General features: G+C 69.1%; 56 protein-coding genes and 2 rRNA genes (1 of these 58 running past the window's edge). 32 read left to right on the forward strand and 26 right to left on the reverse strand.

What is annotated here, in order from left to right; genetic code table 11:
* From BLP95_RS15830 to BLP95_RS16930, 3 genes are all read left to right on the forward strand, one after another.
* A 23S ribosomal RNA gene (locus tag BLP95_RS15830) occupies positions 1-107 on the forward strand; the annotation flags it as partial.
* Between the two features lie 78 nt (positions 108-185).
* A 5S ribosomal RNA gene (gene rrf / locus BLP95_RS15835) occupies positions 186-301 on the forward strand.
* A 239-nt stretch (positions 302-540) separates the two neighbouring features.
* Positions 541-702, forward strand: coding sequence for a hypothetical protein (locus BLP95_RS16930; protein WP_176760316.1), 162 nt, complete (start codon positions 541-543; stop codon positions 700-702).
* A gap of 105 nt (positions 703-807) precedes the next feature.
* On the opposite strand, the gene gdhA is transcribed toward BLP95_RS16930, so the two are convergent.
* On the reverse strand, positions 808-2,160 hold the full coding sequence (gene gdhA, locus BLP95_RS15840; RefSeq protein WP_089681013.1) for an NADP-specific glutamate dehydrogenase: 1,353 nt from the start codon (positions 2,158-2,160) through the stop codon (positions 808-810).
* Between the two features lie 367 nt (positions 2,161-2,527).
* Here gdhA and rlmM point away from each other — a divergent pair, with 367 nt between their 5' ends.
* Positions 2,528-3,595 carry a 23S rRNA (cytidine(2498)-2'-O)-methyltransferase RlmM gene (gene rlmM, locus BLP95_RS15845; protein ID WP_089681015.1) on the forward strand — a complete coding sequence of 356 codons (1,068 nt, stop codon included), beginning with the start codon at positions 2,528-2,530 and terminating at the stop codon, positions 3,593-3,595.
* A 9-nt stretch (positions 3,596-3,604) separates the two neighbouring features.
* Here rlmM and BLP95_RS15850 read toward each other — a convergent pair whose 3' ends face one another.
* Positions 3,605-3,895 (reverse strand): antibiotic biosynthesis monooxygenase family protein, encoded by a 291-nt coding sequence (locus tag BLP95_RS15850; RefSeq protein ID WP_023005761.1) that lies wholly within the window; start codon positions 3,893-3,895, stop codon positions 3,605-3,607.
* Positions 3,896-3,950: 55 nt separating this feature from the next.
* Here BLP95_RS15850 and tusA point away from each other — a divergent pair, with 55 nt between their 5' ends.
* The gene (tusA, locus tag BLP95_RS15855) at positions 3,951-4,190 is read left to right on the forward strand and encodes a sulfurtransferase TusA (protein ID WP_023005762.1); all 240 of its coding nucleotides are present in this window, start codon (positions 3,951-3,953) and stop codon (positions 4,188-4,190) included.
* Between the two features lie 21 nt (positions 4,191-4,211).
* On the opposite strand, the gene BLP95_RS15860 is transcribed toward tusA, so the two are convergent.
* The 3 genes from BLP95_RS15860 to BLP95_RS15870 form a co-directional block, all read right to left on the reverse strand.
* Complete coding sequence (locus tag BLP95_RS15860) at positions 4,212-4,916, reverse strand: hypothetical protein (protein ID WP_023005763.1); 705 nt, start codon at positions 4,914-4,916, stop codon at positions 4,212-4,214.
* A gap of 118 nt (positions 4,917-5,034) precedes the next feature.
* A complete protein-coding gene (locus BLP95_RS15865) occupies positions 5,035-6,126 on the reverse strand; it encodes a DUF3080 family protein (RefSeq protein ID WP_245678781.1) in 1,092 nt (363 codons plus the stop codon).
* Positions 6,098-7,546 (reverse strand): MATE family efflux transporter, encoded by a 1,449-nt coding sequence (locus tag BLP95_RS15870; RefSeq protein WP_245678782.1) that lies wholly within the window; start codon positions 7,544-7,546, stop codon positions 6,098-6,100. Before BLP95_RS15870 ends, BLP95_RS15865 begins: the two co-directional genes overlap by 29 nt.
* Before the next feature lie 130 nt (positions 7,547-7,676).
* Here BLP95_RS15870 and BLP95_RS15875 point away from each other — a divergent pair, with 130 nt between their 5' ends.
* Together BLP95_RS15875 and BLP95_RS15880 are read left to right on the forward strand one after the other, a co-directional pair.
* A complete protein-coding gene (locus BLP95_RS15875) occupies positions 7,677-8,234 on the forward strand; it encodes an elongation factor P hydroxylase (RefSeq protein ID WP_245678783.1) in 558 nt (185 codons plus the stop codon).
* Between the two features lie 89 nt (positions 8,235-8,323).
* Positions 8,324-10,498, forward strand: a complete 2,175-nt coding sequence (locus BLP95_RS15880) for a thiamine pyrophosphate-dependent enzyme (protein WP_218118555.1) — start codon at positions 8,324-8,326, stop codon at positions 10,496-10,498.
* An 8-nt stretch (positions 10,499-10,506) separates the two neighbouring features.
* Here the strand turns inward: BLP95_RS15880 and BLP95_RS15885 are convergent, their stop codons facing one another.
* Together BLP95_RS15885 and BLP95_RS15890 are read right to left on the reverse strand one after the other, a co-directional pair.
* On the reverse strand, positions 10,507-11,061 hold the full coding sequence (locus tag BLP95_RS15885; protein ID WP_023005767.1) for a hypothetical protein: 555 nt from the start codon (positions 11,059-11,061) through the stop codon (positions 10,507-10,509).
* 34 nt (positions 11,062-11,095) lie between these two features.
* A complete protein-coding gene (locus tag BLP95_RS15890; RefSeq protein ID WP_023005768.1) occupies positions 11,096-11,953 on the reverse strand; it encodes a TatD family hydrolase in 858 nt (285 codons plus the stop codon).
* Positions 11,954-12,078: 125 nt separating this feature from the next.
* On the opposite strand from BLP95_RS15890, the gene BLP95_RS15895 reads away from it, so the two are divergent.
* Positions 12,079-14,019 carry an ATP-binding cassette domain-containing protein gene (locus BLP95_RS15895; protein WP_089681021.1) on the forward strand — a complete coding sequence of 647 codons (1,941 nt, stop codon included), beginning with the start codon at positions 12,079-12,081 and terminating at the stop codon, positions 14,017-14,019.
* Between the two features lie 64 nt (positions 14,020-14,083).
* Here BLP95_RS15895 and BLP95_RS15900 read toward each other — a convergent pair whose 3' ends face one another.
* Complete coding sequence (locus BLP95_RS15900; RefSeq protein ID WP_023005770.1) at positions 14,084-14,536, reverse strand: universal stress protein; 453 nt, start codon at positions 14,534-14,536, stop codon at positions 14,084-14,086.
* Positions 14,537-14,653: 117 nt separating this feature from the next.
* Between BLP95_RS15900 and BLP95_RS15905 the strand changes: the two genes are divergently transcribed.
* Positions 14,654-15,184: a preprotein translocase subunit YajC gene (locus BLP95_RS15905; RefSeq protein WP_089681023.1), complete on the forward strand. Its 531-nt coding sequence runs from the start codon at positions 14,654-14,656 to the stop codon at positions 15,182-15,184.
* On the opposite strand, the gene slyA is transcribed toward BLP95_RS15905, so the two are convergent.
* A complete protein-coding gene (gene slyA, locus BLP95_RS15910; protein ID WP_023005772.1) occupies positions 15,181-15,627 on the reverse strand; it encodes a transcriptional regulator SlyA in 447 nt (148 codons plus the stop codon). The two genes, BLP95_RS15905 and slyA, sit on opposite strands and share 4 nt — an antisense overlap.
* Before the next feature lie 73 nt (positions 15,628-15,700).
* A complete protein-coding gene (locus BLP95_RS15915) occupies positions 15,701-17,053 on the reverse strand; it encodes a DUF5924 family protein (protein WP_089681025.1) in 1,353 nt (450 codons plus the stop codon).
* 173 nt (positions 17,054-17,226) lie between these two features.
* Between BLP95_RS15915 and fadB the strand changes: the two genes are divergently transcribed.
* Entirely contained in the window at positions 17,227-19,404 is a 2,178-nt protein-coding gene (gene fadB, locus BLP95_RS15920; RefSeq protein ID WP_089681027.1) for a fatty acid oxidation complex subunit alpha FadB, read from the forward strand.
* 26 nt (positions 19,405-19,430) lie between these two features.
* Complete coding sequence (gene fadA / locus BLP95_RS15925) at positions 19,431-20,609, forward strand: acetyl-CoA C-acyltransferase FadA (RefSeq protein ID WP_089681029.1); 1,179 nt, start codon at positions 19,431-19,433, stop codon at positions 20,607-20,609.
* Positions 20,610-20,694: 85 nt separating this feature from the next.
* Here fadA and BLP95_RS15930 read toward each other — a convergent pair whose 3' ends face one another.
* Together BLP95_RS15930 and BLP95_RS15935 are read right to left on the reverse strand one after the other, a co-directional pair.
* A complete protein-coding gene (locus BLP95_RS15930; protein ID WP_089681031.1) occupies positions 20,695-21,690 on the reverse strand; it encodes a TAXI family TRAP transporter solute-binding subunit in 996 nt (331 codons plus the stop codon).
* A gap of 240 nt (positions 21,691-21,930) precedes the next feature.
* Entirely contained in the window at positions 21,931-22,395 is a 465-nt protein-coding gene (locus BLP95_RS15935; RefSeq protein ID WP_089681033.1) for a flavodoxin family protein, read from the reverse strand.
* Positions 22,396-22,465: 70 nt separating this feature from the next.
* Here BLP95_RS15935 and BLP95_RS15940 point away from each other — a divergent pair, with 70 nt between their 5' ends.
* Entirely contained in the window at positions 22,466-22,945 is a 480-nt protein-coding gene (locus BLP95_RS15940; protein WP_089681035.1) for a YbhB/YbcL family Raf kinase inhibitor-like protein, read from the forward strand.
* Between the two features lie 127 nt (positions 22,946-23,072).
* Here BLP95_RS15940 and BLP95_RS15945 read toward each other — a convergent pair whose 3' ends face one another.
* Positions 23,073-23,759: a type 1 glutamine amidotransferase domain-containing protein gene (locus BLP95_RS15945; protein ID WP_089681037.1), complete on the reverse strand. Its 687-nt coding sequence runs from the start codon at positions 23,757-23,759 to the stop codon at positions 23,073-23,075.
* An 89-nt stretch (positions 23,760-23,848) separates the two neighbouring features.
* Positions 23,849-24,742, reverse strand: coding sequence for a LysR family transcriptional regulator (locus BLP95_RS15950; RefSeq protein WP_089681039.1), 894 nt, complete (start codon positions 24,740-24,742; stop codon positions 23,849-23,851).
* Positions 24,743-24,863: 121 nt separating this feature from the next.
* Between BLP95_RS15950 and BLP95_RS15955 the strand changes: the two genes are divergently transcribed.
* The 5 genes from BLP95_RS15955 (at position 24,864) to BLP95_RS15975 (ending at position 29,738) form a co-directional block, all read left to right on the forward strand.
* Positions 24,864-25,745, forward strand: a complete 882-nt coding sequence (locus tag BLP95_RS15955; RefSeq protein ID WP_089681041.1) for a HalD/BesD family halogenase — start codon at positions 24,864-24,866, stop codon at positions 25,743-25,745.
* 84 nt (positions 25,746-25,829) lie between these two features.
* Complete coding sequence (locus tag BLP95_RS15960) at positions 25,830-27,113, forward strand: M24 family metallopeptidase (protein ID WP_089681042.1); 1,284 nt, start codon at positions 25,830-25,832, stop codon at positions 27,111-27,113.
* Between the two features lie 16 nt (positions 27,114-27,129).
* Entirely contained in the window at positions 27,130-28,620 is a 1,491-nt protein-coding gene (locus BLP95_RS15965; RefSeq protein ID WP_089681044.1) for a CoA-acylating methylmalonate-semialdehyde dehydrogenase, read from the forward strand.
* A gap of 138 nt (positions 28,621-28,758) precedes the next feature.
* Entirely contained in the window at positions 28,759-29,289 is a 531-nt protein-coding gene (locus BLP95_RS15970; protein WP_089681046.1) for a GNAT family N-acetyltransferase, read from the forward strand.
* 77 nt (positions 29,290-29,366) lie between these two features.
* On the forward strand, positions 29,367-29,738 hold the full coding sequence (locus BLP95_RS15975; protein ID WP_089681048.1) for a thiol-disulfide oxidoreductase DCC family protein: 372 nt from the start codon (positions 29,367-29,369) through the stop codon (positions 29,736-29,738).
* A gap of 10 nt (positions 29,739-29,748) precedes the next feature.
* Here the strand turns inward: BLP95_RS15975 and BLP95_RS15980 are convergent, their stop codons facing one another.
* From BLP95_RS15980 to BLP95_RS16015, 8 genes are all read right to left on the reverse strand, one after another.
* Entirely contained in the window at positions 29,749-30,171 is a 423-nt protein-coding gene (locus BLP95_RS15980; RefSeq protein ID WP_089681051.1) for a secondary thiamine-phosphate synthase enzyme YjbQ, read from the reverse strand.
* Positions 30,172-30,186: 15 nt separating this feature from the next.
* On the reverse strand, positions 30,187-31,029 hold the full coding sequence (locus BLP95_RS15985) for a nitrilase-related carbon-nitrogen hydrolase (protein ID WP_089681053.1): 843 nt from the start codon (positions 31,027-31,029) through the stop codon (positions 30,187-30,189).
* 92 nt (positions 31,030-31,121) lie between these two features.
* Positions 31,122-32,003: a glycine betaine ABC transporter substrate-binding protein gene (locus BLP95_RS15990; RefSeq protein ID WP_089681055.1), complete on the reverse strand. Its 882-nt coding sequence runs from the start codon at positions 32,001-32,003 to the stop codon at positions 31,122-31,124.
* Between the two features lie 63 nt (positions 32,004-32,066).
* Positions 32,067-32,798, reverse strand: coding sequence for an ABC transporter permease (locus BLP95_RS15995; RefSeq protein ID WP_089681056.1), 732 nt, complete (start codon positions 32,796-32,798; stop codon positions 32,067-32,069).
* A gap of 4 nt (positions 32,799-32,802) precedes the next feature.
* Positions 32,803-33,966, reverse strand: a complete 1,164-nt coding sequence (locus BLP95_RS16000) for an ABC transporter ATP-binding protein (protein WP_089681059.1) — start codon at positions 33,964-33,966, stop codon at positions 32,803-32,805.
* A gap of 42 nt (positions 33,967-34,008) precedes the next feature.
* The gene (locus tag BLP95_RS16005) at positions 34,009-34,674 is read right to left on the reverse strand and encodes an ABC transporter permease (RefSeq protein ID WP_089681061.1); all 666 of its coding nucleotides are present in this window, start codon (positions 34,672-34,674) and stop codon (positions 34,009-34,011) included.
* Between the two features lie 256 nt (positions 34,675-34,930).
* The gene (locus tag BLP95_RS16010; RefSeq protein WP_089681064.1) at positions 34,931-35,863 is read right to left on the reverse strand and encodes a 2-dehydropantoate 2-reductase; all 933 of its coding nucleotides are present in this window, start codon (positions 35,861-35,863) and stop codon (positions 34,931-34,933) included.
* Positions 35,864-35,933: 70 nt separating this feature from the next.
* A complete protein-coding gene (locus BLP95_RS16015) occupies positions 35,934-36,395 on the reverse strand; it encodes a potassium channel family protein (RefSeq protein ID WP_245678784.1) in 462 nt (153 codons plus the stop codon).
* 170 nt (positions 36,396-36,565) lie between these two features.
* Between BLP95_RS16015 and BLP95_RS16020 the strand changes: the two genes are divergently transcribed.
* Together BLP95_RS16020 and BLP95_RS16025 are read left to right on the forward strand one after the other, a co-directional pair.
* The gene (locus tag BLP95_RS16020; protein ID WP_089681066.1) at positions 36,566-38,146 is read left to right on the forward strand and encodes a thymidine phosphorylase family protein; all 1,581 of its coding nucleotides are present in this window, start codon (positions 36,566-36,568) and stop codon (positions 38,144-38,146) included.
* 4 nt (positions 38,147-38,150) lie between these two features.
* Positions 38,151-39,062, forward strand: a complete 912-nt coding sequence (locus BLP95_RS16025; protein ID WP_281187393.1) for a ribose-phosphate diphosphokinase — start codon at positions 38,151-38,153, stop codon at positions 39,060-39,062.
* A 91-nt stretch (positions 39,063-39,153) separates the two neighbouring features.
* On the opposite strand, the gene BLP95_RS16030 is transcribed toward BLP95_RS16025, so the two are convergent.
* A complete protein-coding gene (locus BLP95_RS16030) occupies positions 39,154-39,402 on the reverse strand; it encodes a hypothetical protein (protein WP_089681070.1) in 249 nt (82 codons plus the stop codon).
* Positions 39,403-39,611: 209 nt separating this feature from the next.
* Positions 39,612-40,865 carry a M20/M25/M40 family metallo-hydrolase gene (locus tag BLP95_RS16035; protein WP_089681072.1) on the reverse strand — a complete coding sequence of 418 codons (1,254 nt, stop codon included), beginning with the start codon at positions 40,863-40,865 and terminating at the stop codon, positions 39,612-39,614.
* Between the two features lie 194 nt (positions 40,866-41,059).
* Here BLP95_RS16035 and BLP95_RS16040 point away from each other — a divergent pair, with 194 nt between their 5' ends.
* Positions 41,060-41,818 carry a VIT1/CCC1 transporter family protein gene (locus BLP95_RS16040; RefSeq protein ID WP_089681074.1) on the forward strand — a complete coding sequence of 253 codons (759 nt, stop codon included), beginning with the start codon at positions 41,060-41,062 and terminating at the stop codon, positions 41,816-41,818.
* Between the two features lie 134 nt (positions 41,819-41,952).
* Complete coding sequence (locus BLP95_RS16045) at positions 41,953-42,444, forward strand: Hsp20/alpha crystallin family protein (RefSeq protein ID WP_089681077.1); 492 nt, start codon at positions 41,953-41,955, stop codon at positions 42,442-42,444.
* A gap of 36 nt (positions 42,445-42,480) precedes the next feature.
* Here the strand turns inward: BLP95_RS16045 and BLP95_RS16050 are convergent, their stop codons facing one another.
* Positions 42,481-42,765 carry a ribbon-helix-helix domain-containing protein gene (locus BLP95_RS16050; RefSeq protein WP_023005791.1) on the reverse strand — a complete coding sequence of 95 codons (285 nt, stop codon included), beginning with the start codon at positions 42,763-42,765 and terminating at the stop codon, positions 42,481-42,483.
* 259 nt (positions 42,766-43,024) lie between these two features.
* On the opposite strand from BLP95_RS16050, the gene BLP95_RS16055 reads away from it, so the two are divergent.
* From BLP95_RS16055 to gloA, 3 genes are all read left to right on the forward strand, one after another.
* Positions 43,025-43,594, forward strand: coding sequence for a twin-arginine translocation signal domain-containing protein (locus BLP95_RS16055; protein ID WP_023005792.1), 570 nt, complete (start codon positions 43,025-43,027; stop codon positions 43,592-43,594).
* A 37-nt stretch (positions 43,595-43,631) separates the two neighbouring features.
* Complete coding sequence (locus tag BLP95_RS16060; protein WP_089681078.1) at positions 43,632-45,215, forward strand: GMC family oxidoreductase; 1,584 nt, start codon at positions 43,632-43,634, stop codon at positions 45,213-45,215.
* A gap of 91 nt (positions 45,216-45,306) precedes the next feature.
* Positions 45,307-45,840 (forward strand): lactoylglutathione lyase, encoded by a 534-nt coding sequence (gene gloA / locus BLP95_RS16065; RefSeq protein ID WP_089681080.1) that lies wholly within the window; start codon positions 45,307-45,309, stop codon positions 45,838-45,840.
* A gap of 150 nt (positions 45,841-45,990) precedes the next feature.
* Here gloA and BLP95_RS16070 read toward each other — a convergent pair whose 3' ends face one another.
* A complete protein-coding gene (locus BLP95_RS16070; RefSeq protein WP_089681081.1) occupies positions 45,991-46,899 on the reverse strand; it encodes an NAD-dependent epimerase/dehydratase family protein in 909 nt (302 codons plus the stop codon).
* Between the two features lie 129 nt (positions 46,900-47,028).
* Here BLP95_RS16070 and BLP95_RS16075 point away from each other — a divergent pair, with 129 nt between their 5' ends.
* From BLP95_RS16075 to BLP95_RS16110, 8 genes are all read left to right on the forward strand, one after another.
* On the forward strand, positions 47,029-47,370 hold the full coding sequence (locus tag BLP95_RS16075; RefSeq protein WP_089681082.1) for a zinc ribbon domain-containing protein YjdM: 342 nt from the start codon (positions 47,029-47,031) through the stop codon (positions 47,368-47,370).
* Positions 47,371-47,572: 202 nt separating this feature from the next.
* The gene (locus tag BLP95_RS16080; protein ID WP_089681083.1) at positions 47,573-48,037 is read left to right on the forward strand and encodes an SUF system Fe-S cluster assembly regulator; all 465 of its coding nucleotides are present in this window, start codon (positions 47,573-47,575) and stop codon (positions 48,035-48,037) included.
* A gap of 73 nt (positions 48,038-48,110) precedes the next feature.
* Entirely contained in the window at positions 48,111-49,553 is a 1,443-nt protein-coding gene (gene sufB / locus BLP95_RS16085; RefSeq protein WP_031218078.1) for a Fe-S cluster assembly protein SufB, read from the forward strand.
* A 73-nt stretch (positions 49,554-49,626) separates the two neighbouring features.
* The gene (gene sufC / locus BLP95_RS16090) at positions 49,627-50,379 is read left to right on the forward strand and encodes a Fe-S cluster assembly ATPase SufC (RefSeq protein ID WP_089681085.1); all 753 of its coding nucleotides are present in this window, start codon (positions 49,627-49,629) and stop codon (positions 50,377-50,379) included.
* The gene (sufD, locus tag BLP95_RS16095; protein ID WP_089681087.1) at positions 50,376-51,737 is read left to right on the forward strand and encodes a Fe-S cluster assembly protein SufD; all 1,362 of its coding nucleotides are present in this window, start codon (positions 50,376-50,378) and stop codon (positions 51,735-51,737) included. Before sufC ends, sufD begins: the two co-directional genes overlap by 4 nt.
* Before the next feature lie 27 nt (positions 51,738-51,764).
* A complete protein-coding gene (locus tag BLP95_RS16100) occupies positions 51,765-53,021 on the forward strand; it encodes a cysteine desulfurase (RefSeq protein WP_089681089.1) in 1,257 nt (418 codons plus the stop codon).
* Between the two features lie 61 nt (positions 53,022-53,082).
* Positions 53,083-53,655 carry a putative Fe-S cluster assembly protein SufT gene (sufT, locus tag BLP95_RS16105; protein WP_023005802.1) on the forward strand — a complete coding sequence of 191 codons (573 nt, stop codon included), beginning with the start codon at positions 53,083-53,085 and terminating at the stop codon, positions 53,653-53,655.
* A gap of 65 nt (positions 53,656-53,720) precedes the next feature.
* A protein-coding gene (locus BLP95_RS16110) for a SanA/YdcF family protein (RefSeq protein WP_089681091.1) crosses the window boundary here: on the forward strand, positions 53,721-54,083 show its 5' portion. 360 nt of this gene lie beyond the right edge of the window; 363 of the gene's 723 nt are visible here — the first part of the coding sequence; it begins with the start codon at positions 53,721-53,723; the stop codon falls past the right edge of the window.

Raw genomic sequence — 54,083 nt, forward strand, 5'->3', positions numbered from 1 at the left:
CGAGCCTCCTGAAGGGCCCAGCGAGACCAGCTGGTTGATAGGCCGGATGTGGAAGCGCTGCAAGGCGTTGAGCTAACCGGTACTAATGGCCCGTGAGGCTTGACCATATAACACCCAAGCGGTCTGTGATGACACACGGCCGGATACGCGAGACGATCTCGCCAGCATGATTCAAACCCGTTTCGCCTGACGACCATAGCGAGCGTGAACCACCTGATCCCATGCCGAACTCAGCAGTGAAACCGCTCAGCGCCGATGGTAGTGTGGGGTTTCCCCATGTGAGAGTAGGTCATCGTCAGGCACTTATACCGAGAAAACCCCGAGCATTCCGATGTTAGGGGTTTTTTCATGGCTAGCGGGAAGCCTCTTGCTTCCTGGGGCCCGTCGGTCCGGCAGCTAGGCAGCTATTCAGAAAAGCCCCGATCATCGTGTGATGGTCGGGGCTTTTTGCGTCTGGGGCTCGGTGAAGGTGGATTAGACCTTAGTCGTTATACCAAGGTATAATGCGTGAATCTTCCATAGTCCACAGAGGGCCCTGCCATGACCCCGTCGGTCGAGACCTATCCCACCATCTGGGACCGCTCCGGTACCTCGCGCGTCATCGTCCGTCCGTTGCTGCGTCGCCTGTGGCGGGGGATGATCCGCCTCGCGGAGGCCCAGTGCGCGGCCCATGAGCGCCGCGGCTTCCTGCCTTACAGCTGATCACCTGACGGCCGCCCAGCGGCCGTCGATGGGCCACACAGAAGAAGCCCGGGCCGATGGCCCGGGCTTCTTCGTGATGCGCCAGAGGCTGGCGATAACCAGGTATCAGACCACGCCCTGGTCGATCATGGCGTCGGCGACCTTGCGGAAGCCGGCGATGTTGGCGCCCAGCACCAGGTTGGTGGGCTCGCCGAACTCCTCGGCGGTGTCGGCGCACTGCTGGTGGATGTTGGCCATGATCTCCTTGAGCTTGGCGTCGACCTTCTCCAGCGGCCACTGCTCCATGCTGCTGTTCTGGGCCATCTCCAGCTGGCTGGTGGCCACGCCGCCGGCATTGGCCGCCTTGCCGGGACCGTAGGCGATCCGGGCTTCCAGGAAGCGGTCCACGGCGTCGGCGGTGGAGGGCATGTTGGCGCCTTCGCTGATGCAGGTGATGCCGTTCTTCAGCAGCACCTCAGCATCGCCGGCGGTCAGCTCGTTCTGGGTGGCGCAGGGGAAGGCGGCATCGGCCTTGATGCGCCAGACCGCGTGACCGTCCTCGGGGTACTCGCCGACCGGAATGTAGCTCGCCTCGGAGTGATGCTCGAGGTAGGCCTCCAGGGAGGCGCGCTTGACCTCCTTGAGCTCCTTGAGCAGGTCGAGGTCGATGCCGCGCGGGTCATGCAGGGTGCCGCGGGAGTCGGAGCAGGTGATCGGCCTGGCGCCCATCTCGTAGAGCTTCTCGATGGTGTAGATCGCCACGTTGCCGGCACCTGAGACCAGGCAGGTCTTGCCTTCCAGGGTCTTCCCGCGCGCCTCCAGCATGTTCTGGGCGAAGTAGACCGCGCCGTACCCGGTCGCCTCCTTGCGCCCGATGGAACCGCCCCAGTCGAGGCCCTTGCCGGTCAGCACGCCCTCGTAGCGGCCGGTCAGGCGCTTGTACTGGCCGTAGAGGTAACCGATCTCGCGACCGCCCACGCCGATATCACCGGCGGGTACGTCGGTGGTCGGGCCGATATGACGATAGAGCTCGGCCATGAAGGCCTGGCAGAAACGCATGATCTCGCCGTCGGACCTGCCCTTGGGGTCGAAGTCTGAGCCGCCCTTGCCGCCGCCGATGGGCAGGCCGGTGAGGGCATTCTTGAAGATCTGCTCGAAGCCCAGGAACTTGATGGTCCCGGAGGTGACGCTGGGGTGGAAGCGGAGGCCGCCCTTGTAGGGGCCCAGCGCCGAGTTGAACTGCACGCGGTAGCCCTTGTTCACCTGAACCTTGCCGGCATCGTCGGTCCAGCAGATGCGGAACATGATCTGACGCTCGGGCTCCACGATACGCTCGATGATGCTGTGGTCGAGGTAGTGGGGGCTGTGCTGAAACAGCGGGCGCAGGCATTCCAGGACCTCTTCGGCGGCCTGGTAGAACTCGGTCTGGGCGGGGCTGCTCTTGCGCAGGCGTTCGAGGGTGTCGTGTACGTAGGGCATCGTCGTGTCCTGTGTGAGGTGAGGGTGCGGCCGCGTTCGGCCAACCTGAAAGTGGTTTCCACGGACAACGACTATATATCAATGCACCATTATGCAGCAAATGTATGGGTCATGCGCGGACTAGACATCGTTATTAGCCAAAATCGCTTGAAAATGGCGAAAAATAGCGCACCAGATTGGCGCATTAATCAGGCTTCATAAACGGTAAAAAAACGTTACGACGTTAACGACGCTGGCGGCGGTGATGGTCGGGGCGTGGCGCCTGGCTTTCCCCGGGTCGTCGGGGGTGCTAAGGTCCGCGCCGATGAATGACCGCCGGCGTCGCCATGCGACAGCAGGAGGGCGGCCAGGCCCCATGGAGACGACGATGATCTATCCCGCAGAGCTGCTCTGTTACTGCCGACCCGGCTTCGAGGCCGACCTGGCGGCCGAGCTTGCCGACAAGGCCGCCGCGGCGGGCTGGCAGGGCGAGGCCTGCTTCGACGGGGGGGCGGGTTTCGTGCGCTTTCGCCTGCCCGAGGGCGAGACGGCCAATGCCCTGCATCGGGCGCTGCCCCTGGCCGGGCTGGTCTTCGCCCGCCAGAGCCTGGTGGCCCTGCCGCCGCTGACGCTCTCCCGCGATGACCGCCTGACGGCGATCGTCGACCAGGTGGTGGCGAGTGGCTGGAGCTTCGAGAGCCTGTGGCAGGAGACGCCGGATACCAACGACGGCAAGGCGCTAGCGGGGTTGGCCAGGGCGCTGGAGCGTCCGCTGACCTCTCTGCTGAAGAAGCGCAAGGCGCTGCGTCGCAAGGCCGGCGGCCGTCGTCTGCACCTGCTGTGGAGCGCGGGGGATCGCGTCCAGCTGGGCATGAGCTTTCCCGGTAACCGCAGCGAGCTGCCGGGCGGCATTCGCCGGTTGCGCTTCCCGCATGCGGCCCCCAGTCGCTCCACGCTCAAGCTGGAGGAGGCGTGGCACGAGTTCGTGCCCCGTGAGGCGTGGGGCGAGCGGCTGGGCGAGGGCATGCAGGCCGCGGATCTGGGGGCGGCCCCGGGCGGCTGGACCTGGCAGCTGGTGCAGCGTGGCATGCACGTCTATGCCATCGACAACGGCCCCATGGACAAGGCCCTGATGGCCAGCGGCCAGGTGGAGCACCTGCGCGAGGATGGCTTCACCTGGGAGCCCCCCTACCGCCTCGACTGGCTGGTCTGTGACATCGTCGACAAGCCCTCGCGGGTCGAGGCGATGGTGGAGCGCTGGCTGGTGCGGCGTTGGTGCCGGGAGGCGGTATTCAACCTCAAACTGCCGATGAAGCGCCGCTGGCCCGAGGTGGCATCCTGCCTCGAGCGCCTCGCGTCGGCCCTGGAGGCGGCCGGAGTCCCCGCCGAGATCGCCTGCCGTCACCTCTACCATGACCGCGAGGAGGTCACGGTCCACGTACGCCTCACCGAGTGAGGGGCCGGTTCAGTGGGAGGCGGGCTCGTAGATGCGGATCCGCTCCTCCTCGGTGAGCAGCGGCATCAGCTGCTGCATCACCCGGGCGCGAGTCTCGCTGGTGTACCATTCCTTCCAGGCGCGCAGGTCGCGCCACTTGGTGATCATCAGCCGGCGGTCGCTGTGCCCCAGCTCCACGAGGCTCTCGCCGCCGACGAAGCCGCGGGCCCCCAGCGACTCGCGCATGGCCTCGCGGGCGGCTTGCTCGTACTCCTCCTCGAGGCCGGGCATGATGCGGCGTTCGATAATGATCTTGATCATCTGACTGGCTCCGACTGATTTCCTTGCAACCTTCTCTGCAACCACGAGGCCCACGATGGCGGAGACACCCGACTTCACTGCCGAGCTCGACACCACCGGGCTCTACTGCCCCGAGCCGATCATGCTGATGCACAACAAGGTCCGCGACATGCAACCGGGCGAGGTGCTCAAGGTGATCGCCAGCGACCCGGCGACCACCCGCGATGTGCCCAAGTTCTGTCATTTCCTGGGACACGAGCTGATCGATCAGCAGGAGCGCGGGGACAGCTACCTCTACTTTATCCGTTTGGGCTAATCCTGTCCCCAACGCCCCGGCTCACGGTCGGGCGTCGTCGGGCATCACCATCAGCGCCAGCGCCTCCAGGGTGGCGGGGTCCTCGCGGCGGATGCGGTTGGCGATCTGGCGCTGGAAGAAGTAGACCACGCGGTGACGGCTGTGGCCGGGGTAGAGGCAGGGGTCGCCGAGCAGGATCGGCGTCTCCTCCACGCGCCGCTCGTCGGCCAGCAGGGCCTCGACGCTGCCGTCGCTGTAGAGGCGCCAGCCGAACACCTGCTTGAGCTGCCAGGGCGCGTCGCCGTCGTCCATGCACAGGGCGTGGGTGCCCTGGGTCTCGGGGAGCTGCTGGATCAGGGTGACCTGGTCGGTCTCCTCGTAGTCGAAGTAGGCGGCGGCATGCTCGAGCTCCATCAGCTTGTGCTCCGGCGCCGTCTCGAAGAGCTCCTCGGTCTCGGGGTCGCGGTAGCCGACGAAGCGGCCATGCTCGTCATCGTCGAGCCGCTGGCAGGGCGTCAGGGTCTCCATCCAGGGCACCAGGCCCACCACCTCGCCATCCTCGCGCAGGCCCCAGGCCAGCAGCGGCATGCCGTAGAGGGTGTCGGGGCTGCCACCGAGGCGGTACACCATCTCGAGGCCGTCGAGTTCCGGGGCCAGCCGGATCAGGCGACGCCTGGCCTGCTGACGCTGGCGCCTGGCTTCCAGGTCGATGACCCGGGCGGGGCGGGGTGACATCGGGATTCCCATGGTGTCCCTCCACGTGCTGCTTGATCACGGGACCGAACCGGGCGGCAGGCTCCCCGGGTCGGCGCGGAAGCGCTCTGCGTCACTCAGGCACCACCAATAGCATAGACCCACCCCGAGGTTAAGCCCCGCTCCGGCGGGCAGAGGGGGCCGCGGTGGTTCGGCAGCGCTCGGCGAGGGCTCGGCGGCGTTCGCGGTGCGTAGCCAGCGCGCGGCGGAAGGCGGGCAGGGGGGCCTCGGCATGCTCCCGCGATAGCCACTCTCGCTGGTAGGCCGCCACCGCCGGTGGCGGCGTCTCCAGAGTCGTGAAGAGCGGGCCCAGGTCCGTAAGCCAGGTCTCGGCGGCGCTCTCCAGTCGCACCAGCCAGTCGGCGAGCGCCGGGCCGGCCGCGGCCTGTTCGAGCGGGGCGCGAAAGCCCCCGGTCGGGCAGGAGGCCTCTTCGGCCAGGCGCGTCTCCAGCAGGGCGGTGGCCTCCGCCAGGCGTCGCTCGGCCAGCACCAGGGTCCGCAGCAGCTCCGCCGTGTAGGGGCGCTCCCGCAGCGCCTGGAGATGGCCCTCCAGCGCCTCGGGGTCGGGGTGCGACAGTTGCGGATCGAAGGGCGCCAGGCTGAGGCGTCGCAGGTAGGCCAGGGCCTCCCGCTGCGCCGGAGGCGGCGCCAGCGCATCCGCTGGCAGCGGCGAGCTCACCCGCGAGAAGCTGTCGGCCCACTCCTCGGAGGCGAACAGGCCATTCCAGGTGGCGGCGGGTAGCTGCTCGCGCTTGGTCGCCGCGAGTCGCTTGAGGCGCGCCAGGTCCGCTTCTGCGAGGCGCTCTGCCACCTCGCCGTCGAGGCAGCTCTCCAGGCGCTCGAGCAGGGTGAGCTCGTAGCGCCAGCGCTCGCTGGCCGGCGCCACCCGGCCTAGGGTGCTGTTGCGTTCGGCCACCAGGGTGGTGATATGGCACTCGCGCAGGGCGTAGACGTCGAGCAGCCCCTCGCGAACCTCGGGGATCGCCACCCGGCGCTCGCGAAGCTCGGGGAAGGCGCCGATGTTGTCGGGCGCGGCGGGCTCGGGAGGCGGCCGCTCGAGGCGCTCGGCGAGCTCCTGCTGGTAGTCGCGCAGCAACGCCTCGCCGGCGTCCTCCGCGCAGCCACCAAGCCCCAGGGTCGCCAGGGCGAGCAGCGGCGCGGCCAGACGCCGCGGGTCAGGGAGAGTACGCATCGTGGGTGCCATGGGTCACCGCCTTGGCGATTCGTCGTAGTCGTTCGCCGAGCATCAGCGCCGCGGCGGTCAGCCCGGCGATCAGCCCGATCCAGTAGCCCTGGACCCCCAGCGGCCCGCTCAGCCCGGGGACACCGCGGGTGCCCAGCCAGTGGCCGCCGGCCATGCCGATCAGCCAGTAGGAGGCCAGGGTGATCAGCATGATGATACGCGTGTCCTTGTAGCCGCGCAGGGCGCCGGCCAGGTTGACCTGCAGCGAGTCCGAGACCTGGTAGCACATCGCCAGCACCACCAGCGACAGCGCCAGGCGCGCCACCTCGGCATCGTTGGTGTAGAGCGCGATCACCGGCTGCGCCGTGACGTGCAGCAGCAGGCCGTTGAGCAGGGCGATGGCCAGGCTCACGGCGATGCCGTGCCAGGCTACCCGCCGGGCGTGGCCCGGCCGGCCCTGGCCGAGCACGTTGCCCACGCGCACCGTCAGCGCCATGCTCAGCGAGAGCGGCAGCATGAAGAGGATCGAGGTGTAGTTGAGCGCCACCTGGTGGGCGGCCACGGTGACCTCGCCGAGGCTGGCGATGAACAGCGCGATCAGTGTGAAGAGGGTGACCTCGACGAAGATCGCCACGCCGATGGGCACCCCCACGTGGAGCAGCTCGCCGATCGCGCGCCGGCGGGGAGGGGTGGGGGAGTGCCACAGCCGCACCTCGCCGTAGGCACGGGAGCGGCGCGTGTAGAGCGCCATGGCCAGGCACATGCTCCACAGCGACAGCGCCGTGGCGATGCCGCAGCCCAGCGCCCCCAGCGCCGGCAGGTCGAGTAGCCAGCCCGGCAGCCGGTCGCCCGCCAGGTCGCCGAGCCCCTCGCCGCCGTAGATCAGCACGAAGTTGCTGGGCACGTTGACGGCCAGCCCCACCAGGCTGATCCACAGCGAGGGGCGGGTGTGGTTCATGCCGTCGGAGAAGGCGCGCAGCGCCTGGAACAGCGCCGCGCCGGGCATGCCGAAGGCCACCGCCGCCAGGTAGGCGCGGGAGCGCTCGGCCACCGCCGCGGGCACCTCCATCAGGGTGAGGATGGGGCCCACCGCGAACCACAGCAGGGCGGCGGCCAGCACGCCCAGCGCCAGGGCGATCCACAGCCCCTGGTGCACGGCGGGGCGGATCTTGGCGGTGCGGCGCCCGCCCAGCAGCTGGGCGACCACGGGGGTGAGGCCCATCAGGGTGCCGGTCATGAACAGCATCAGCGGCAGCCACAGGCTCGAGCCCACCGAGACCGCCGCGAGGTCGGTGGCGCCCAGGCGGCCGGTCATCATGATGTCGGCCACGCTCATGCCCGCCTGGGCCAGCTGGGCACCGCAGATGGGCAGCGCCAGCAGCAGCAGCGGTCGGGTCTCGCGGCGGGTGGTGTCGAGCAGGGTGGCGAGCAGGCGGCTCAAGTCGTGCGCTCCATGCAGACGGGTCGGCGGGAGGCCCATGCTAGCAAGTCGGCCCGCTTTCCGCCCGCGTCGCGCCCGGGTATACTGCCGCCCCGTTCCCCTTCAGCCCTTTTCCGATCAAGGAGGTCGCGTGTCGCACCGCCTCGAGGAGATCATCGCCCTGTTCGACGGCCTCTTCGCCGAGACCTACCACACGCGCCTGGTGCGTGGCGGCGACGAGCCGCTCTACCTGCCCGCCGATGACGCCACGCCCTTCCATCGGGTGATCTTCGCCCGCGGCTTCTTCACCAGCGCGCTGCACGAGATCAGCCACTGGTGCATCGCCGGCGCGCGGCGACGCCGGCTGGAGGACTACGGCTACTGGTACCTGCCCGACGGTCGCGATGCCGCCCAGCAGCGCGACTTCGAGGCGGTGGAGGTGGCGCCCCAGGCGTTGGAGCTGCTGTTCTCGCGGGCCTGCGGGCTGACCTTCCATGTCAGCGTCGACAACCTCGAGGGTGACGCCGAGGTCGACCGCCACGCCTTCCACGCCAGCGTCGAGGCGCGGGCTGCCCGCTACGAGCGCGAGGGGCTGCCGCCCCGGGCGGAGGCGATGCGCACCGCCCTGGTGGCCTACTATTCCCGCGGGGCGTCGCCTGCCGAGGCGGTGGCGGCGGGGCGAGCCTGCCTGGAGGCGGCGACGGCATGAAGCGTTGGCCAGCGTGAGGGGCGGGGCCTGTCGCCGGCGGCCGAGTTCGGGCTAGGGTGTAGGTCCATTCACCGGCACAGGGAGACGCCGTGAGCCACGATGCCTTGCCCCAGGAGCAGCGCTTCCTCGAGGCGCTGGAGCGGGATGCCTGGCCCGACCCCGAGCAGGCGCTGACGCCGGAGGCGGTGGGCATGGCCCCCGAGGCGCTGGTCGAGCTCTACGAGTCGCAGCTGATGAGCCGCCACCTGGACCTGGCCGCGCGTCGCCTGCAGGCCCGCGGCGAGGGCTTCTACACCATCGGCAGCGCCGGTCACGAGGGCAATGCCGCCGTGGCCCTGGCGCTGCGCCCAGACGACCCCGCCTTCCTCCACTATCGCGACGCGGCCTTCTTCATCCAGCGCGCCCGCCGGGTGCCGGGCCAGAACCCCCTGCGCGACCTGCTGCTGAGCTTCGCCGCCTGTGCCGAGGACCCGATCTCCGGCGGTCGCCACAAGGTGCTCGGCTCGAAGGCGCTGGCCATCCCGCCCCAGACCAGCACCATCGCCTCGCACCTGCCCAAGGCGATGGGCACCGGCCACGCCCTTGCTCTGCTGCGGCGCCTGGGGCTCGAGGGGGAGTGGTCCCACGATGGCGTGGTGCTGTGCAGCTTCGGCGACGCCTCCTTCAACCACTCCACCGCCCAGGGGGCGCTCAATGCCTCCGGCTGGGCCGCCTACCAGGGCCTGCCCATGCCGGTGGTGTGGCTGTGCGAGGACAACGCCATCGGCATCTCCACCCCCACCCCCCAGGGCTGGGTGGCCGCCAGCATGGCCGCGCGTCCCGGCATCCACTACCTCGCCTGCGACGGCCTCGACCTGCTCGACACCTGGCGCGCGGCCAGCGAGGCGGTGCGCATCGCCCGGGTCCGCCGCCAGCCGGTGTTCCTGCACATGCGCTGCGTGCGCCTCTATGGCCACGCCGGCTCCGACGCCCAGCAGGCCTACCTCTCGCCGGCGCGGATCCAGGCCGACGAGGGCCGCGACCCGCTGCTGGTGGGCGCCGGGCTGCTGCGGCGCCATGCCGACCTCGACCGGGAGGGGATCGCCGCCCTCTACCATGGGGTGCGCGAGCGGGTGGCGAGCCTGGCCGAGGAGGTGATCGGTCGCCCGCGCCTGCACAGCGCCGCCCAGGTGATGGCCAGCATCGTGCCGCCGGCGCGCTCCGGTCGGGCGCAGCCCTGGCAGGGACGGGTCGATGCCGCCCCCGACACCCTGGCCCGCCGCCTCAACCAGGCGCTGGAGCGGCTGATGACCCGCTACCCGCACCTGGTGATGGCCGGCGAGGACATCGGCCGCAAGGGCGGCGTCTACGGGGTGACCCAGAAGCTGCAGGCCCGCTTCGGGGCCCACCGGGTGATCGACACCCTGCTCGACGAGCAGAGCATCCTGGGGCTCGGCATCGGCCTGGGCCAGAGCGGCCTGGTGCCGATCCTCGAGATCCAGTTCCTGGCCTACCTGCACAACGCCGAGGACCAGCTGCGCGGCGAGGCGGCCACCCTGAGCTTCTTCTCCAGCGGCCAGTACACCAACCCCATGGTGGTGCGCATCGCCGGGCTCGGCTACCAGAAGGGCTTCGGCGGCCACTTCCACAACGACAACGCCATCGCCGTGCTGCGCGACATCCCCGGCCTGCTGGTGGCCTGCCCCTCCAACGGGGCCGACGCCGTGGGGCTCCTGCAGGAGGCGGTGCGTCTGGCCGACGAGGAGCAGCGGGTGGTGGTGATCATCGAACCCATCGCCCTCTACCACACCCGCGACCTGCATGCCGAGGGCGATGGCGGCTGGTGCTTCGCCGACCCAGGGCCCGAGCATCGCCTGCCGGTGGGTGAGCTCGGCCGCTGGGGGGAGGGGCGCGAGCTTGCCATCCTCACCTACGGCAACGGCGTGCATCTCGCGCGGCAGGCCGCGGCGACGCTCGAGGCCGATGGGGTGGCGCTGCGGGTCCTCGACCTGCGCTGGCTCACCGCTATCGACCACGACGCCGTGCAGGCCGCCGTGGCCGACTGCGGGCGGGTGCTGATCGTCGACGAGTGCCGCCGCACGGGCTCGGTGAGCGAGGAGCTGGTGACCGGCCTGGTGGAGCGGGGCGTGCCCGGCGAGCGCCTGGCTCGGCTCACCGCCGAGGAGAGCTTCATCCCGCTGGGCCCGGCGGCCACCGCCACGCTGCCCTCGGTGGCGAGCATCGTCGAGGCGGCGCGGGCGCTGCTGGGGCGGTCGGGGGCATGAAGGCCCCCTCAGTCGTCGCCGTCGTCCCCGTCCAGCAGGCGACCATCGAAGGGGGTCGCCTCCGGGGGGGCGACGTCCGGGGCGAGGCGCTGGTGCAGGTTGAGCATCACCGCCACCTCGTGCTCGGGGCGCAGCGGCTCCAGCCCCAGCTCGCCGAAAAGCTCGCCGCGGGCCCGAGACCAGTCGCCGGGAGCGAGGTCGTCATAGAGGCTCTCCGCCGGCGCCAGCTCGACGAAGGGGTCCAGGCCGTAGGTGTCGAACAGGCGTGACAGCGCCGCCTCGTCGTCGCCGACCCCGGCGGTGTAGAGGGTGGCGCTGAAGTGGTCGTTCTCCAGCTCGCGGATCACGTCCAGCGGGCTGACCCCCATGCCGTTGAGCTCCTCGAGGCTGTACTCGCCCAGCGAGATGAGCTCGTCGTCCAGCCAGTCGTCCTCGGGCTGGATCAGGGTGTGCTTGACGCGGCCGTCGGGCAGCGTCCAGGCGATCGCCAGCGGCAGGCCGCCGTCGTCGCCGGTCTCCACGGCGATGAAGCCGGGGATCGAGGTGTCGCCTGTGGGGGGCATCTCCGGGTTCCTCATGGTCTCGGTCGAAGGTTTCTCAGGCTGCCGGCAGCCGGAAGAAGCGCCGTGCCGTGGCGCTGGTGCTCTTCGCCAGCGCGGCCTCGCTCTCGCCACGCCAGTGGGCGATCTCGCGCACGATCCACGGCAGCAGCGCCGGCTCGTGGCGCCTGCCCTTGAGTTTGGCAGGTAAATTGCGCGGCAGCAGGTAGGGGCAGTCGGTCTCCACCATCAGGCGCTCGGCGGGGATCTCGCCGACCAGCTCGCGCAGGTGGTGGCCGCGGCGCTCGTCGCACAGCCAGCCGGTCAGGCCGATATGCAGGTCGAGGTCCAGGTAGCCGAACAGCGTCTCGCGGTCGGCGGTGAAGCAGTGCACCACGGCGTCGCCGATGTCATCGCGCCAGGCGTGGAGCATCTCGCGCAGGCGCCGGCCGGCGTCGCGCTCGTGGAGGAACAGCGGCTTGCCGCTCTCGGCGGCGATGGCGAGCTGGCCCTCGAAGGCCCGTTGCTGGTCGGTGGGGGAGGAGAAGTTGCGGTTGAAGTCGAGCCCGCACTCGCCCACCGCCACCACCTCGGGCTGACGCTGCAGCGCGGCCATGGCGGCGGCCAGCTCGGCGTCCCAGCGGCTGGCGTCGTGGGGGTGCACCCCGGCGGTGGCGTGAAGCGAAAGCCCCGCATCGCCGTGCTCGCGGCACATCGCCACCGCCTGCTCGGCGTGCTCCCGGTCGGTGCCGGTGAGGATCAGGGTGGTCACCCTGGCGGCCCGGGCCCGGGCCAGCACCGCCGGCAGGTCGCGGGCGAAGCTCTCGTGGGTCAGGTTGGCGCCGATGTCCACCAGCGGGGCGGGCGAGGTGAAGCGCAGCGCCTCGGGCAGGAAGTCGTCGAAGGTCTCGGCCACACCGGGGCTCCTGTCGGTTCGCGGGATTCGGGAGGGCGCATTGTACCCGTGGGGCCGATGCCGCGGCCACGCCGCGCGCCGCTTGCGTTACACTGGCTGCCTTCACGATCAAGAGAGGTTCGCGCGTGACCCTGCTACGTCTGGAACAGCTGCAACTGGCCTACGGCCCCCATGTGCTGCTCGACGGTGCCGACCTGGTGCTGGAGAAGGGCGAGCGGCTGGCCCTGGTGGGGCGCAACGGCAGCGGCAAGTCGACCCTGCTGCGCCTGGTGGCCGGCGAGACCCAGCCCGACGGCGGCAGCATCTGGCGCGCCCCCGGCCTCAAGGTCGGGGTGCTGGCCCAGGAGCTGCCCGAGGCGGACGGCCAGACCATCTTCGACGTGGTGGCCGGCGGCCTGCCCGAGGCGGGGGAGCTGCTCTCCGAGTACCACCACCTGGTGAGCGAGGCGGAGCCGGACATGCGCCGCATGGCGAGCCTGCAGACGCGCCTCGAGGCGATCGACGGCTGGTCCTTCCACCAGCGCATCGACGTGGTGCTCACCCGCCTGGGGCTGCCCGCCGACGCCGAGATGGCGGCGCTCTCCGGTGGCTGGCGCCGGCGCGTGGCGCTGGCCCGGGCGCTGGTCGCCGAGCCCGACCTGCTGCTGCTCGACGAGCCCACCAACCACCTCGACCTCGACACCATCGCCTGGCTGGAGGAGCAGCTCGCCGCCTTCGACGGCGCCGTGCTCTTCATCACCCACGACCGTGCCTTCCTGTCGAAGCTGGCCACGGCGATCCTCGAGCTCGACCGCGGCCGCCTGGGGCGTTACCCCGGCGACTATGCCGCCTACCAGGCCCAGAAGGCCCATGAGCTCGAGGTGGAGGCCCGGGAGAACGCCGAGTTCGACAGGAAGCTGGCCCAGGAGGAGGCGTGGATCCGCCAGGGCATCAAGGCGCGGCGCACCCGCAACGAGGGACGGGTGCGGGCGCTCGAGCAGATGCGCCGCGAGCGCAGCCAGCGCCGCGAGCGCCAGGGCAATGCCAGCCTCGCGGTGGACAGCGGCGAGCGCAGCGGCAAGCGGGTGGTGGAGCTCAAGCACGTCACCCAGCGCTACGGCGACGAGGCGGTGATCCGCGACCTCTCGCTGGAGATCCAGCGCGGCGACCGCATCGGCTTCATCGGCCGCAACGGCGCCGGCAAGACCACCCTGCTCAAGATCCTGCTCGGCGAGCTCGAGCCCACGGAAGGGCAGGTGCGCCTGGGCACCAAGCTCCAGGTGGCCTACTTCGACCAGCTGCGCGGCGGCCTCGAGCCCGAGAAGACGGTCTACGACAACGTCGCCCAGGGCAGCGACCGGGTCACGGTGGGCGGCCGCGACCGCCACGTGATGAGCTACCTGCAGGACTTCCTGTTCACCCCCGACCGGGTGCGCCAGCCGGTCAAGGCGCTCTCCGGGGGCGAGTCCAACCGCCTGCTGCTGGCCAAGCTGTTCACCCAGCCGGCCAACGTGCTGGTACTCGACGAGCCCACCAACGACCTGGACGTGGAGACCCTGGAGCTGCTCGAGGAGCTGCTGCTCGACTTCGACGGCACCCTGCTGCTGGTCTCCCACGACCGCGCCTTCATGGACAACGTGGTGACCAGCGTGCTGGCCTTCGAGGGCGAGGGCCGGGTGCGCGAGTACGTGGGGGGCTACAGCGACTGGGTGCGCCAGGGCGGCAGGCTGCCGCCGGCGCCCTGGGAGGGGGCGGCGCGCCAGCAGGCCGAACCGACCCGGGGTGCCGAGGAGGTCCGCGCGACCAGCGAGCGCGAGGCGCCGCCGGCCCGCCAGGAGGCCGCCAGGAAGCCCGCCAAGCTCTCCTACAAGCTGCAACGCGAGCTCGATGCCCTGCCCGGGGAGATCGAGCGGCTAGAGGCAGAGGTCGCCGAGTTCGAGGCCCGGGTCGGCGACCCGGGCTTCTACCAGCAGGAGGCCACCCGGGTTACCGCCACCCTGGAGGCGATGGCCGCCAGGCAGGCGGCGCTGGATGCCGCCATGGAGCGCTGGATGGAGCTGGAGGCCCAGGCCTCCGGCGAGGCGTGAACCGGCGGGACAGCAAGAAGGCGCCCCGAGGGGCGCCTTCGAAGGCAGAGGAGAGGGCGCGCGGTTACTCCTCGCTCTCGCCCTTCTTGCCCACGCGCACGGCAAGCACGTCGCACTGGGCGCCGTGGAGCACCCCGGTGGAGGTGGAGCCCAGCAGCAGGGCGAAGCCGTGGCGGCCGTGGGAGCCGACCACGATCAGGTCGACGTCGCGCTCCTCGGCGAAGCGGTGGATCTCGGTGTCGGGCATGCCTACCACCACGTGCTGGTCCTCCTTGGCCACGTGGGGGTCGGCGATCTCGGCCAGGCGGTGCTTGGCGTGCTCGTCGAGCTGGTCCTGGATGCTGGTCAGGTCCATGGGGATGTCGCCACCGTAGGCGAAGCCCAGCGGCTCCAGGGTGTGCATGATGGAGAGCTTGGCATGGTTGCGGTCGGCGATCTGGTGGGCGCGCTCCAGCACCTTGTGGGAATCCTTGGTCAGGTCGACGGCGACCAGGACGTGGCGATACTCGTTGCTCATGGCGGGCTCCTCGGCGGATGTCTCGCGGTTTTCGGGATGCCTTCACTCTAGGACGCCTGGGCGGCCAAGACAACGATCTATATCAATCATTTCGCATCAACTGGAGACGACGACGCGATGATCTGGCTCTATATCCTGCTGGCCATGCTGCTGGTGATCTCGCCGGTGATGTGGCTCAAGCCGAGCCCACGGCAGAAGCGCGTGGCGGCCCTGCGCCAGGCGGCCATGCAGCACGGCGTGAAGGTGACGCTCAAGCGCCCCCCGCTGCACGATGACAAGGTGCCGATGCCGGCCTATCGCTGGCACTACCCGGTGCAGCGCCCGGGGCCAGACTTCACGCTGGTGCGCGAGACCCATGCCGCCGCGGCGCTCAAGCCCTTCACCCATGACTGGCGCTGGCGCACGGAGCCGCTGCGGCCGCTGCCCGAGCCGCTGGCGGCGCGGCTCAAGGCGCTGCTGGAGCGGCTGCCCCAGGATGCCCTGGTGGTGGAGTCCGACCCGCGCGCCCTGACCCTGTGGTGGGGGGAGTCCCAGGGCTTCGCGCGTTTCTCCACCTACCTGCCCGACTTCGAGGCGCTGCGCGACGGCCTGGCGGGGCGTCCCGACGACCCGGGGGTGTCCGGCCCGCCGGCCCCGCCGCCGGGCTAGCCTTCCTCGCCCTCCCGGGCCTGGAGGGCGAGGCCGTTGTCCTCGATGCGTGACAGCAGCTCGGCCAGGGTGGCGACCTCCTCCTCGCTCAGGCCGTCCAGCATCTCGTTACGCGCCTGGCGCACCACGTCGTCGATGCGCGCCAGCAGCGGACTGGCCTCGGCGGTAAGGAAGACCCGCTTGGTGCGGCGGTCCTGGTCGCAGGGGCGGCGCTCCACCAGCCCCTGCTCGGAGAGCTGGTCCAGGGTGCGCACCAGCGAGGGGGCCTCGACGCCGATGGCCCGGGCCAGGTCGCACTGGGGCTGGCCGTCGCCCAGGCGCCACAGGTGATAGAGCGTGACCCAGCGAGTCTGGGTCAGCCCCAGCGGGGCGAGGCGGCGGTCGATCACCGCCCGCCACAGGCGGGGCAGGCGGCTGAGCTGGAAACCGATGTTCTCGTGCATGGGGCAATCGCCGTCGTTGCGTGGAATCAGGGTGGATTGTCGGAAGCCCGTGCGTGGATTGCAAGCGGGCTTATCATTCGCCTTTCTCACTACCGGCCAACGCTTGCGCCGTCATCGACGCCGCTGCCGACCCCGAGGTGGCATCGGCATCCCCCTGGCGCGGCGGGAGCGCCGGCTCCTCGGGCGTGGGGGGCGCCGCCTTGTCCGCTTCCTCCTTGCCTTCGTCTGCCGCTTCTCTCTCTTCCTCGCTGGTCGGCGCCTCCTCCCGAGCCGCCTCGTCGTCGGGCACTCCGGGCCACCACGCCAGCCCCGGCAGCCCGACGGGGCGCCGGATGCGCCCGTCGGCCCGGGTCGCCTCCTCGCCCTCGGCCACCCGGAAGCGGATCACCCCGATGCGTTGGCCGCCGTCGGTCATCACGTCGATGCGCCAGCGCCCGGCGTTCGCCTCGGGGAAGTTGCGCTTGTGGCTCCAGGCACGGTAGCCCGCCTCGCGGCCACCCTCGATGGTCAGGGCAATGCGGTCGACCTCCTCGCCGTCCAGGCGCCAGACATGGTGCACCTCCTCGCGCAGCCCGCGCGGGGCATGGATGGCGGTGTAGGCGTAGAGCCCCTGCTCGGCCAGGGCCCCGGGCGTCAGGGTGAGCTCGCCCCTGGGACGGCGAGAGGCCTCGTCGAAGCCCGGGGAGAGGGCGGTGGCGGTGATCCACAGGCTGGCCGGCGGCACCCAGATCCGCCCCGCCCAGGCCGCCCCCGCCAGCAGCGGCAGCAGCACCAGTACCATCAGCCAGCGCCGCCCGCGCTGGGCGGCGGTGAGGTGCAACAGGCTCGGCAGGCTGAACAGCAGCATGGCGGCGATCGCCAGCAGCAGGCTCTGGTAGGTGGTGAGGTGGAGCAGGGTGGGCAGGGTGACCAGCACCACCAGGAAGACGCACTGGGCGTGGAAGGCGAAGTAGAACCAGCGCAGCCGCTCGGCGATCCGGTGGTAGAGCGGGTCGAGGACGGAGAACAGCGCCATGCCGATGACCAGCAGGGTGAACAGCGCCTGGCCGCTGCGCCACACCGTGGTGACCAGCAGGAAGGGGAGGCAGAAGAACAGCGTCTCCTGGTGGATCATCTGGGCGATGAACTGGGTCACCGTGCGCGGCAGCGCAGGGTAGCCACGGCGCACCAGCAGGCGCCCGATCATGCTCTCCGAGAGTAGCAGCAGCCAGGCGCCGAGCATCCCCAGCGCCAGCAGGGCGCCGAGCCACTGCTGGCGCTCCACCAGGAAGAAGCTGCCGAGACCGGCGCCGAAGGCGACCGGCGGCCATAGCCAGCTCCAGGGGCGCAGCCGTTCCACCAGGGCCTCGACGCCGCGCTGCAGGCGGGTCAGGCGGCTTACGGGGCCGGGTGTGCCGGGTGAGGACGGGGAGGGGGCGGGTGGCATCACGCTCTCGTGGGGGACGACGGGGGAGTGAGCTGCCATCCTAGCAGGGTCGGGCGCGAGGGATAGCGTCGCCGGGCACCGACGGCCGGTCGCCACCAGGGCTTGACGCCGGCGGCGGGCTGCACCAAGCTGTGCGCATTCAAACGGCCGTATGAAATCGGGAGGTTCGCGGTATGATCTATCAGGGCAACGCCATCACGGTGGTGCGTGGCGATGACGACATCGCCACGCTCACCTTCGACCTGAAGGACGAGTCGGTCAACAAGCTCTCCAGCGCGGTGGTCGGCGAGCTGGAGGAGGCGGTCACGGCGCTCAAGGGCGAGAAGGGACTCCAGGGCCTGCTGCTGACCAGCGCTAAGGAGGCCTTCATCGTCGGCGCCGACATCACCGAGTTCCAGGCCATGTTCGGCAAGGGCGCCGACTTCCTCGAGGCGATGCTGATGCGGGTGCACGGCATCTTCAACGCCATCGAGGACCTGCCGTTCCCCACCGCCACCGCCATCAACGGCCTGGCGCTGGGCGGCGGCTGCGAGGTGCTGCTGACCACCGACTTCCGCGTCATGGCCGAGGATGCCCAGATCGGCCTGCCCGAGACCAAGCTCGGCATCCTGCCCGGCTGGGGCGGTTGCGTGCGCCTGCCGCGGCTGATCGGTGCCGACAACGCCATCGAGTGGATCGCCGGCGGCACCCAGAACAGGGCCGACGCCGCGCTGAAGATGGGCGCCGTGGATGCCGTGGTGCCGGGCGAGGCGCTGGAGGCCGCGGCCCGCGACATCCTGGCCCGGGCCATCGCCGGCGAGCTCGACTACCGCGCCCGCCGCGCGGAGAAACAGCAGCCCCTTCGGCTCGGCCCCATCGAGCAGATGATGGCCTTCGAGACCGCCAAGGGCTACGTCAAGGGCAAGGCGGGCCCGCACTATCCGGCGCCGGTGGAGGCGATCAAGGTGATCCAGAAGGGCGCCGGCGAGGATCGCGGACGTGCCCAGGCCATCGAGGCCAAGGCCTTCGTCAAGCTGGCGCTGACCGAGGTGGCCTTCAACCTGGTCGGCCTGTTCATGAACGACCAGGTGGTCAAGAAGAAGGGCGGCCAGTACGAGAAGCAGGCGCGTCCGGTGAAGCAGGCCGCCGTGCTCGGCGCCGGCATCATGGGCGGCGGCATCGCCTACCAGAGCGCCTCCAAGGGCACGCCGATCCTGATGAAGGACATCAAGGAGGAGGCCATCGCGCTGGGCCTCAAGGAGGCGCGCAAGCTGTTCGCCAAGCAGGTGGAGCGCGGCAAGTTCTCCACCGAGGCGATGGCCGAGCGGCTCACCAACATCCGCCCGACCCTTGCCTACGGCGACTTCGGCCACGTCGACCTGGTGGTCGAGGCGGTGGTCGAGAACCCCAGGGTCAAGGGAGCGGTGCTGGCCGAGGTGGAGGCCGCGGTAGGCGAGGAGACCATCCTGGCCTCCAACACCTCCACCATCTCCATCACTCGCCTGGCGGAGAGCCTCGAGCGCCCCGAGAACTTCTGCGGCATGCACTTCTTCAACCCGGTGCACCGCATGCCGCTGGTGGAGGTGATCCGTGGCGAGAAGACCGGGGACGCCGCCGTGGCGGCCACCGTGGCCTACGCCCGGGCCATGGGCAAGACCCCCATCGTGGTCAACGACTGCCCCGGGTTCCTGGTCAACCGCGTGCTCTTCCCCTACTTCGGCGGCTTCAGCCGGCTGATGGAGCAGGGCGCCGACTTCGCGCATGTCGACAAGGTGATGGAGCGATTCGGCTGGCCCATGGGCCCTGCCTACCTGCTCGACGTGGTGGGCCTGGATACCGCGGTGCATGCCGGCGAGGTGATGGCCGAGGGATTCCCCGAGCGCATGGGCAGCCTCGGTGGCGAGGGCGAGAAGAGCGCCATCCAGGTGATGTTCGAGAGCGAGCGCCTGGGGCAGAAGAACGCCAGGGGCTTCTACGCCTACGAGGAGGATCGCAAGGGCAAGCCCAGGAAGGTGCGTGACGAGGCCGCCATCGAGCTGGTCAAGGGCGTGGCCAGGGAGAACCGCGAGTTCTCCGACGACGAGATCATCGCCCGCATGATGGTGCCGCTCTGCCTGGAGGCTGTGCGCTGCCTGGAGGACGGCATCGTCGCAAGCCCCGCCGAGGCCGACATGGCGCTGATCTACGGCATCGGCTTCCCGCCGTTTCGCGGCGGCGCGCTGCGCTACATCGACGCCATGGGCGTGGAGGCCTTCGTCGCGCTGGCCGACGACTTGGCCAAGGAGCTGGGTGCCCTCTATGCGCCCACCGACAAGCTGCGCGAGATGGCCGCCGCCGGCGAGCGCTTCTACCCCGCCCCGGCCCAGGCCTGATCCACCACCACAACAGGAGAAGCAAGATGAGTCTGAATCCGAGAGATATCGTGGTGGTCGACTGCGTGCGCACCGCCATGGCCAAGGCCAAGAACGGCGCCTTCCGCCACGTGCGCGCCGAGAACCTCTCCGCCGCGGTGATGCAGTCGCTGTTCGACCGCAATCCCGGCCTCGATCCGGCCGAGGTGGACGACGTGATCTGGGGCTGCGTCAACCAGACCCTGGAGCAGTCCATGAACATCGCCCGCAACGCGGCGATCATGACCGGCATCCCGCGCAGCGTGCCGGCGCAGACGGTCAACCGCCTGTGCGGCTCCTCGATGAGCGCGCTGCATATCGCCGCCGCCAACATCAAGGCCGGCATGGGCGACTTCTACGTGATCGGCGGGGTCGAGCACATGGAGCACGTTCCCATGACCCACGGCGTCGACATCAACCCGGCGGCCAGCAAGCACGCCGCCAAGGCGGCCATGATGATGGGCCTCACCGCCGAGCTGCTGGGCAAGATGCATGGCATCTCCCGCGAGGAGCAGGATGCCTTCGGCGTGCGCTCCCACCAGCGCGCCCAGGCGGCCATGGAGCGCGGCGGCTTCGACCGCGAGATCATCGGCGTGGAGGGGCACGACGCCGAGGGGCGGCGGATCCTGGTGCAGCGCGACGAGGTGATCCGTGCCGACGCCAGCCTGGAGCGGATGGCCGAGCTCAAGCCGGTGTTCGACCCGCGCGGCGGCACCGTCACCGCCGGCACCTCCTCGGCGCTCTCCGTGGGCGCCTCCGGCATGGCGGTGATGAGCGCCGAGCGGGCCCAGGCGCTGGGTCTCGAGCCCATCGCCCGTGTGCTCTCCACCGGGGTGGCCGGCTGCGACGCCTCCATCATGGGCTATGGCCCGGTGCCGGCCTCGAATAAGGCGCTCAAGGTCGCCGGCCTCACCGCCGACGACATCCAGACCGTGGAGCTCAACGAGGCCTTCGCTGCCCAGGCGTTGCCGGTGCTCAAGGACCTGGGCCTGCGCGACGCCATGGACGAGAAGGTCAACCTGCATGGCGGCGCCATCGCCCTGGGGCATCCGCTGGGGTGCTCCGGCGCGCGTATCTGCACCACCCTGCTCAACGTGATGCGTGAGCGCGACACCACCCTGGGTCTGGCCACCATGTGCATCGGCATGGGCCAGGGCGTGGCGACGGTGTTCGAGCGCCTGAAGTAGGCGCTCACTCACGCCGTGACGACAGCGGCGGCGCCCTGCGGGGCGCCGCCGCTGTCGGTTGGGAAGAACGTCCAGGATGAAGGGGCTATTCCGCCTGGGCACTCTCGGTCACCGGAGCGTCCGACGTCTCCGCCGGGAGCCAGCCGCGTTCGCGATAGTAGCGCATCGCCCCAGCGTGGAGGGGAGCGCTCAGGCCGTCGCGGATCATCGCCTGGGGGGACAGCTCGGCCAGGGCGGGGTGGGTCGACTGGAAGCGAGCAAAGTCGTCGAAGACGCTGGCCACCAGCCGGTAGACCAGCGCCGGGTCGGTCTGGTGGGTGGTGACCAGGGTGGCCCTGACCCCGAAGGTTGTCACCGCCTTCTGCTCGGGGCCGTAGAGCCCGGCCGGGATCGAGGCGCGGGTGAAGTAGGGGAAGGCGTTGACCATCAGGTCGACGAAACTCCCCTCGACGTCGACGATCTCGGCATCGCACAGGCGGATCGCCTGGGCCACCGAGTCGTTGGGATGGCCTACGGTATAGACCATGGCGTCGATGTTGCCGTGACACAGCTCCATGGCCTGCTGGTCGGCCGGCAGGTCATGAACCTGGCGGAAGTCGCTGCGCGTCCAGCCGCGGGCATCCATCAGGCGCAGCATGGTGCCACGCTGGCCCGAGCCGGGGTTGCCGATGTTGACCGAGCGGCGGTGCAGGTCCTCGAACCCCTTGATATCGGCGCGGCGCCGCACCACCAGGGTGAAGGGCTCGCTGTGCAGCGAGAAGATCGAGCGCAGCGCGGTGTCCGGCCCGGCCTCGCGGAACCCTTCGATGCCCTGCGCCGCGTACTGGTGCAGGTCGGATTGGGCCAGGGCGAACATCAGCTCGCCGCGCCGCAGGGCACGCAGGTTGGCGCTGGAGCCATCGCTGGGTGTCGCCCGGCACGGGGTGTCGAGGGCGCGGCAGAGGGCACGCCCCACCACATGGTAGACGCCGGACGGGCTAGCCGTGGCGATGGTCAGTGGCGTCTCGGCGTTTGCCGCTAGCGGAAGGGAGAGCAGCAGGCTGGCCAGGGCGATGGCCAACCGTCGGGGTGTGATGTTCATGACTCACCTCGCAACAGTGAGTCGGCCAGAGGCACATCCGAACCAGGTGGGGTCAGGTAGAAGCCAGGCGAGCGACTTCGTATCGCATCTGGTCGACAGGCTGGGTTGTTATCGTGTTGTGGTGTCGGCCAAGGGGTGTGGAACGGTCCCCTGGTGCCCTGCGTCTAGGGGGCTCCCTTGAGGTATAGCAGGCGGTAGGAAGGAGGAGGGTGTATTTCAACGAAGTTTAATCGTATAACCTTATAGCATGCCGGCCTCGAGCCCCGCGGCCAGGGTCATGGCGAGCTCCTCCACCTGCCGGGCGAACTCCTCCTGCCACTCGCCGCGCAGGATCAGCGGCGCCTGCACCCAGCGCCAGCGCAGGCCGGTGACGATGCCCTCCACGGCGCGGCGGGTGCCGGTGCCGTCGTGGCCGGCACGCACATAGAGGGCGCAGGGGAGCCCCTGGCGTTCCTCGAGCACCGGGTAGTAGCTGCGGTCGAAGAAGTCCTTGAGGGCGCCGCTCATGTAGCCCAGGTTCTCGGTGGTACCCAGCAGGATGGCGTCGCAGGCGAGAACGTCGTCGGGCCCCGCCTCGAGCGGGGGCTTCACCACCACCTCGATGCCGTCGATCTCGGGGTGGCGTGCCCCGCGCTCGGCGGCCTCGCGCAGTCGCCGGGTGTTGGGGGAGGGGGCATGGGCGATGATCAGCAGACGCCTGGGCATATTGACAGCTCCTCGGTTGTTTCCCACGCTGAGTCGGCTCAGTTCCCGTTCTCAATCAGGAGGATCCACGATGGCCTTTGCCCTGTCGACCCTGCGCGTGACCAGTCCCGCCTTCGATGATGGCGCCGGCATTCCGGCGCGGTATACCGGCGAGGGGGATGACATCTCCCCGGCGATCGTCTGGCAGGACGCCCCGCAAGGCACCAAGGGCTTCGCCCTGATCTGCCACGACCCGGACGCCCCGCTGGTGCAGAATGGCACCTACGGGTTCGTGCACTGGGTGCTCTACAACATCCCGGCCTCCACCACCAGCCTCGAGGAGGCGAGCCGCGTGGGCACCAAGGGCAAGAACGACTTCGGCAAGCTGGGCTATGGCGGCCCCATGCCGCCCGAGGGCCACGACGTGCACCGCTACTACTTCTGGGTGCTGGCGCTGGACAAGCCCACCGATGACCTGCCCGAAGGGCTCTCGCTGCGCGACCTGCTGATCAAGGTCGAGCCGCACCTGCTGGGCATGAACCGCCTGGTGGGTACCTACCGCCGCGGCTGATCCCGACACTGCCAGTGGCTCAACCCTGCCAGCAGAAAGACGCGCACCCCGGCATCATGTGATGCCGGGGTGCTCTGGTTGAAGGGGCGGCAGGGTCGGTTCTGCCGCCGGATATCGGGGGCGCGGCCTATTCGCTCAGTGCCTCGAGCAGTACCTTGGCGACTGGCTCGGAGGAGGGTGGGTTCTGGCCGGTGATCAGGCGGCCGTCGCGGCAGGTATAGGGGGCGAAGTCGTCGGCCTTGGAGTAGTCACCGCCGGCGGCCTTGAGGGCCTCCTCCACCAGCTGGGGCACCACCTCGGTGAGGCCCACGGCGTCCTCCTCGCCGTTGGTGAAGCCGGTGACCCGGCGGCCGCGCACCAGCGGCTGGCCCTCGGCGTCACGCGCCTTGAGCAGCACGATGGGGGCGTGGCACACCGCCGCCACTGGCTTCTGCTGGGCCCAGAAGGCCTCGATCAGCCGGATGGAGTCCGGGTCATCCACCAGGTCCCACAGCGGACCGTGGCCGCCGGGGTAGAAGATGGCGTCGAAGTCATCGGCGCTGACCTCGGCCAGGCGCCGGGTGCTGGCCAGCTGCTGCTGGGCCTCCGGGTCCTGCTTGAAGCGCCGGGTGGCCTCGGTCTGGCTCTCCTCGGCATCGCTCTTGGGATCCAGCGGCGGCTGGCCGCCCGCGGGGGAGGCCAGCACCACCTCGGCGCCGGCATCGCGGCAAGCGTAGTAGGGCGCGGCCAGCTCCTCCAGCCAGAAGCCGGTGGGCTCGCCGGTATCCCCCAGGCGATCGTGCGAGGTCAAAACCATCAGGATACGCTGGCTCATGGAGCTCTCCTTTCGTTCGGTTGGTGTGGCGTCGAAATAATTGTACAGCACTGTGACACAACTTCAGGCGTTGGGAAATTCGGCAGGGGCTATCGCTGGAATGCAGCGCCTCCATCGAGGGGCGGTGAGGCCACCGCATCGTTGTCGGTGACGATCGCCACCAGCTCCTCGCAGAAGGCTTCCAGCGCCTCGCTGGCGTGCCCGGGGCGCCGGTGCAGCTCCACCTCTACCTGCCCCAGCGCCGGCAGCCCCTCGGCCTCACCGACGATCCGGCAGCCAGGCGGTACGCTGCGCGGGGTCTTGACGGTCGCCGCCAGCCCCGCCTGCACCGGCAGGTTGATGCCGGTGGGCGAGGGGCTGACGTAACGCAGCTGCCAGCGGCGCTTCTCGCGGCCCAGCGCGGCCAGCGCATGGGCGCGGAAGATACAGCCCTCGGGGTTCAGCGCCAGCGGCAGCTCCGTCCAGCGCTCCGGCGCTGCCTGCTCCGCCACCACCCACACCATCGGCTCCCAGCCCAGCAGCTGGCCGGACTGGGTCGGCCCGTGGCGGATCGACAGCACCACGTCCAGCACCCCCTCCTGGAAGGCCTCGACCAGCGAGCCGCTGATGTCGCAGTGCATCTCCAGGCGGGCCGCCGGGTAGCGCTCCGCGAAGCGTGCCAGCAGGGCAGGCAGGTAGGTCGCGGCCTGCTCCTCGGAGGTACCGAAGCGGATCAGCTCCCCCCGGGTGAGCTGGCCCAGGGCCTCCCGGGCCTCATCCTCCAGGGTCAGCATATGCCGTGCGTAGGGCAGCAGCCGCTCACCGGGACCGGTCAGCATCACGCTGCGGCTGGTGCGTTCGAACAGCGCCTTGCCCATCTGGTCCTCCAGACGCTTGATCTGCAGGCTGATGGCCGACTGGGTGCGGTGCAGGACCTTGCCGGCGGCGCTGAACCCTTCGCACTCGGCCACGGTGACGAAGGCGCGCAGCAGGTCGGTATCCATATCAATGAGCCTCTGCAATGGGTTGTATCTCAAGCATTCATTTAAATTATGGATTCGTCGTCACTACCCTGTCCACACGACATGCCAACCGCCGATCCCCCGACGACAGGAGCGACGACCGATGCACGCCACGGCCGAGCGACAAGCGACCGATTCCCTGGACGGCCTGATCGACCTGGACCGCTATCCCATCCACGACCTCGAAAGCCCGGCGGGACGCGAGCTGATCGCGCAGTGCCGTCGCCAGCTCGACCAGGACGGCTGCGTGGTGCTCAAGCACTTCGTGCCCGAGGAAGCGCTGGCGCGGCTCGAGCGCGAGACCGAACGCCTCTCGCCGGAGGCGCACTACAACCAGACCGAGACCAACCCCTACAACAGCGCCGGTGACCCCGAGAAACCGGCCAGCCATCCGCTGAACCGCTTCGACGACCGCACCAATGGCTTCGTGGCCGGCGATCGCATCGATGGCGATACCATCATTCGCCAGGTTTACGAGCATCCCGGCTTCCAGCGCTTCATCGGCGCCGTGGTGGGCATGGAGGAGATCCATCAGTACGCCGACCCGCTGGCCGACCTGGTGGTCAACGTGCTGCGCGAGGGCTGCCAGCATCCCTGGCACTACGACACCAACGAGTTCATCGTCACCATGATGACCCGCCAGTCCCACGGCGGCGGCCGCTTCGAGTATGCCCCGGGCATCCGCAGCCCGGAGGGCGAGAACTTCGCGGAGGTGGAGAAGGTGATCGACGGCGACCGCTCGCGCCTCAAGTCCCTCGACCTCCAGCCCGGCGACCTGCAGGTCTTCTTCGGTCGCTACTCGCTGCACCGGGTCACCCCGGTGGAGGGCGACCGCGAGCGCCACACCGTGATCTTCGCCTACGCCAAGGAGCCGGGCTTCATCGGTCGCCCCGAGCGCGCCCAGCGCATCTTCGGGCGCATGGCACCGGTCCACGAGCGCCTGCTCGAGGAGGGCATGGAGCGTAGCGACAGCCTGGCCGACTGAGCGCCGAGGCTTCGTTCAGCCTCACTTGACGATGGCCGCCCGGGCAGGCGGCCATCCCCCTGGCGACACAGCGAGAGACCTCCCATGAGCATCGTAGAGTCAGAGAATCTGACCGACAGCGAACCGGACCACATCCCGGTCGTGCCGTCGGCCCCACAGGCCAACGGCGACAGCATCCCCACCGCCTTCGACCCCGTGCAGCTGCGCGCCGGGCGCCTGTCGCGCCTGCGCGCCATGATGGCCGAGCAGGGCTACGCCGCCCTGGTGCTGTTCGACCCCAACAACCAGCGCTACGCCACCGGCTCGCGCAACATGTTCGGCTACTTCCTGCGCAACTCCACGCGCTACCTCTATGTGCCGCTGGAAGGCCCGATCATTCTCTTCGAGTACCCGGGCAGCGCCCACGTCTCCACCTGGCTGGAGACCATCGATGAGTCGCGCACCTCCAAGGTGGTGTGGTCGGCGGTGAACCAGCGCGACAACCTCTCCTCGGACCCCTTCGGCCTGGAGATCGCCGAGCTCGTCCAGGAGCACGGCCGCGGCAACAAGAAAGTAGGCCTGGACCGCTGCGCGCTCAACCTGGCCCGCTCGCTGGAGGCGCAGGGGCTGGATGTCTTCGACTGCATGCAGGACACCCTGCACTGCCGGCGCATCAAGACCCCCGAGGAGATCGCCTGCCTGGCCCAGTCCATGGCGGCAAGCGAGGCCTCGGTGGCCGAGGTGGAGGCCGCCATCAAGCCCGGCGTCACCGAGAACGAGCTGTTCGCCATCATGTACGGCGAGGTGATCCGCGGCGGCGGCGAGTTCATCGAGACCCGCCTGCTCAACTCCGGGCCGCGCACCAATCCCTGGTTCCATGAGGCCAGCGACCGCAAGATCCGCCCCGGCGAGCTGGTGGCCCTGGACACCGACACCATCGGCTGCCACGGCTACTACTCCGACTTCTCGCGCACCTTCCATGTCGGCCCGGGCCGGCCCAGCGCCTACCAGCGCGAACTCTACCGCATGGCCTACGACCAGGTGCAACACAACATGGGCATCCTCAAGCCCGGCATGAGCTACCGCGAGATCGCCGAGCAGGCCTGGAAGATCCCCGAGCGCTTCCTGGATCGCCGCTACCCCTCGATCATCCACGGGGTGGGGATGCACGGCGAGACGCCGCTGGTGGCGCACCACATGGACTTCGACCGCTTCTCCAAGGACGGCATCCTCGAGCCCGGCATGGTGGTCTCGGTGGAGAGCTACATCGGCGAGGTGGGCGCCGCCGACGGCGTCAAGCTCGAGGAGGAGGTGCTGATCACCGACACCGGCGTCGAGAAGCTCTCCCGCTACCCCTTCGACGAGGCCCTGCTCGGCCGTGAAGTCTGACCCCCAAGGACGCGACATGCAGACCCTGACCCACTGGATCGGTGGCGACCCCGCCCCGGGCGAGCGCCACCTGGACGTGACCAATCCGGCCAGCGCCGAGGTGATCGGCCGCGTGCCCCTGGCCGACACCGCCACCGTGGCACACGCCATCGAGGCCGCCCGGGCGGCCCAGCCCGCCTGGCGCGACACCCCGCCGGCCAAGCGCGCCCAGGTGATGTTCCGCTTCAAGATGCTGCTCGAGCGCGACGCCGACGAGCTCTGCGTGCTGATCAGCCGGGAGCACGGCAAGGTGCTCGAGGACGCCATGGGCGAGCTCAAGCGCGGCATCGAGAATGTCGAGTACGCCTGCGGCGTGCCGGAGCTGCTCAAGGGCGAGTACTCCCACAACGCCGGCCCGGGCATCGATACCTTCTCCAACCACCAGGCACTTGGCATCGTCGCCGGCATCACGCCGTTCAACTTCCCGGCCATGGTGCCGCTGTGGATGTTCCCCATGGCCATCGCCTGCGGCAATGCCTTCATCCTCAAGCCCTCCGAGCAGGTGCCCTCCGCGGCCATGAAGATGGCCGCGCTGCTGGAGGAGGCGGGCCTGCCCGCCGGGCTCTTCCAGGTGGTGCACGGCGACCGTGAGGCCGTGGAGGCGCTGATCGACGCCCCCGACGTCAAGGCGCTCAGCTTCGTCGGCTCCACCCCGGTGGCGAAGGCGATCTACCGCCGCGGCGCCGACAACGGCAAGTGCGTGCAGGCGCTGGGCGGGGCCAAGAACCACGCCGTGGTGCTGCCCGATGCCGACCTCGACAACGCCGCCAGCACCCTGATCGGCGCCGCCTTCGGCAGCGCCGGCGAGCGCTGCATGGCGATCTCCGTGGCGGTGTGCGTGGGCGACGCCACCGCCGATGCCCTGGTGGCGAAGGTCGGTGAACAGGCGCGCACCCTGAAGATCGGCCCCGGCACCGAGAAGGGCCTCGACATGGGCGCCCTGGTCAACGCCGCCCACCGCGACAAGGTGGCGGGCTACATCGAGCAGGGCGAGGCGGCCGGCGCCGAGCTGGTGGTCGACGGCCGCCGGCACCCGCTGGTGACGCAGTCGCCGGGCTATTTCCTGGGCGCCACCCTGTTCGATCGGGTGACGCCGGAGATGGGCATCTACCGCGACGAGATCTTCGGCCCGGTGCTCTGCGTGGTGCGCGTCGAGACCTTCGAGGAGGCCATCGCGCTGATCAACGCCCACCGGTACGGCAATGGCACCTGCGTGTTCACCCGCGACGGCGAGGCCGCCAGGCGCTTCAGCGATGCCATCGAGGTGGGCATGGTGGGCATCAACGTGCCGCTGCCGGTGCCGGTGGCCTTCCACAGCTTCGGCGGCTGGAAGGAGTCGCTGTTCGGCGACCTTCACGCCTACGGTCCCGACGCGGTGCGCTTCTACACCCGCCGCAAGGCCGTCTCCCAGCGCTGGCCCGCGCGCAGCGCTCGGGAGCAGGCCCAGCTGAACTTCCCCTCCAGCTGACGCCATCCTGCCCTTCGAGCACTTCCATCGCCCATCCCCTTGCGGATGGGCGATGTCGTCTCGGCCGGTGCACGTTTCGCGCTATCGGCATGCTCAGGGGTATCCTGACCACAGTCCACCTTAGTCAGGGGAAAGACCATGCAGCTGTCGGAGTTCGAAACACACCAGGCCGCCGAGATCCAGGCGCTGTTCGACAGGACCTTTGCCGATGCCGAGGGGCCGGCCGAAGGTGAGCTGGTCGGGGGCCTGGTGCGCAAGCTGATGGCCGATACCGCCCCGCGGGACCGGCTGGGGTTCGTGGCCCTGGAGAAGGGCCGAGTTGTCGGCGGCATCTTCTTCTCGAGGCTCACCTTCGATAGCCCGGTCGAGGCCTTCCTGCTGTCACCGGTGGCGGTGCACCCCGACCATCAGGGCCGGGGCATCGGGCAGCGCCTGATCCGTTTCGGCCTCGAGCGCCTCGAGGCGCGGGGCGTGACGCACCTCTTCACCTTCGGGGATCCGGCGTTCTATTCGCGGGTCGGCTTCATGCCGGCCCCCGAATCGACGGCCCCCTTCCGGCTCACCCAGCCGGAGGGCTGGCTCGGCCAGGCACTGGAGGGGCATGAGATGGCGTCCCTTGCCGGTGTGCCGCGTTGTGTCGCGGCCTTCGACGATCCCGCCTACTGGTGAGGCGCCCCCGCGTTGGGTGAACCCTGGCGAAAGTGCCGTGTCTGCCGCGGTAGGCCTCAACCGAAGGGAGTGATGCGATGGCCACGCTACCACTGCTCAAGGTTTACTACGATGGCATCTGTCCCGGCTGCCGGCGGGATCGCGCCCGCTACGAGCGCTGGGCGGGGGAGGCCGGCCGCCAGGTGGCGTGGTGCGACGTGACCGAGCACCAGGCGATGCTGCGCGAGAGGGGCGTCGACCCCCAGGCGGCGCTGCTCTCCCTGCATGTCGAGGAGGAGGGCGGGAGCATCCTGGAGGGCATCGACGCCTATATCCTGCTGATGCGCCGGGTGCCGCGCCTCAGGCCACTGGCCTGGCTGATCGGCCTGCCGGGGATCAAGCCGCTGCTGCGCTGGTGCTACGACCGCTGGGTCAGGCGGCGCCTGGCGCGAGAGGGGCGCCTGCCCTGACCCGGACGCCTTACCCTTCGCCGCTCAGTGTGGCGACCAGCCGCCTGGGCCCGCCGTGGTCGCGGTGCTCTCCCAGCCATAGCCCCTGCCAGGTGCCCAGCGCCAGGCGGCCATCGCGGACCGCCAGGGTCAGCTGGGTGCCCAGCAGGCTGGCGATGACATGGGCCGGCATGTCGTCGGGGCCCTCCAGGGTATGGCGGAAGTAGGGCAGGTCACCCGGGACCAGTCGGCGCAGGAAGGCGTCCAGGTCGTGGCGCACGTCGGGGTCGGCGTTCTCGTTGAGGGTCAGCGAGGCCGAGGTGTGCATGAGCTGCAGGTGCAGCAGCCCCACCCGGCAGCGGGTGAGCGCCGGGAGGGCCTCGACGACACGCTCGGTGATCAGGTGGAAACCTCTTGGCAGAGCGGAAAGCCGGATCTCCTGCTGGTGCCACATCGTCTTGCTCCTCGGTCAGCGATGGCCTGCCATCAGCTCACGGATCAACGGGGTGTCGGCGTCACGGTGGGTGGGCAGCTCGAAGCGGGCCCGGGCGATGGCGGTGCGCGACAGCTCGGCGGTGATCAGCGTCTCGCGCTCCTCGGCCTCGGCCAGCAGCTCGCCGCGCGGGTCCAGGATACGCGAGCCGCCCCAGAAGTGGCTCTGCCCCTCGGGGCCGAAGCGGTTGGCCATGATCACCGGCGTACCGTAGGTCATGGCGTAGAAGCGCACGTTCAGGGCCCAGTTCTGCTCGTTGGAGAAGTCGTCGCTGACGATGCCGCTGGCGGAGTTGATCGGCGCGCAGAGCACCGTGGGGCGGGGCAGCAGGGCGGCGTGGACCAGCGCCGGGTTCCACAGGTCGGCGCAGATCAGCTGGGTCGCCGACCAGCCGGGGCGCACCGCGGTGTGGGTCAGCTCGCTGCCGTGGGTGAACCACTTGCCCTCCTCGAGCCCGCCGTAGGTGGGCAGGTTGAGCTTGCGGTGCACCGCGGCGATCCTGCCGTCCTGGAGGATGGCCAGGGCGTTGTAGTACTCGCCGGGGCTCGCCTCCTCGACGAAGCCCACCACGGTCTGCATCTCGCCGCAGGCCAGGGCCAGCTCCTGCAGGCGCGGGTCCTCCAGCGGCATGGCGACCTGCATCACCCGGCTGCCCAGGCCGTAGCCGGTCAGCGAGAGCTCGGGGAAGACCAGCAGCTCGACGCCCCGCTCGCGGGCCTCGCGGATGGTGGCGAGGTGCTGCCCCAGGTTGGCATCCACCTCGCCGAGGGTGGCATTGATCTGGGCGGCACCAACGCGCAGTCGATCCTGATAGTGCATCTCTTCCCCCTTGGAAACGGCGGAGGGCCGCCCGTGGGCGGCCCTCCCTGGCACAGGCAACGGCCGGCATTATGCCAGCCATGCCGGCGACCTCACAGCAGCTCGTGCGCCTCGAGGAAGCTCTGGGCGACATCCTCGATGGTCTCGCGCTCGACGTCGACCCGGGCGTTGAGCTCGGCCATGGTGGCGTCGTCGAGCAGCGCGGAGAGGGCGTTCATCTGCTCGGCCAGCTCCGGGTTCTGCTCCAGGGTCTCCGCGCGCACCACCGGGGTGAGGGCGTAGGCAGGGAAGAAGCCCTGGTCGTCCTCCAGTACCTGGAAGTCGAAGGCGGGGATGCGCCCGTCGGTGGCGAACACCAGGCCCACGTCGACCTCGCCGTCGCGCAGCGCCTGGTAGACCAGGCCGGAGTCCATGCGCTTGACGTCGCCGCGGGAGACGCGGAAGTCATAGGCCTGCTGGAGCGGGCGCCAGCCGTCCTCACGGGCGTAGAACTCGGCGTTCATGGCGAAGGTCAGCGGCTCGCCGTCGTTGACCGCCTGGGCCAGCCCGGAGAGGGTCTCGATGCCGGTCTCGGCGACGCTCTCCTCGCGCATCGCCAGGGCGTAGGTGTTGTTGGCCGCGGAGGGCTCGAGCCACACCAGCCCCTTCTCGCCGTCGAGCTCCTTGACTCGCTGGTAGGTCTCCTCCGGGGAGAGGCTCTCCGTCACGTCGTTGTAGTTGATCAGCGAGGTGCCGGTGTACTCCCAGTAGAGGTCGATCTGGCCGTTCTCCTGCGCCTGGCGCAGCACGGCGGAGCCCATGCCGGCCCGGCTGTCCACCTCGTAGCCCAGTCCCTCGAGGTACTGGGTGGTCATGCTGGCCAGCAGCTGTTGTTCGGTGAAGTTCTTGCCGCCGACCACGATCTCGTTGGCCTGGGCGGTGGCCAGCGAGCCGGCGAAGGCCAGGCCGGCGAGGGTTGTCATCAGGTGCTTCATGGGATCTCTCCTCTTGCTCTTGTGGGTAACGCGCGTGTAAACCGTGCGGAGGGGGCGCCTCCTTCAGGCCCGGTTGGGGTTGACCCCGCGGGGAACCACGAGGAAGGCGACGGTGGCGATCAGGGCGTCCACCACGATCGCCAGCAGCGCCGTGGGGATGGCACCGGAGAGCATCATCACCGGGTCGTAGAGGTCGATGCCGGTGAAGATCAGCTCGCCTAGCCCTCCGGCGCCGATCAGGAAGGCCAGCGGCACCGTGCCCACGTTGATGGTCAGGGCGGTGCGCATGCCGGCGAAGATCACGTAGAGGGCGTTGGGCAGCTCGACCTTGAGCAGGCGCTGGGCGGGAGACATGCCGATGCCGGCGGCGGCCTCCATCAGCGCCGGGTTGACCCCCTTGAGGCCGGCATAGGTGTTGCGGGTGATGGGCAGCAGGGTGGCGACGAAGAGCCCGAACACCGCCGGAACCGTGCCGATGCCCAGGAAGCTCATGGAGAGCGCCAGCACCGCCAGGGTGGGGATGGTGGTCCCCACGTTGAGCACCTGCATCAGCGATTCGGCCCAGCGTGACATGCTCGGGCGCGAGAGCAGGATGCCCAGCGGGATCGCCACGGCGATGGCCAGCCCGCCCGACATGGCGGTCAGCCACAGGTGCTGCACCGCCAGGAACCGCACGTCGGGCAGGTACCAGAGGAAGTCGTCGATCACCCCGCTGGACTGGCTCCAGACGCCGGCCAGGAAGACGGCGACCAGCAGGAGCGCCAGCAGGGCCCCGCGGAGGCTCTGTATCGGCATCGGCTTACTCCTTGCTCGTAGTCTCGGCGGCGGCCTGGGCGGTGCGCTCGGCGGCGCGGAAACGGGCGCCCAGGTGGTGGGTCATGGCGCGCTGGGTGATCTGCCCGCAGACCCGCCCCTCGTCGTCGACGCAGGGCAGCCAGGTGGTGTCCTGGGCGAACATCAGCGAGGCGACCTTACGCAGGTCGTCGTCGAGCCCGACGGTCGCCGGCACGTTTTGGAAGTGATCGCGGCAGTAGCCGCGGGTGGTGCGGGCCACGGCGCGGGTGATCAGGCCGACCGGCTGGCGCTGGTCGTTCACCATCAGGATGGAGTTCTGGTAGCCGAAGTCATCGATGCGGGCCAGCGCCTGCTCCAGGGTGTCGCCGGGGGAGACGGTGCCGATCTCGTCGCTGACGATCTCGTTCACCTTGACCAGGTTGAGGCGCTTGAGCGCCCGGTCCTCGCCCAGGAAGGACTCGACGAAGGCGTTCCTGGGGGCCGCCAGCAGGTCGTCCGGCTCGGAGTACTGGACCAGCTTGCCCTCGCGGAACACCGCGATGCGATCGCCCATCTTGATCGCCTCGTCGATGTCGTGGCTGACGAACATGATGGTCTTCTTGAGCTCCTGCTGCATCTTGAGGAACTCGTCCTGGATCACCGCGCGGTTGATGGGGTCGATGGCGCCGAAGGGCTCGTCCATCAGCATCACCGGCGGGTCGGCGGCGAGCGCCCGGGCGACCCCGATGCGCTGTTGCTGGCCGCCGGAGAGCTCGTTGGGATAGCGCTTGAGGAAGGCGTCGGGCTCGAGGGCGATCATCGCCATCAGTTCGCGGGCCCGCTCGCGGTACCTGGCCTTGTCCCAGCCCAGCAGCTTGGGCACCACCGTGATGTTCTCCTCGATGGTCATGTTGGGGAACAGGCCGATCTGCTGGATCACGTAGCCGATGTTGCGGCGCAGGCTCTGGGTGTCCATGTCGGTGGTGTCCTCGCCGTCGATGAACACCTTGCCGGAGGTCGGCTGGACGATGCGGTTGATCATCTTCAGCGTGGTGGTCTTGCCGCACCCGGAGGGGCCGAGCAGGATGCAGATCTCGCCCCGGGGTACCTCCATGCTGATGTGGTCGGCGGCGACCACGGCACCCTTGGGGGTATCGAAGACCTTGGTCAGGTTATCGAGCTTGATCATGTGGTTTCCTTGTCAGGGGCCGGGGATCGATATCGCGGGGGATCAGGCCGTCTCGGCGGCCCGCTCCATGCCCTTGGGCGTCAGGCGCTTCTGCACGTAGAGCAGGGTGTAGTCGACGACGATCGCCAGCAGGCTCACCGCGACGGCGCCGACGATCAGCTGGCGCGGGTCGGACTGCGAGATGCCGCGGCTGATGAAGGTGCCGAGCCCGCCGGCGCCGATGTAGGCGGCGATCGCCATCACCCCGATGTTGAGCACCACCGCCGTCCTGACACCGGCCATGATCACCGGCACCGCCAGCGGGATCTCCACCATGCGCAGGCGCTGGTTGGGGCTCATGCCGATGCCGCGGGCGGCCTCGCGCAGCGCCGGGTTGACGTTGTTGATGGCGGTGTAGGTGTTGCGGATGATAGGCAGCTGGGAGTAGAGCAGCACCGCGATCACCGCCGGCACATAGCCGATGCCGTGGCCGATCAGCGAGAGCACCGGGATCATGATCCCGAACAGCGCGATCGAGGGGATGGTGACGATGATCGAGGCCAGGTAGAGCACCAGCTGCGCCACCCGCTCGTTCTTGGTGATGGCGATGCCGATGGGGACGCCGGTGAGGGTGGCGATGCCCACCGCCACGCCCACCAGGGAGATATGCTCCAGGGTGCGCGTAAGCAGCAGGTCGAGGTTGTCCAGCGCGTACTGAATCAGCTCCAAGGCGACTCTCCTTTGGTGGTGACGTCACGCCGAGCTCACGGGTTGCCTCCCGGTCCGCGCTGCCCGACGCCCAGTCGGTCGTCACTGCGGGGGAGAGGGCCGGGGAGCCGCGGCGGTTTGCCTCACTCGGTGAAGCGGCAGCTTATCAAACCCCGCGTTCTATTTTGGTTGGTCATGGATGACGATGCGTAATGGTACGAATTGTCATCGCTGATACCGGCCCGCCTATGCCAGCCGACGGCGGCGGGGCGAGCCCTCAGGTCTCGCCGCGCGCCTTGCGCTCCTGGGGCAGCAGGGCGGCGTGGATCATGGCGTTGACCGGGGTGGCCACCCCGGCCTCGCGGCCCAGGCGCACCACGGCGCCGTTCTGGGATTCGAGTTCCGAGGGGTGGCCGGCCATGATGTCGCGCTGCATGGAGGCGGTGCTGGCCTCGGGCAGGGCATCGATGAAGCCCATCGCGCGGGTCGCGGCGTCCGCGGGCAGGGCGATGCCGCGTGCCCTGGCCACCGCCGCGATCTCGGCCAGGATCGCCTCGATGAGCTCGCGGGTCTCGGGCAGGCGGCGGGTCACCCCGATGGGGGCGCGGGTGAGGGCGCCGATGCCGCTCATGGCGCAGATGAACAGGAACTTGCTCCATACCGCGACCCGGATGTCGTCGGGGATCTCGGCGGTGACGCCATGGGCCGCGTCGAAGGCGGCCTTGAGGCGCTCGGTGCGCTGGCTCTTGCGGTTGTCACGCTCGCCGAAGCGCACGAAGGGGGAGACGCCGGCGTGCTTGATGTGCCCGGGCGCCGCCTTCCAGGCCAGGATCCCGCACAGCCCCTCCAGCACGTGCTCCTCGCCGAGTGCCTCGGCGAGGGTGTCGGCGGCCTCGACGCCGTTTTCCAGTGGCACCACCAGGGTCTCGGGCCCCACCAGGGGGCGGATCGCCTCGGCGGCATCCATCACCTGCCACGCCTTGACCGCCACGATGACGGCATCCACCTCACCCACCTGACGTGGATCGTCGCTGGCCTCCACCGCGCCCAGGTGCAGGTCGCCCTCGATGCTCGAGACCTTGAGCCCGTCGCGCCGCATCGCCGCCAGGTGCTCGCCGCGGGCGATGAAGGTGACCTCGTGGCCGGCCTCGGCCAGGCGCGCGCCGAAGTAGCCACCCACGCCGCCGCTGCCCATGATCGCGAACCGCATCCTGCTCTCCTTGTGCCGATGTATGGGAAGAGCCTACACCGCCGCGGCGATGTGGGCACGGCGGACGGCCTTATCGTTCGCGGCGCGCCGACCAGTGGCGCTGCATCTCCAGGAAGGTCAGCGATGCCGACCAGGTGATCAGCATGAAGCCGAGCAGGGCCTCGCTGCCGGTGATGAAGCGGATCGGCCCGCTGGGAAAGAGGTCGCCGTAGCCCAGGGTGGTATAGGTGATGGCCGAGAAGTAGACGTAGTCGAGCAGGTTGACGGTCTCGAGGCCCACCAGCTGACCCGCCAGGGGATGCTCGCCGAGCAGCGCCATTCCCACGCCGAAGATCCAGATTTCCGCCACGTGGGTCGCGAAGAGGACGAAGCTGAGCATCAGGAAGCGCCGGCGAAGGGTGCCGTGGGCACGCTCCAGCCCCCGCCACAGCCGCATCGAGACCTCGTAGTGCAGCAGGATGCAGACTGCCACGGCGATCAGGGTCACGACCACCGCCCACAGGTGGCCGGCATCAAGCTGGGCATCGAACACGGGTGGACCTCCACGGGGGGGAGGGGTCAGCCTAGCGTGATCGGTGGGGCGACGTTAAGCCCCACGCGACGCCATGACGCCTCGTCGCGGCGGCTGGTAGGATGCTGCTAACGATCACTCCATGATGGCCAGGCCCTTGCCCCGGCCGCCATGCCTGCCTGGACGTCGCCATGAAGACGAGTTCCCCCGCGGTGGCACCGCTGGACGATACCCTCTCGCCGCTGGCGCTCAAGCGCGTCGGCATCGATACCTACCGGGAGAACGTGGCCTACCTGCACCGGGACTGCCACCTCTACCGCGCCGAGGGCTTCCAGGCGCTCTCCAAGGTGGAGGTGCGCGCCAATGGCCAGCGCATCCTCGCCAGCCTCAATGTGGTTGACGACCCCGGCATCGTCGACTGTCAGCAGCTCGGCCTCTCCGAGGATGCCTTCGTCTCGCTGGGGCTGGCGGAGGGGCGACCGGTGAGCGTCTCCCAGGCGGAGCCGCCGGCCTCGATCCCCGCCCTGCACCGCAAGATCCGTGGCGAGCGCCTTGCGCGCGACGACTACCGGGCGATCATCCAGGACATCGCCGAGCTGCGTTACTCGAAGATCGAGCTGACCGCCTTCGTGGTGGCCTGTGACCTGGGCGAGCTGGACCGCGAGGAGATCTTCTTCCTCAGCGATGCCATGTGCCGGGTGGGGCGGCGCCTCGACTGGCATGAGCACCCGGTGGTGGACAAGCACTGCATCGGCGGCATTCCCGGCAACCGCACCTCGATGCTGGTGGTGCCCATCGTCGCCGCCCACGGCCTGCTCTGCCCCAAGACCTCGTCGCGGGCCATCACCTCGCCCTCGGGCACCGCCGACACCATGGAGGTGCTGGCCGATGTCGACCTGCCCTTCGATGCCTTGGGCGAGATCGTGCGCACCCACCGCGGCTGTCTCGCCTGGGGCGGCACCAGCCAGCTCTCGCCGGCCGACGACGTGCTGATCTCGGTGGAGCGCCCGCTCTCCATCGACTCGCCCGGACAGATGGTCGCCTCGATCCTCTCCAAGAAGGTGGCCGCCGGCTCCACCCACCTGCTGCTGGACATTCCCGTGGGGCCCCACGCCAAGGTGCGCTCCATGCCCGAGGCGCGGCAGCTGCGCAAGCTGTTCGAGTTCGTGGCGGGACGCATGGGCTTGACCCTGGACGTGGTGATTACCGACGGCAGCCAGCCCGTCGGCCGCGGTATCGGGCCCGTGCTGGAGGCCCGCGACGTGATGCAGGTGCTCGGCAACCACCCGGAGGCGCCCATGGACCTGCGCCAGAAGTCGCTGCGCCTGGCCGGGCGGATCCTGGAGTTCGACCCCGACGTGCGCGGTGGCGACGGTTTCGGCATCGCCCGGGATATCCTCGATTCCGGCCGCGCCCTGGAGAAGATGCAGGCGATCATCGAGGCCCAGGGCGCCCGCTCCTTCGACCCGGAGGCACCGCCGCTGGCGCCGCACCGCTTCGAGGTGGTCGCCCCCCGGGACGGCATGGTGGTGGGCATCGACAACCTCAAGCTGGCGCGCATCGCCCGGCTGGCCGGGGCGCCCAAGGCCCTCGGGGCAGGGGTCGATATGGCAGCCCGTCTGGGCGACGAGGTCAGGGCCGGGCAGACGCTGTATACCGTCTATGCCGCCTACCGCAACGAGCTGTCCCTGGCCCACCAGTCCAGCGAGCGCGACAGCGGCGTCACCCTGGGCCAGCGCGACGAGCTGGCCCACCTGAATGTGGAGATGTGACCCCGTGAGACGAGACAAGGACCGTTCCCTGCTCTACTTCGTCGACGAGGCCGCCGCCGCCCGGCGCCTGGCCGATGCCGCCGGCATGGAAGCGCTGGCCGTCGAGTGCCACCGCTTCCCCGACGCCGAGCTCAAGCTGACCCTGCCCTTCATGGAGGCGGGCGCCGTCCCCGAGCGTCTGGTGATCTACCGCAGCCTCGACCGCCCCAACGACAAGCTGGTGGAGCTGCTGCTGCTGGCGCGTCACGCCCGCCGCCAGGGCGTGAGACGCCTGGTGCTGGTGGCGCCGTACCTTGCCTACATGCGCCAGGACATCGCCTTCCATCCCGGCGAGATCGTCAGCCAGACCATCGTCGGCGGCTTCCTGGCCGAGCTGTTCGACGCCGTGATCACCGTGGATCCCCACCTGCACCGCATCGAGCGCCTCGACCAGGCGATCCCCCTGGCGCACGCCATCGCGCTCTCCGGCGCGCCGCGCCTGGCCGAGCTGATCGCCGAGAGGCGCCCCGGGGCCCTGCTGCTGGGGCCGGACGAGGAGGCGCGGCAGTGGGTGGCCCAGGCCGCCGCCGCCATCGGGGGTGACTTCGGGGTGTGCCGCAAGGAGCGACGCGGCGATCGCGACGTGACCATCCAGTTGCCCGAGTTGCCCGTGGCGGGCCGCGAGGTGGTGCTGATGGACGACGTGGCGAGCTCCGGGCATACCGTGGCCCGCGCCACCGAGGCGCTGCTGGCCGCCGGGGCGCTGTCGGTGGACGTGGCCCTGACCCATGCGCTGTTCGCCGGGGATGCCCTGGCGGTGATCCGCGCGGCGGGGGTGGGGGAGGTGTGGAGCACCGACTGTATCGCCCACGAGAGCAACGCCATCGCCATGGCGCCGGTGCTGGCCGAGGCGCTGGCCGACCTGCGGCAGGGCTGAGCGGCCGGCCAGGGACGCTCTGCCCATGCTACCAACGGCAGGCGCCGCCCCGATGGGGGCGGCGCCTGGTATTGCCGTGCCGTCGAGGCGCTCAGGCGAAGGCGGGGCGGGGCATGAAGGCCTTGAGGCTCTCCAGGCTCAGCACCTGGCGACCGGTCTCGGGCTGGTCGGTCTGGAAGCCGATGTCGAAGCCCTGGTCCGCCAGGCTCTCCTGCCAGAACTCGCGGGTGGCCAGCGCCTCGGCCTCGCCGGCGCTGGCCGCATGGAAGATGCCGCCGCCGAGGTGCTGTTCCTGACCGCGGGGATGGATGGCGTAGACGTCGACGAGGAAGGCTTGCATGACGCTCTCACTGGCTGGTGACTGTGGGTTCATGGTAGCCCCGGTGGCGGGCCGGCGGGAGCGAAACCGGATTCCGTTGTGTTACCCCTCATGACGCCGCGGCATCATTCCGCGACGGCATGAGGGATGCCGCCAACGACAGGGCCCCGCATGCCAGGCATGCGGGGCCCTTATCTCGGCAGTCGTCGTTCGGCCCTGCTGGCGCCGGCTTACGACGCCGATTCCCCGGGCGTCTCGGGTTTGTCACTCCCCTGGTGGCCCAGCGCGCCGGCCTCGTCCAGCCGCGGATGGTGGTCGAGGAACTCGCGGTGCGGGTCAGGCAGGGCGTCCAGGGCCTGGACGCTGCGGGTGATGGCGTGGATCGCCGCCATCACGTCGCGGGTGTTGCCGCTCTCCGAGATGGTATGCATGTTGCGGATCGGGAAGCCGATGGAGGTGGCCACGCAGTCCACCGACGCGAGCACCCCGGCCATGCCATCGGTGCCGGTGTCCACGCCGACGATGTCGCGCTGCATGGGGATCCCGTGCTCCCGGGCGGTGCTCTCGATCAGGCGGTTGAGCTGTTCGCTGGCGATGGAGCCCACCGACATGGTGAAGCCCTTGCCCATCTCCAGCGGCTGCATGCGCCGGTCGCCGATGCCCGGGGCGGCCACGTAGTCATGGTTGACGTCCACCGCGATGATGGCATCCGGCTCGAGCTCGCCGGCCAGCACCCGGCTGCCGAAGCGGCCGATCTCCTCGTAGCTGGCGATGGCGAACATCACCCGCACCTGCTGGGTGCCGCCCGCCTCGGCGATCAGGCGCGCCACCTCGGCGGTGACGAAGCAGCCCAGGCCGTTGTCGAGGTAGGCGCCGTAGAAGGTGTCCGGGCTGAAGCCGTGGCGGATGGGGCGATCGAGCAGGATGCTGTCGCCGGGGCGTACTCCCAGGTTCTGGACCTGCTGCTTCTTGTTCTCGCCGTGGATCTGCAGGTCGAGGTAGAGCTGCTCCTTCTTGATGCCCTTGTCGCCCGAGCGCTGGGCGGGGTCGGAGAAGTGGATGGCGCCCAGCGCCTCCACGGTGCCGCCCTCGATGCGCCGGTAGCGGCCTGGCGCCTCGGGGTCCTCGCTGAACAGCGTGACCTCGTGCCCGATCAGCACGTTGGGCAGGAAGGAGTCGCTGTTGATCCAGATCTTGCCGTCCTCGCCGATGGAGCGCACCTGCATGCGGATCTTGTCGGCGTGGCCGATGATCATCACCTTGAACAGGTCGTCGCGGCCCGGGTGAGTGTCGAGCACCACCCCGGCGTGACCCTTGAACTGGTGCAGCTTCCAGCCCGCGGGAGCGAAGCGTTCGAAGTGGGGCTTGAGCACGCCATAGGTCATGGCGGCCTCGAGGCCCACGGGGCTCGGGGCGGCGAGGATCTCGCGCATCAGCTCGAACTGGGCCTCGGGCATCGGGGCGGTCCAGGGGGTATCGCGCATTCGGGCGTTCTCCGTGTTCCGAGAGTGAAACAGCGCCTTGAGGTAAATGGCGCCGAAAGGGAAATAATGCCGAAGGGAAGATGTCGGCGTCAGCTTATCATGCCCGGGACACCCTGCCGCAGTGGCTGCCCAGCGGGCCCTGGATCTGCCAAGCTGGGAGACACCGGGTCGAGGGACAGGCGAGGAGGGCCGAGATGGCACGACACAAGCGTCAGGCGCTGGAAGCGGAGCACCACCCCGAGGCGATCCGTCGCCGCCTCAACGGCGGCAGCGGCGGGCAGAGCCTGCCCGATGCGATCCTGGGTGGCATCGACGGCTGCGTGACCACCTTCGCCGTGGTCTCGGGGGCCTTCGGGGCGGGCTTCTCGGCCACCGTGGCGCTGGTGCTGGGGTTCGCCAACCTGCTGGCCGACGGTTTCAGCATGGCGATCAGCAACTACGAGGCGATCAAGGCCCAGCGCGAGCACGTCGACGGGGTGCGTCGCGACGAGCACCACCATATCGACGTGATCCCCGACGGCGAGCGTGAGGAGATTCGCCAGATCTTTCTCGCCAAGGGCTTCTCGGGTGCGATCCTCGAGCGGGTGGTGGAGACCATCTGCAGCGATCGCGAGCTGTGGGTGGAGACCATGCTGCGCGAGGAGCACGGCCTGCAGACCGAGGGCCTCAGTCCCCTGCGCTCTGGGCTGGTGACCTTCGCCGCCTTCCTGGCAGTAGGGGCGATGCCGCTTGTGCCCTACGCGGTGCCGGGGCTCGCCACCGATACCCAGTTCCTGGCCAGCCTCGGGCTTGCCGGGCTGATGTTCTTCCTGATCGGCATGGGCAAGAGCCTGGTCTACCACCAACCAGTGCTCGCCTCCGGGGTGCGCACCCTGCTGATGGGAGGCGCCGCGGCGGGGCTCGCCTACCTCACCGGCCACCTGGCCCAGGCGCTGTTCGGCGTCAGCATGTAGACCCTTGACGCGCATCAAGGCGAAACGCCGGCGCTGGGCTAGCCTGCTAGAGGCGGCCAGGCCGCCGGGTCGTCTTGCCGTCGGTGAGGCGACTCCCTTCCCAGCGTATTGTCAGGCGTGAGGAGACCAACGTCATGGCCAAGAAGTCCAAAGAAGCCGCTCCCGCCACCCAGGCGCCGGAGTCACGGGGCGTCAGCCCCTTCCATGAGTTCGACCGTTTCTTCGACAGCGTCTTCGACCGCGGCTGGATGCCGATGCTGCGTCGTGACCACCCGCTGTGGGAGCGTTTCGCCGCCTTCGAAAAGGGCATGCCCAAGGTCGACGTGATCGAGCGCGATGCCGAGGTGGTGGTGCGCGCCGAGGTGCCCGGCTTCGAGCGCGAGGACCTCGAGGTGTCGGTCACCGACCGCAGCGTCACCGTCAAGGGGGAACACCGTCAGGAGAAGAAAGAGGAGGAGGGCGAGTACTTCCGCTCGGAGATCACCTCCGGTTCCTTCAGCCGCACCGTGGCGCTGCCCGGCGACATCGATGCCGACAAGGCCGAGGCGAGCTTCAGGAACGGCATCCTCGAGCTGACCCTGCCCAAGCGCAACAAGGCCAACCGCCGCAAGGTGGAGGTCAAGTGAACGACGCCCCCGGCCGCTGGTCGGGGACGTCAAGGCTCAGGCGCTGTGGGCCACTGGTTCGGCACGAATGTGCAGGTGCACCGCGCAGGCCACCCGCAGCATGGAGGCGAGGTTGGGCACTGTGCCCTTGGTAGCCAATACCTCACCATAGAGTTCGCTGATGAACTGTCCGGTAGACAGGCGCTGGTCGTGAGCCAGTTGGTCGAGGATCTCCCAGAACTCGTTTTCTAGCCGGACGCTGGTCACGCTTCCCTGAAGACGCATCGAGCGGGTGGTGCACTCGTAGCGCTCCGGCTCGGTGGATGCATAGACGTGGCACATGGATTCTCTCTTTTATTCATTTTTTCACAGACATTGGCCACGCACCGGCACCCTGCCGAGATGGCCTCATTCCGACATTGCCGCCTGTTGTAGCCCTTTAGCATTAGACCATCGTCGATGTAGTACCCCGCTGTTACCCGGCGAAGCATTGCTGGCCATATGCTCTCCTTGGGTGTCCGCTTCCGCTGGTCACCCCATGACAACAAGAGTCGGTGCTCGATTCCTGCAATCGTCGTGCCCTAACCTGGAGAGGTCAGCCATGAGTTCACCCACCCTGTCGCGCCGCGTTTTCCTCAAGGGAAGCGGTGGCGTTCTGGCCGGCACCCTGGCCTTCGCCGCCGGGCCCATCTCGCTTCTCGCCCCTTCGCGAAGCTGGGCCATGCCACTCGATACCCTCAGCACTCGCCAGGGAGAGGTGCTGTTGGGGGTCGCCAAGCAGATGTTCCCCCATCCGGGCCTGGAGGATGCTGTCTACGCCCACGTGGTGAAGAGTCTCGATCGTAAGTCGGCCGATGGTTTGATGCTCGGCATCCTCCACGATGGCATCGTCGAGCTCGACCGGTCTGCCGGGGGAGACTGGCTGGCTCTGAATGATGCCGCGCGACTCGAGCACCTGGCCCCCTTGGCCGGTACACCCTTCTTCGAGACCATCCGTGGCGATGCCGTGGTTTCCCTCTACGACAATCCCCTGGCTTTCGCCCACTTCGGTTATCAGGGGGCCGAGGGCGATGGTGGCTACCTGACCAAAGGGTTCAATGATCTCACCTGGTTGCCTGATCCACCGCAGCCCCAAGGTGGCTATCTGCCCTTCGAGGAACCGACGGCCTGACGCGGACCAGAACAACAACGCATGTGGAGACGCCAAGATGGCAATGACCGATAACCAGAAGACCTTTGCCCATGACGATGACAGCGTCGTTGTCGTGATCGGGTCCGGGGCTGGGGGGGGCACCCTGGCCAACGAACTGGCTCAGCAGGGCATCAATGTGGTGGTCTTGGAGGCTGGCGCCCTGCACACCACGGCCGACTTCCTGGCCGACGAGTGGGCTTCCTTTGCTCAGCTCGCATGGCTCGACACGCGCACCACCTCCGGCAGTTGGCGACTCGCCAAGGACTTTCCGAACCTGCCGGCCTGGATCGTCAAGGCAGTGGGTGGGACCACGGTTCACTGGGCAGGCGCGAGCTTGCGCTTCCAGCCTCATGAATTTGCGGCTCTCTCGACCTATGGGGACGTCGCGGGGGCCAACCTGCTCGACTGGCCACTCACCTACGACGACCTGGCACCCTATTATGACCGTGCTGAACAGCGCATGGGGGTGACCCGCACTAACGACAACAAGGGGCTGCCTGGCAATAACAACTTCAAGGTGATGTACAACGGAGCGAAGAACCTAGGCTACTCATGCAACACCGGGCACATGGCCATCAACAGCGCGCCCCGCGATGGACGTGCCGCCTGCCAACAGCGGGGCTTCTGTTTCCAGGGCTGCAAAACCGGCGCCAAGTGGTCGACTCTCTATACCGAACTGCCAGAAGGGATTGCGACCGGCCACCTGGAGCTTCGCCCCGAGTCCCATGTGGCACGCATCGAGCACGATGATAGCGGCAAGGTCACGGCGGTGGTCTACTTCGATGCCGACGGCAACGAGCAGCGGCAGAAGGCGCGGTTGGTGGCAGTGGCCGGCAACTCCATCGAAACGCCGCGCCTGCTGCTCAACTCGGCGAGCACGATGTTCCCCGAGGGACTTGCCAACGGCTCCGGCCAGGTGGGACGCAACTACATGCGCCACATGACTGGCTCGGTCTACGCCACCTTCGACGAGCCCGTGCACATGTATCGCGGTACCACCATGGCCGGCATCATCGCCGATGAGTCACGACACGATCCTGAGCGGGGATTCGTGGGCGGCTACGAAATGGAAACACTGTCGCTGGGCCTGCCCTTCATGGCCGCCTTCCTCGACCCCGGTGCCTGGGGACCGCGCTTCACCGGCGCGCTCGACCAGTATGAGAACATGGCCGGCATGTGGCTGGTAGGTGAGGACCTGCCTCAGGAGAGCAACCGCGTAACCCTAAACTCTGACGTCACAGACCGCTACGGCCTTCCGGTGGCCAACGTACATTACGACGATCATCCCAATGACATTGCCATGCGCGAGCACGGCTACCGCCAGGGGGCCGAGCTATACCGCTCGGTGGGGGCTCGGGACATCTACGAGGTGCCACCTTACCCCTCGACCCATAACCTGGGCACCTGCCGGATGAGCGAGCGCCCCGAGGACGGCGTCTGCAACGGATTTGGACAGGCTCACGAGATCCCCAATCTGTTCATATCGGACGGCAGTCAGTTCACCACCTCGGCGGCGGAGAACCCCACCCTGACTATTGTCTCCCTGGCGATCCGTCAGGCGGAGTATATCGGGGAGCTGATGCAGCGCGGCGCTGTCTGACCCCTTCGCCCCCGGCCGAGGCCGGAGGCGCCTTTTCGCAGAATGCTTCCTATTGGCAGCACGATTTCGAGCTACACGGCAAGGAGATTCCATGAGTTTCACCGGTGAACAATACCCCGGAGTCAAGGCCCCCACCTCCGACTCCGATGGCTTCCGCCTCAACCACACCATGCTCAGGGTCAAGGACCCCGAGAAGGCGCTCGCTTTCTACACTCGGGTGTTCGGCATGCGCGTCATGCGTCGCCTCGACTTCGAGGAGATGCAATTCTCGCTCTACTTCCTGGCCCGTCCGGAGGCCGGCGAGGCGGTACCGGAGGAGAGCGGCGAGCGTACCGTCTGGACCTTCAGTCAGCGTGGCCTGCTGGAGTTGACCCACAACTGGGGCACCGAGAACCAAGAGGGGCGCATCTATCACGATGGCAATGCCGAGCCTCAGGGCTTCGGCCACATCTGCTTCAGCGTTCCGGACCTCGAGGCCGCCGAGGCGTGGTTCGACGCCAACGATGTCGAGTTCGTCAAGCGCTCCGACCAGGGTAAGATGAAGAACGTGGTCTTCGTGAAGGACGTCGACGGCTACTGGATCGAGGTGGTCCAGGCGGATCGCCTGGCGGCACTGGGCGACTGAGACCGCTGGCTCCCCGGACATAGCGAGCCTGGAAGGGGTTTCCCGCTCCCCAAGAGCTCGGCCTTCTTCCTAACTCCCTCCTCAGTTCGAGTCTGGATTCAGGAAGGCGCCGTCGGGTAGTGCCCGCGGCTGGCCGGGCCTGGCCGGTTGTCAACGCGTCGGGAGGCAGCGCGGCAGGTTGTCGTGCAGGGTGCGGGGCACGATGCCGAGGTCGGCGAAGCCGCCGGCGTCCGGGTCGGCCAGGTTGTCGCGCTGCATCAGCCACACCTGGTCGCGGGTCAGGGGCGGCGAGGGCAGCGGCGCGAGCAGCAGCGCGGCGAGGTGCCAGGCGAGGAAGGGGAGCGGCACCAGCCGCGGGTGGCGGCCGAGCTGGGCGGCCACCCGTTCCACCAGTGCACGGTAGTCGAGGCGCTCTGGGCCGCCCAACTCGAAGAGCCGACGTTCCACCGGGTGAGACCCGCTCAGGCGCACCGCGGCCCGCGCCACGTCGTCCACGTGCACCGGCTCAAGCCGCGTGGTGCCACGGCCGAACAGCGGCACCAGCGGCAGGCGCACCAGGCGGGCGAGGTTGGCCAGCAGGGCGTCGTCGGGGCCGAACAGCACCCCGGGGCGCAGCAGGATTGCCTTGGGCAGCGCGTCGAGCACAGCCTCCTCGCCGGCGGCCCGGGCGCGCACATAGGCGGAGGGGGAGTCTGCATCGGCGCCGATGCCCGAGACGTGCACCAGCCGCGCGATGCCCGCCTCCCGGGCGAGCCTCGCCACCCGGCCGGCCCCCGCCACGTGGATCGCCTCGAAGGTCAGGCCCGCCCGGCGCCGCTCCACGTAGAGGCTCACCGCATTGACCGCCGCCTCGCTGCCCGCCAGGGCGGCGGCGACCTGGCGCTCGTCGCGGAGGTCGCAGGCCACCGCCTCGAGGCGATCCCCGGGCTCGCGCCACTCGGGCAGGCGCGGATGGCGTGCGGCGATGCGCACCGCCCGACCCGCCTCCACCAGCTCGCGCACGATGGCGCGGCCGAGGAAGCCGGTGCCGCCGAAGACCGTGGTCGGGCCCTGCTGCATGCTGCGTCCTTCTCGTCGCGGGAGCCCTCATCCTGCCAGGCCGTGCCGCGGCCGTCATGTGCCGGCTGGAGACGGGAGGCCTGGCGGTGTAGGCTTGGCGGCCTTCCCGCCACCTGCCCGGAGCCCGCCATGAGCGACCTGCCCGCCTGTCCCGACTGTTCCTCCCCCTACACCTACGAGGACGGCATCCAGTACGTCTGCCCCGAATGCGGCCACGAGTGGTCCGGCGAGGAGGGCGCCGCGGAGCCCGAGGAGGCGAGCCAGGTGCGCGATGCCAACGGCAACCTTCTGGCCGATGGCGACAGCGTCACGGTGATCAAGGACCTCAAGGTCAAGGGCTCCTCCCAGGTGGTCAAGGTCGGCACCCGGGTCAAGAACATCCGCCTGGTGGAGGGTGATCATGACATCGACTGCAAGGTCGACGGCATCGGCCCGATGAAGCTCAAGTCCTGCTTTGTGAAGAAGGCGTAGCATGCCACGGGGCGCCCCCGATAGAAGACGTCAATGATAACGATTGTCGTTATTGTCGCTAACGCCGCCCATCGTGTCGCTATCATGTCCCCCGCACGCCGCTTGCCATCGGCAGGCTTCACATCGGCGTTATACAGGACTAAAATGGTCCGCAATCGAGGCGCGGCATGCCGCCGGGCCACACGCCAACAGGAGGCTCGTCATGCTCAAGCTCTCGCGGCTGACCGACTACGCCGCCGTGGTGATGGCCCAGATCGCCCGTCATCCCGAGCAGCCCCTGGCGGCCGCCGAGCTCGCCGAGACGGTCCAGCTGCCGCACCCCACGGTGAGCAAGACGCTCAAGATGCTGGTCAAGGCGGGGCTGCTGGAGTCGCGGCGCGGCGCCCAGGGTGGCTACTCCCTGGCGCGGCCCGCGGATGCCATCAGCGCCATCGACATCATCACCGCCATCGAGGGGCCGGTGGCGATGACCGAATGCAGTCACGCCGAGGGCGACTGTGACCTGGCGGCCACCTGCGGCGTGGCCGACAACTGGCAGCGGGTCTCGCTGGGTGTGCGCACCCTGCTCGGCAGCGTGACCCTGGCCCACCTGGCCAGCCCGACGCCCATCAAGCTGCCGGTGCAGCTGCCCATCCAGAGCGTGAGCCTGGCCGCCGACACGGCCTGAGCCACCCAAGATTCATCGGATTCACACGGCGAGCCCGTCTCGCCGGCCCAACCGCCCGGGAGGGGGAGAGACCATGGCTAGTGAGGAAATGGAACAGCTTGTCCGTCGCGACTACAAGGAAGGCTTCGTGACCGACATCGAGAGCGACACGTTGCCGCCCGGCCTCGACGAGGACACCATCGCCTTCATCTCGAAGAAGAAGGGCGAGCCCGAGTGGATGCTGGAGTGGCGCCTCAAGGCCTACCGCGCCTGGCTGAAGATGACACCGCCCTCCTGGGCGCACCTGGACTATCCGCCCATCGACTACCAGGCCATCTCCTACTTCAGCGCCCCCAAGCGCCCCGAGGATCGCCCCCAGAGCCTCGACGAGGTGGACCCCAAGCTGCTGGAGACCTACGAGAAGCTGGGCATCCCGCTGCATGAGCGGGCCGCCCTGGCCGGCGTGGCGGTGGACGCGGTGTTCGACTCCGTCTCGGTGGCCACCACCTTCAAGGAGAAGCTGGCCGAGGCCGGCGTGATCTTCTGCTCCATCTCTGAGGCGGTGAAGGAGTACCCGGAGCTGGTCAAGCAGTACCTGGGCAGCGTGGTGCCCCAGACCGACAACTACTTCGCCGCCCTCAACTCGGCGGTGTTCACCGATGGCTCCTTCGTGTTCGTGCCCAAGGGCGTGACCTGCCCCATGGAGCTCTCCACCTACTTCCGCATCAACGCCGAGAACACCGGCCAGTTCGAGCGCACCCTGATCGTCTGCGAGGAGGGCGCCCAGGTCTCCTACCTGGAGGGCTGCACCGCGCCGATGCGCGACGAGAACCAGCTCCACGCCGCGGTGGTCGAGCTGGTGGCTCTGGATGATGCCTATATCAAGTACTCCACGGTGCAGAACTGGTATCCCGGCGACGAGGATGGCAAGGGCGGCATCTACAACTTCGTCACCAAGCGCGGCGACTGCCGCGGGGACCGTTCGCGGATCAGCTGGACCCAGGTGGAGACCGGCTCCGCCATCACCTGGAAGTACCCCTCCTGCGTGCTGCGCGGTCGCGAGAGCAAGGGCGAGTTCTACTCGGTGGCGGTGACCAACGGCCGCCAGCAGGCCGATACCGGCACCAAGATGATCCATATCGGCGAGGGCACCCGCTCCACCATCGTCTCCAAGGGCATCTCCGCCGGCCGCAGCAACCAGTCCTACCGTGGCCTGGTCAAGATCGGTCCGCGGGCCAAGGGGGCGCGCAACTTCACCCAGTGCGACTCGCTGCTGATCGGCGACAAGTGCGGCGCCCACACCTTCCCCTACCAGGAGATCGGCAACAGCACCGCCACCGTGGAGCACGAGGCCACCACCTCCAAGATCGGCGAGGACCAGCTCTTCTACTGCCAGAGCCGCGGCATCTCCGAGGAGGACGCGGTGAGCATGATCGTCAACGGCTTCTGCAAGGACGTCTTCCAGGAGCTGCCCATGGAATTCGCCGTCGAGGCCGAGGCGCTGCTCAGCGTGACCCTCGAGGGCTCCGTGGGCTGAGTCGCCGCCCAGGCAATGCATTCACCGTGGCGGGCCGCGGCGGCGGCCCGTCCGAACCGAAAAGGTAATCACGATGCTCGAAGTCAAGGATCTGCACGTCACGGTCGAGGGCAAGGAAATCCTCAAGGGCCTCTCCCTGACCATCAACGCCGGCGAGGTGCACGCCATCATGGGCCCCAACGGCGCCGGCAAGTCGACCCTCTCCTCGGTGATCGCCGGCAAGGAGGGTTACGAGGTGACCTCCGGCTCGATCACCTTCGAGGGCCGCGACGTGCTCGAGATGGAGATCGAGGAGCGCGCCCAGGCCGGCCTGCTGCTGGGTTTCCAGCACCCCATCGAGATCCCCGGGGTGAAGAACATCTACCTGCTCAAGTCGGCGCTCAACGCCCAGCGTGAGGCTCGCGGCGAGGGCGAGATCCCGGCACCGGAGTTCATGAAGCTGGTCAAGGAGAAGCTGGCCTTCATGAAGATGGATCCCAGCTTTCTGCAGCGCGCCGTCAACGAGGGCTTCTCCGGCGGCGAGAAGAAGCGCAACGAGATCCTGCAGATGCTGGTGCTGCAGCCGCGGCTCGCCATGCTCGACGAGATCGACTCCGGCCTCGACATCGACGCCCTGCGCGTGGTGGCCGACGGCGTCAACTCCCTGCGCGACGAGAAGCGCGCCATCCTGCTGGTGACCCACTACCAGCGCCTGCTGGACTACATCGTCCCCGACCGTGTCCACGTGCTGGTGGACGGCCGTATCGCCAAGAGCGGCGATGCCGAACTGGCGCGTGAACTCGAATCCCGTGGCTATGACTGGGTACTGGAGGAGTCTGCTGCATGAGTGACGAGACACAGCGCTTCCTCGACCGCCTGGCCGAGCACCGCGCCGCGCGCCTCGAGTCACAGGGCCAGGAGCCGACCTGGATCGCCGCCCGGCGCCAGGCCGGCGCCGCCCGCTTCGAGGCGATGGGTTTCCCCACCCGCCGCGACGAGGCGTGGAAGTATACCGACGTGCGCGCCATCGCCCGGGGCGACTTCGCCCTGGCCGCCGACGCCGACTTCTCTCCGGCCAGCGCCGCGGCGCTGACCCTGCCTATCGACGCCTTCCGGCTGACCTTCGTCGACGGCGTCTTCTCGGCGGCCCTGTCGCAGCTCGACGGCCTGCCGGCGGGTGTCAGCCTGGTGCCGCTCTCCGCGGCCCTGGCCGAGAACCACGAGGCCGTGGGCGGCCCGCTGGGACGCCTGACCGGGGTGGAGTTCTCGCCCTTCTCGGCGCTCAACACCGCCTTCATGGAGGAGGGTGCCGTGCTGCGCCTGGCACCGGGCACCGTGGTGGAGAAACCGATCATCCTGCAGTTCCTCTCCCGGGCCGGCGAGGCGCCGGTGATGAGCCATCCGCGCATCCTGGTGGAGGCCGGCGGGCGCAGCCAGGCGACCCTGATCGAGCACCATGTGGGCGAGGAGGGCGCCGCCAACTTCACCAACCTGGTGGAGGAGGTGATCCTCGAGCGCAATGCCCTGCTGACCCACTACAAGCTGCAGGAGGCGCCGCTCGCCGACCTGCACGTGGCCAGCATCCACGTCGAGCAGGCTCGCGACAGCCGCTACACCTCGTTCAACCTGAACCTGGGCGGGGCCCTGGTGCGCACCGACCTGATCAGCGACCTGAACGGCGAGAACGCCACCTGCGACTTCTACGGCCTCTTCTACGGCCAGGATCGCCAGCACGTCGACAGCCACACCCTGGCCAACCACAACGCGCCCCACACCTTCTCCAACGAGAACTACAAGGGCATCCTCGACGACCGCGCCCACGGCGTGTTCAACGGCAAGGTGGTGGTCAAGCGTGACAGCCAGAAGATCGAGGGCTTCCAGAGCAACGCCAACCTGCTGCTCTCCGACCGCGCCGAGATCGACGCCAAGCCGGAGCTCGAGATCTACGCCGACGACGTCAAGTGCTCCCACGGCACCACCACCGGCCAGCTCGACGAGGAGGCGATCTACACCCTGCGCAGCCGCGGCATCGATCGCCAGACCGCCCGCGGGCTGCTGACCCTGGCCTTCGCCGGCGAGGTGCTCGAGGAGGTCGATGTCGACGCCGTGGCCGAGCGTGTCGAGCTCGCCGTGGCCGGCAAGCTGCCCGAGCGCTTCAACCTGGCCGGGCTGGTGGAAGCCGCCGTGGCCCTGGGTGATGAGTAACCGCCAACCCCTGAGGAGGAACCTGCCATGAGCGACCTGGCCACCCGCGCCCCGGCGACGCCGAGCCTCGACGTCGCGGCGATCCGCGCGGACTTCCCGATCCTCTCGCGCCAGGTGCATGGCAGGCCGCTGGTCTATCTCGATAATGCGGCCACCAGCCAGACCCCGCGCCAGGTGATCGCGGCGTTCGACGCCTACTACGGCGGCTACAACGCCAACATCCATCGCGGCCTGCACACCCTGGCCGACGAGGCTACCGCGGCCTTCGAGGACACCCGGGAGGCGGTGCGCGGCTTCCTCAATGCCACCGACCACCGCGAGATCGTCTTCACCCGTGGCACCACCGAGGCGATCAACCTGGTGGCCAACAGCTGGGGGCGCGCCAACCTTCGGGCCGGCGACGAGGTGTTGATCTCGCGCCTCGAGCACCACTCCAACATCGTGCCCTGGCAGCTGCTGGCCGCCGAGCTCGGCTTCACCATCAAGGTGATCCCGGTGGACGCGCGCGGCGTGCTGGACCTCGACGCCTACCGCGCGCTGTTTACCGAGCGCACCCGGCTGGTGGCGGTCAACCACGTCTCCAACGCCTTCGGCACCGTCAACCCGGTGCGCGAGATGGCGCGGGTGGCGCACGCTCATGGCGCCCGGATCCTGGTGGATGGCGCCCAGGCGGTGCCGCACCAGGCGGTGGACGTGCGCGACATCGATGCCGACTTCTATGCCTTCTCCGGTCACAAGGTCTATGGCCCCACCGGGGTCGGCGTGCTCTACGGCAAGGCCGAGCTGCTCGAGGCGATGCCGCCCTGGCAGGGCGGCGGCGAGATGATCGCCACGGTCTCCTTCGAGGCCGGCACCACCTTTGCCGAGATCCCCCACAAGTTCGAGGCCGGCACCCCGGCCATCGCCGAGGTGATCGCCCTGGGCGAGGCGCTGCGCTGGGTCGCCGGCGTCGGCCTCGACGCCATCGGCGCCTGGGAGGCGCGGCTGCTGGCCCACTCCACCCAGCGCGTCTCTGGCATCGAGGGGCTGCGCATCCTCGGCACCGCCCCCGACAAGGCGGGCGTGCTCTCCTTCGTGGTGGAGGGCGCTCACGCCCAGGACATCGGCCTGTTGATCGACCAGCTGGGGGTGGCGATCCGCACCGGCCACCACTGCGCTCAGCCGCTGCTGGCCCAGTTCGGGGTGGATGCCACCTGCCGGGCGTCGTTCGCGGCCTACAACACCCTGGAGGAGATCGACGTCTTCGCCGAGTCCCTGGAGCGTGTCATCGGCATGGTGCGCTAGGCGGCGAGACCAGACGAACGGCAGGCGGGGTGAGAACCGGAATGACCAGACAAGGAACGCCATGAGCGACATCGAGCAGATAGCGAGCCTCCACAAGGGGCAGGAGCTGCCGCTGCAGCGGGACGTGGAGGCGATCTCCATCCCCTTCGGCAAGACCGTAACTCTCGCCGAGGACAGCGTGGTCAGCGTGATGCAGGCCAAGGGCAGCTCGGTCAGCGTCGGCTTCGAGGGGCGCCTCTACCTGATCGAGGGCGCCAACCTCGATGCCCTGGGCCTGGAGGCGCTGCCGCGGCCGACCCTGCCCGAGGACGCCTCCGACGAGGCGATCGAGCGGTTCGTGTGGGACCAGCTGCGCACCTGCTTCGACCCCGAGATCCCGGTCAACATCGTCGACCTGGGGCTGGTCTACGGCTGCCGCATCGAGCGGCTGATCAGCGGCGAGCGCATCGTCACCATCCGCATGACCCTCACCGCCCCGGGCTGCGGCATGGGCGACGTGATCGCCGCCGATGCCCGCAACAAGATCCTCGGCGCCCCGCAGATCAGCAAGGTGCACACCGAGATCGTCTTCGATCCGCCCTGGAGCCGTGAGATGATGAGCGACGAGGCCAAGCTCGAGCTCGGCATGTTCTGATGACCCGGCGCGATGCCGGGCAGGGTGGACGAGAGGCGCACAGTCGCCGGGGCGGGGAGAGGCCGATGACGCGGATGGCATGGCGGCTGTTCCGGGCCCTGCTGATGGCCCTGGGGGCGGCGGTACTGCTGCTGGTGGTGCTGGTGCTCGCCGGCAACCTCTGGGTGCTCGGCCAGACCCGGGAGCGCATCGCGCATGACCTCGCCGAGTGCCGTCCCGAGGCGGTCGGCATCGTCTTCGGCACCTCGCACTGGACCCGTAGCGGGGTGCGCAACCCCTACTTCGAGGCGCGCATGAGCGCCGCCGCCCGGCTGGTGCGCCTGGGGCAGGTCGACCACCTGCTGCTCTCCGGCGACAACCGCACCCTGGCCTACAACGAGCCCATCACCATGTGGCGTGACCTGCGCGCCCGGCGTGTCGCCGACCGC

It is taken from the genome of Halomonas shengliensis, from assembly GCF_900104135.1.
Classification (GTDB): domain Bacteria; phylum Pseudomonadota; class Gammaproteobacteria; order Pseudomonadales; family Halomonadaceae; genus Halomonas; species Halomonas shengliensis.

What these genes read in the sequence shown, in the direction of transcription:
- BLP95_RS16930 (WP_176760316.1), top strand. Translation starts at nt 541, where the DNA reads ATGACCCCGTCGGTCGAGACCTATCCCACCATCTGGGACCGCTCCGGT.
- gdhA (WP_089681013.1), bottom strand. Translation starts at nt 2,160, where the DNA reads ATGCCCTACGTACACGACACCCTCGAACGCCTGCGCAAGAGCAGCCCC.
- rlmM (WP_089681015.1), top strand. Translation starts at nt 2,528, where the DNA reads ATGATCTATCCCGCAGAGCTGCTCTGTTACTGCCGACCCGGCTTCGAG.
- BLP95_RS15850 (WP_023005761.1), bottom strand. Translation starts at nt 3,895, where the DNA reads ATGATCAAGATCATTATCGAACGCCGCATCATGCCCGGCCTCGAGGAG.
- tusA (WP_023005762.1), top strand. Translation starts at nt 3,951, where the DNA reads ATGGCGGAGACACCCGACTTCACTGCCGAGCTCGACACCACCGGGCTC.
- BLP95_RS15860 (WP_023005763.1), bottom strand. Translation starts at nt 4,916, where the DNA reads ATGGGAATCCCGATGTCACCCCGCCCCGCCCGGGTCATCGACCTGGAA.
- BLP95_RS15865 (WP_245678781.1), bottom strand. Translation starts at nt 6,126, where the DNA reads ATGGCACCCACGATGCGTACTCTCCCTGACCCGCGGCGTCTGGCCGCG.
- BLP95_RS15885 (WP_023005767.1), bottom strand. Translation starts at nt 11,061, where the DNA reads ATGCCCCCCACAGGCGACACCTCGATCCCCGGCTTCATCGCCGTGGAG.
- BLP95_RS15900 (WP_023005770.1), bottom strand. Translation starts at nt 14,536, where the DNA reads ATGAGCAACGAGTATCGCCACGTCCTGGTCGCCGTCGACCTGACCAAG.
- BLP95_RS15905 (WP_089681023.1), top strand. Translation starts at nt 14,654, where the DNA reads ATGATCTGGCTCTATATCCTGCTGGCCATGCTGCTGGTGATCTCGCCG.
- slyA (WP_023005772.1), bottom strand. Translation starts at nt 15,627, where the DNA reads ATGCACGAGAACATCGGTTTCCAGCTCAGCCGCCTGCCCCGCCTGTGG.
- BLP95_RS15915 (WP_089681025.1), bottom strand. Translation starts at nt 17,053, where the DNA reads ATGCCACCCGCCCCCTCCCCGTCCTCACCCGGCACACCCGGCCCCGTA.
- fadB (WP_089681027.1), top strand. Translation starts at nt 17,227, where the DNA reads ATGATCTATCAGGGCAACGCCATCACGGTGGTGCGTGGCGATGACGAC.
- fadA (WP_089681029.1), top strand. Translation starts at nt 19,431, where the DNA reads ATGAGTCTGAATCCGAGAGATATCGTGGTGGTCGACTGCGTGCGCACC.
- BLP95_RS15930 (WP_089681031.1), bottom strand. Translation starts at nt 21,690, where the DNA reads ATGAACATCACACCCCGACGGTTGGCCATCGCCCTGGCCAGCCTGCTG.
- BLP95_RS15935 (WP_089681033.1), bottom strand. Translation starts at nt 22,395, where the DNA reads ATGCCCAGGCGTCTGCTGATCATCGCCCATGCCCCCTCCCCCAACACC.
- BLP95_RS15940 (WP_089681035.1), top strand. Translation starts at nt 22,466, where the DNA reads ATGGCCTTTGCCCTGTCGACCCTGCGCGTGACCAGTCCCGCCTTCGAT.
- BLP95_RS15945 (WP_089681037.1), bottom strand. Translation starts at nt 23,759, where the DNA reads ATGAGCCAGCGTATCCTGATGGTTTTGACCTCGCACGATCGCCTGGGG.
- BLP95_RS15950 (WP_089681039.1), bottom strand. Translation starts at nt 24,742, where the DNA reads ATGGATACCGACCTGCTGCGCGCCTTCGTCACCGTGGCCGAGTGCGAA.
- BLP95_RS15955 (WP_089681041.1), top strand. Translation starts at nt 24,864, where the DNA reads ATGCACGCCACGGCCGAGCGACAAGCGACCGATTCCCTGGACGGCCTG.
- BLP95_RS15960 (WP_089681042.1), top strand. Translation starts at nt 25,830, where the DNA reads ATGAGCATCGTAGAGTCAGAGAATCTGACCGACAGCGAACCGGACCAC.
- BLP95_RS15965 (WP_089681044.1), top strand. Translation starts at nt 27,130, where the DNA reads ATGCAGACCCTGACCCACTGGATCGGTGGCGACCCCGCCCCGGGCGAG.
- BLP95_RS15970 (WP_089681046.1), top strand. Translation starts at nt 28,759, where the DNA reads ATGCAGCTGTCGGAGTTCGAAACACACCAGGCCGCCGAGATCCAGGCG.
- BLP95_RS15975 (WP_089681048.1), top strand. Translation starts at nt 29,367, where the DNA reads ATGGCCACGCTACCACTGCTCAAGGTTTACTACGATGGCATCTGTCCC.
- BLP95_RS15980 (WP_089681051.1), bottom strand. Translation starts at nt 30,171, where the DNA reads ATGTGGCACCAGCAGGAGATCCGGCTTTCCGCTCTGCCAAGAGGTTTC.
- BLP95_RS15985 (WP_089681053.1), bottom strand. Translation starts at nt 31,029, where the DNA reads ATGCACTATCAGGATCGACTGCGCGTTGGTGCCGCCCAGATCAATGCC.
- BLP95_RS15990 (WP_089681055.1), bottom strand. Translation starts at nt 32,003, where the DNA reads ATGAAGCACCTGATGACAACCCTCGCCGGCCTGGCCTTCGCCGGCTCG.
- BLP95_RS15995 (WP_089681056.1), bottom strand. Translation starts at nt 32,798, where the DNA reads ATGCCGATACAGAGCCTCCGCGGGGCCCTGCTGGCGCTCCTGCTGGTC.
- BLP95_RS16000 (WP_089681059.1), bottom strand. Translation starts at nt 33,966, where the DNA reads ATGATCAAGCTCGATAACCTGACCAAGGTCTTCGATACCCCCAAGGGT.
- BLP95_RS16010 (WP_089681064.1), bottom strand. Translation starts at nt 35,863, where the DNA reads ATGCGGTTCGCGATCATGGGCAGCGGCGGCGTGGGTGGCTACTTCGGC.
- BLP95_RS16020 (WP_089681066.1), top strand. Translation starts at nt 36,566, where the DNA reads ATGAAGACGAGTTCCCCCGCGGTGGCACCGCTGGACGATACCCTCTCG.
- BLP95_RS16030 (WP_089681070.1), bottom strand. Translation starts at nt 39,402, where the DNA reads ATGCAAGCCTTCCTCGTCGACGTCTACGCCATCCATCCCCGCGGTCAG.
- BLP95_RS16035 (WP_089681072.1), bottom strand. Translation starts at nt 40,865, where the DNA reads ATGCGCGATACCCCCTGGACCGCCCCGATGCCCGAGGCCCAGTTCGAG.
- BLP95_RS16040 (WP_089681074.1), top strand. Translation starts at nt 41,060, where the DNA reads ATGGCACGACACAAGCGTCAGGCGCTGGAAGCGGAGCACCACCCCGAG.
- BLP95_RS16045 (WP_089681077.1), top strand. Translation starts at nt 41,953, where the DNA reads ATGGCCAAGAAGTCCAAAGAAGCCGCTCCCGCCACCCAGGCGCCGGAG.
- BLP95_RS16050 (WP_023005791.1), bottom strand. Translation starts at nt 42,765, where the DNA reads ATGTGCCACGTCTATGCATCCACCGAGCCGGAGCGCTACGAGTGCACC.
- BLP95_RS16055 (WP_023005792.1), top strand. Translation starts at nt 43,025, where the DNA reads ATGAGTTCACCCACCCTGTCGCGCCGCGTTTTCCTCAAGGGAAGCGGT.
- BLP95_RS16060 (WP_089681078.1), top strand. Translation starts at nt 43,632, where the DNA reads ATGGCAATGACCGATAACCAGAAGACCTTTGCCCATGACGATGACAGC.
- gloA (WP_089681080.1), top strand. Translation starts at nt 45,307, where the DNA reads ATGAGTTTCACCGGTGAACAATACCCCGGAGTCAAGGCCCCCACCTCC.
- BLP95_RS16070 (WP_089681081.1), bottom strand. Translation starts at nt 46,899, where the DNA reads ATGCAGCAGGGCCCGACCACGGTCTTCGGCGGCACCGGCTTCCTCGGC.
- BLP95_RS16075 (WP_089681082.1), top strand. Translation starts at nt 47,029, where the DNA reads ATGAGCGACCTGCCCGCCTGTCCCGACTGTTCCTCCCCCTACACCTAC.
- BLP95_RS16080 (WP_089681083.1), top strand. Translation starts at nt 47,573, where the DNA reads ATGCTCAAGCTCTCGCGGCTGACCGACTACGCCGCCGTGGTGATGGCC.
- sufB (WP_031218078.1), top strand. Translation starts at nt 48,111, where the DNA reads ATGGCTAGTGAGGAAATGGAACAGCTTGTCCGTCGCGACTACAAGGAA.
- sufC (WP_089681085.1), top strand. Translation starts at nt 49,627, where the DNA reads ATGCTCGAAGTCAAGGATCTGCACGTCACGGTCGAGGGCAAGGAAATC.
- sufD (WP_089681087.1), top strand. Translation starts at nt 50,376, where the DNA reads ATGAGTGACGAGACACAGCGCTTCCTCGACCGCCTGGCCGAGCACCGC.
- BLP95_RS16100 (WP_089681089.1), top strand. Translation starts at nt 51,765, where the DNA reads ATGAGCGACCTGGCCACCCGCGCCCCGGCGACGCCGAGCCTCGACGTC.
- sufT (WP_023005802.1), top strand. Translation starts at nt 53,083, where the DNA reads ATGAGCGACATCGAGCAGATAGCGAGCCTCCACAAGGGGCAGGAGCTG.